Annotated in this window: 47 protein-coding genes and 1 riboswitch (2 of these 48 only partly in view); of the genes, 21 read left to right on the top strand and 26 right to left on the bottom strand. The window is 74.0% G+C overall.

All coding sequences use genetic code 11. From position 1 onward, the window contains the following. Positions 1–399, top strand: the end of a protein-coding gene (locus PSED_RS15370) for an RNA polymerase sigma factor (RefSeq protein WP_013675173.1). Its footprint begins 987 nt before the window's first position; the window shows 399 of its 1,386 coding nt (coding positions 988–1,386); its start codon lies off the left edge, out of view; its stop codon occupies positions 397–399. A gap of 170 nt (positions 400–569) precedes the next feature. Beyond that, on the top strand, positions 570–884 hold the full coding sequence (locus PSED_RS15365) for a hypothetical protein (protein WP_041759689.1): 315 nt from the start codon (positions 570–572) through the stop codon (positions 882–884). Positions 885–951: 67 nt separating this feature from the next. Here the strand turns inward: PSED_RS15365 and fmdA are convergent, their stop codons facing one another. The 4 genes from fmdA to PSED_RS15345 all read right to left on the bottom strand — a co-directional run bounded on the left by fmdA (position 952) and on the right by PSED_RS15345 (position 4,512). After that, entirely contained in the window at positions 952–2,205 is a 1,254-nt protein-coding gene (gene fmdA, locus PSED_RS15360) for a formamidase (protein WP_013675171.1), read from the bottom strand. A gap of 116 nt (positions 2,206–2,321) precedes the next feature. Further along, a complete protein-coding gene (locus PSED_RS15355) occupies positions 2,322–2,960 on the bottom strand; it encodes an AmiS/UreI family transporter (RefSeq protein ID WP_013675170.1) in 639 nt (212 codons plus the stop codon). 1 nt (position 2,961) lies between these two features. After that, on the bottom strand, positions 2,962–3,252 hold the full coding sequence (locus PSED_RS15350; RefSeq protein ID WP_013675169.1) for a hypothetical protein: 291 nt from the start codon (positions 3,250–3,252) through the stop codon (positions 2,962–2,964). Between the two features lie 162 nt (positions 3,253–3,414). Next, positions 3,415–4,512, bottom strand: a complete 1,098-nt coding sequence (locus tag PSED_RS15345) for a substrate-binding domain-containing protein (RefSeq protein WP_013675168.1) — start codon at positions 4,510–4,512, stop codon at positions 3,415–3,417. A 63-nt stretch (positions 4,513–4,575) separates the two neighbouring features. Here PSED_RS15345 and PSED_RS15340 point away from each other — a divergent pair, with 63 nt between their 5' ends. Then, positions 4,576–5,061: a MarR family winged helix-turn-helix transcriptional regulator gene (locus PSED_RS15340; RefSeq protein WP_013675167.1), complete on the top strand. Its 486-nt coding sequence runs from the start codon at positions 4,576–4,578 to the stop codon at positions 5,059–5,061. A 29-nt stretch (positions 5,062–5,090) separates the two neighbouring features. Here the strand turns inward: PSED_RS15340 and PSED_RS15335 are convergent, their stop codons facing one another. The 8 genes from PSED_RS15335 to PSED_RS15300 all read right to left on the bottom strand — a co-directional run bounded on the left by PSED_RS15335 (position 5,091) and on the right by PSED_RS15300 (position 13,558). Continuing rightward, on the bottom strand, positions 5,091–5,345 hold the full coding sequence (locus PSED_RS15335; protein ID WP_013675166.1) for a formate dehydrogenase subunit delta: 255 nt from the start codon (positions 5,343–5,345) through the stop codon (positions 5,091–5,093). After that, positions 5,338–8,166, bottom strand: a complete 2,829-nt coding sequence (gene fdhF, locus PSED_RS15330; protein ID WP_013675165.1) for a formate dehydrogenase subunit alpha — start codon at positions 8,164–8,166, stop codon at positions 5,338–5,340. The genes PSED_RS15335 and fdhF overlap by 8 nt, the downstream gene beginning before the upstream one ends. Beyond that, positions 8,163–9,662 carry a formate dehydrogenase beta subunit gene (locus PSED_RS15325; RefSeq protein WP_013675164.1) on the bottom strand — a complete coding sequence of 500 codons (1,500 nt, stop codon included), beginning with the start codon at positions 9,660–9,662 and terminating at the stop codon, positions 8,163–8,165. The genes fdhF and PSED_RS15325 overlap by 4 nt, the downstream gene beginning before the upstream one ends. Then, positions 9,659–10,135 carry a formate dehydrogenase subunit gamma gene (locus PSED_RS15320; protein WP_013675163.1) on the bottom strand — a complete coding sequence of 159 codons (477 nt, stop codon included), beginning with the start codon at positions 10,133–10,135 and terminating at the stop codon, positions 9,659–9,661. The genes PSED_RS15325 and PSED_RS15320 overlap by 4 nt, the downstream gene beginning before the upstream one ends. 148 nt (positions 10,136–10,283) lie before the next feature. Beyond that, entirely contained in the window at positions 10,284–10,946 is a 663-nt protein-coding gene (locus PSED_RS15315) for a metal-dependent transcriptional regulator (protein WP_013675162.1), read from the bottom strand. An 82-nt stretch (positions 10,947–11,028) separates the two neighbouring features. Further along, positions 11,029–11,913, bottom strand: coding sequence for a metal ABC transporter permease (locus PSED_RS15310; RefSeq protein WP_013675161.1), 885 nt, complete (start codon positions 11,911–11,913; stop codon positions 11,029–11,031). Continuing rightward, entirely contained in the window at positions 11,910–12,668 is a 759-nt protein-coding gene (locus PSED_RS15305) for a metal ABC transporter ATP-binding protein (RefSeq protein ID WP_013675160.1), read from the bottom strand. The genes PSED_RS15310 and PSED_RS15305 overlap by 4 nt, the downstream gene beginning before the upstream one ends. Then, positions 12,665–13,558 carry a metal ABC transporter substrate-binding protein gene (locus PSED_RS15300; RefSeq protein ID WP_013675159.1) on the bottom strand — a complete coding sequence of 298 codons (894 nt, stop codon included), beginning with the start codon at positions 13,556–13,558 and terminating at the stop codon, positions 12,665–12,667. Before PSED_RS15300 ends, PSED_RS15305 begins: the two co-directional genes overlap by 4 nt. Positions 13,559–13,826: 268 nt before the next feature. On the opposite strand from PSED_RS15300, the gene PSED_RS15295 reads away from it, so the two are divergent. The 6 genes from PSED_RS15295 to PSED_RS15270 all read left to right on the top strand — a co-directional run bounded on the left by PSED_RS15295 (position 13,827) and on the right by PSED_RS15270 (position 22,160). Further along, positions 13,827–15,272 (top strand): MFS transporter, encoded by a 1,446-nt coding sequence (locus tag PSED_RS15295; protein ID WP_013675158.1) that lies wholly within the window; start codon positions 13,827–13,829, stop codon positions 15,270–15,272. 505 nt (positions 15,273–15,777) lie between these two features. After that, the gene (locus tag PSED_RS15290) at positions 15,778–17,226 is read left to right on the top strand and encodes a 3-oxoacid CoA-transferase (RefSeq protein ID WP_013675157.1); all 1,449 of its coding nucleotides are present in this window, start codon (positions 15,778–15,780) and stop codon (positions 17,224–17,226) included. Further along, on the top strand, positions 17,223–18,731 hold the full coding sequence (locus PSED_RS15285; RefSeq protein ID WP_013675156.1) for a pyruvate carboxylase: 1,509 nt from the start codon (positions 17,223–17,225) through the stop codon (positions 18,729–18,731). Before PSED_RS15290 ends, PSED_RS15285 begins: the two co-directional genes overlap by 4 nt. Then, positions 18,728–19,327 carry an acetyl-CoA carboxylase biotin carboxyl carrier protein gene (locus PSED_RS15280; protein ID WP_013675155.1) on the top strand — a complete coding sequence of 200 codons (600 nt, stop codon included), beginning with the start codon at positions 18,728–18,730 and terminating at the stop codon, positions 19,325–19,327. Before PSED_RS15285 ends, PSED_RS15280 begins: the two co-directional genes overlap by 4 nt. Further along, positions 19,324–20,697, top strand: a complete 1,374-nt coding sequence (locus tag PSED_RS15275) for an acetyl-CoA carboxylase biotin carboxylase subunit (protein ID WP_013675154.1) — start codon at positions 19,324–19,326, stop codon at positions 20,695–20,697. The genes PSED_RS15280 and PSED_RS15275 overlap by 4 nt, the downstream gene beginning before the upstream one ends. Further along, positions 20,694–22,160, top strand: coding sequence for an amidase (locus PSED_RS15270; RefSeq protein ID WP_013675153.1), 1,467 nt, complete (start codon positions 20,694–20,696; stop codon positions 22,158–22,160). The genes PSED_RS15275 and PSED_RS15270 overlap by 4 nt, the downstream gene beginning before the upstream one ends. A 30-nt stretch (positions 22,161–22,190) precedes the next feature. On the opposite strand, the gene PSED_RS15265 is transcribed toward PSED_RS15270, so the two are convergent. Continuing rightward, the gene (locus tag PSED_RS15265; RefSeq protein ID WP_013675152.1) at positions 22,191–23,627 is read right to left on the bottom strand and encodes a dihydroorotase; all 1,437 of its coding nucleotides are present in this window, start codon (positions 23,625–23,627) and stop codon (positions 22,191–22,193) included. Between the two features lie 137 nt (positions 23,628–23,764). Between PSED_RS15265 and PSED_RS15260 the strand changes: the two genes are divergently transcribed. The 6 genes from PSED_RS15260 to PSED_RS15235 all read left to right on the top strand — a co-directional run bounded on the left by PSED_RS15260 (position 23,765) and on the right by PSED_RS15235 (position 31,023). Further along, the gene (locus PSED_RS15260; protein ID WP_013675151.1) at positions 23,765–24,514 is read left to right on the top strand and encodes a FadR/GntR family transcriptional regulator; all 750 of its coding nucleotides are present in this window, start codon (positions 23,765–23,767) and stop codon (positions 24,512–24,514) included. Positions 24,515–24,583: 69 nt separating this feature from the next. Next, positions 24,584–25,765, top strand: a complete 1,182-nt coding sequence (locus PSED_RS15255; RefSeq protein ID WP_013675150.1) for a sugar ABC transporter substrate-binding protein — start codon at positions 24,584–24,586, stop codon at positions 25,763–25,765. Between the two features lie 36 nt (positions 25,766–25,801). Further along, positions 25,802–27,364: a sugar ABC transporter ATP-binding protein gene (locus tag PSED_RS15250; RefSeq protein WP_041761299.1), complete on the top strand. Its 1,563-nt coding sequence runs from the start codon at positions 25,802–25,804 to the stop codon at positions 27,362–27,364. Continuing rightward, positions 27,361–28,395, top strand: coding sequence for an ABC transporter permease (locus PSED_RS15245; protein ID WP_013675148.1), 1,035 nt, complete (start codon positions 27,361–27,363; stop codon positions 28,393–28,395). The genes PSED_RS15250 and PSED_RS15245 overlap by 4 nt, the downstream gene beginning before the upstream one ends. Beyond that, complete coding sequence (gene hydA / locus PSED_RS15240) at positions 28,395–29,855, top strand: dihydropyrimidinase (protein ID WP_013675147.1); 1,461 nt, start codon at positions 28,395–28,397, stop codon at positions 29,853–29,855. The genes PSED_RS15245 and hydA overlap by 1 nt, the downstream gene beginning before the upstream one ends. A gap of 109 nt (positions 29,856–29,964) precedes the next feature. After that, on the top strand, positions 29,965–31,023 hold the full coding sequence (locus PSED_RS15235) for a maleylacetate reductase (protein ID WP_013675146.1): 1,059 nt from the start codon (positions 29,965–29,967) through the stop codon (positions 31,021–31,023). A gap of 31 nt (positions 31,024–31,054) precedes the next feature. Here the strand turns inward: PSED_RS15235 and cobN are convergent, their stop codons facing one another. Further along, positions 31,055–34,660 carry a cobaltochelatase subunit CobN gene (gene cobN, locus PSED_RS15230; protein ID WP_013675145.1) on the bottom strand — a complete coding sequence of 1,202 codons (3,606 nt, stop codon included), beginning with the start codon at positions 34,658–34,660 and terminating at the stop codon, positions 31,055–31,057. 35 nt (positions 34,661–34,695) lie between these two features. Continuing rightward, a riboswitch (cobalamin riboswitch) is annotated at positions 34,696–34,862 on the bottom strand. 113 nt (positions 34,863–34,975) lie between these two features. On the opposite strand from cobN, the gene PSED_RS15225 reads away from it, so the two are divergent. From PSED_RS15225 to PSED_RS15215, 3 genes are read left to right on the top strand one after another with little or no spacing between them, the layout of a single operon-like run. Then, positions 34,976–36,178, top strand: a complete 1,203-nt coding sequence (locus PSED_RS15225; protein ID WP_041761296.1) for a hypothetical protein — start codon at positions 34,976–34,978, stop codon at positions 36,176–36,178. Beyond that, positions 36,175–36,801, top strand: a complete 627-nt coding sequence (locus PSED_RS15220; RefSeq protein ID WP_013675143.1) for a precorrin-8X methylmutase — start codon at positions 36,175–36,177, stop codon at positions 36,799–36,801. Before PSED_RS15225 ends, PSED_RS15220 begins: the two co-directional genes overlap by 4 nt. A 2-nt stretch (positions 36,802–36,803) precedes the next feature. Further along, on the top strand, positions 36,804–38,357 hold the full coding sequence (locus PSED_RS15215; protein WP_013675142.1) for a precorrin-2 C(20)-methyltransferase: 1,554 nt from the start codon (positions 36,804–36,806) through the stop codon (positions 38,355–38,357). A gap of 190 nt (positions 38,358–38,547) precedes the next feature. On the opposite strand, the gene PSED_RS15210 is transcribed toward PSED_RS15215, so the two are convergent. Genes PSED_RS15210 through PSED_RS15200 form a run of 3 tightly spaced genes read right to left on the bottom strand, consistent with a single transcriptional unit; the run spans position 38,548 to position 41,263 of the window. Beyond that, positions 38,548–39,288: a cobalt-precorrin-6A reductase gene (locus PSED_RS15210; RefSeq protein ID WP_041761295.1), complete on the bottom strand. Its 741-nt coding sequence runs from the start codon at positions 39,286–39,288 to the stop codon at positions 38,548–38,550. A gap of 17 nt (positions 39,289–39,305) precedes the next feature. Beyond that, positions 39,306–40,049, bottom strand: coding sequence for a precorrin-4 C(11)-methyltransferase (cobM, locus tag PSED_RS15205; protein ID WP_013675140.1), 744 nt, complete (start codon positions 40,047–40,049; stop codon positions 39,306–39,308). After that, positions 40,046–41,263 (bottom strand): bifunctional cobalt-precorrin-7 (C(5))-methyltransferase/cobalt-precorrin-6B (C(15))-methyltransferase, encoded by a 1,218-nt coding sequence (locus PSED_RS15200; RefSeq protein WP_013675139.1) that lies wholly within the window; start codon positions 41,261–41,263, stop codon positions 40,046–40,048. Before PSED_RS15200 ends, cobM begins: the two co-directional genes overlap by 4 nt. A gap of 669 nt (positions 41,264–41,932) precedes the next feature. Here PSED_RS15200 and PSED_RS15195 point away from each other — a divergent pair. Further along, the gene (locus PSED_RS15195; protein ID WP_013675138.1) at positions 41,933–42,835 is read left to right on the top strand and encodes an IniB N-terminal domain-containing protein; all 903 of its coding nucleotides are present in this window, start codon (positions 41,933–41,935) and stop codon (positions 42,833–42,835) included. 124 nt (positions 42,836–42,959) lie between these two features. On the opposite strand, the gene PSED_RS15190 is transcribed toward PSED_RS15195, so the two are convergent. The 5 genes from PSED_RS15190 to PSED_RS15170 form a co-directional block, all read right to left on the bottom strand. Then, the gene (locus PSED_RS15190) at positions 42,960–43,181 is read right to left on the bottom strand and encodes a hypothetical protein (RefSeq protein WP_013675137.1); all 222 of its coding nucleotides are present in this window, start codon (positions 43,179–43,181) and stop codon (positions 42,960–42,962) included. A 4-nt stretch (positions 43,182–43,185) separates the two neighbouring features. Continuing rightward, positions 43,186–43,956 carry an ABC transporter ATP-binding protein gene (locus tag PSED_RS15185; RefSeq protein ID WP_013675136.1) on the bottom strand — a complete coding sequence of 257 codons (771 nt, stop codon included), beginning with the start codon at positions 43,954–43,956 and terminating at the stop codon, positions 43,186–43,188. Then, positions 43,949–44,791 (bottom strand): ABC transporter permease, encoded by an 843-nt coding sequence (locus PSED_RS15180; RefSeq protein ID WP_013675135.1) that lies wholly within the window; start codon positions 44,789–44,791, stop codon positions 43,949–43,951. Before PSED_RS15180 ends, PSED_RS15185 begins: the two co-directional genes overlap by 8 nt. Further along, positions 44,788–45,819, bottom strand: a complete 1,032-nt coding sequence (locus tag PSED_RS15175; RefSeq protein ID WP_013675134.1) for an ABC transporter substrate-binding protein — start codon at positions 45,817–45,819, stop codon at positions 44,788–44,790. Before PSED_RS15175 ends, PSED_RS15180 begins: the two co-directional genes overlap by 4 nt. A 185-nt stretch (positions 45,820–46,004) precedes the next feature. Then, positions 46,005–47,021 (bottom strand): GAF domain-containing protein, encoded by a 1,017-nt coding sequence (locus PSED_RS15170; protein ID WP_143770485.1) that lies wholly within the window; start codon positions 47,019–47,021, stop codon positions 46,005–46,007. Positions 47,022–47,292: 271 nt separating this feature from the next. On the opposite strand from PSED_RS15170, the gene PSED_RS15165 reads away from it, so the two are divergent. Next, entirely contained in the window at positions 47,293–48,507 is a 1,215-nt protein-coding gene (locus PSED_RS15165; RefSeq protein WP_013675132.1) for an acyltransferase, read from the top strand. A gap of 30 nt (positions 48,508–48,537) precedes the next feature. Here PSED_RS15165 and PSED_RS15160 read toward each other — a convergent pair whose 3' ends face one another. From PSED_RS15160 to PSED_RS15145, 4 genes are all read right to left on the bottom strand, one after another. Then, the gene (locus PSED_RS15160) at positions 48,538–54,090 is read right to left on the bottom strand and encodes a histidine kinase (RefSeq protein ID WP_013675131.1); all 5,553 of its coding nucleotides are present in this window, start codon (positions 54,088–54,090) and stop codon (positions 48,538–48,540) included. 4 nt (positions 54,091–54,094) lie between these two features. Further along, positions 54,095–55,477: a hypothetical protein gene (locus PSED_RS15155; RefSeq protein WP_013675130.1), complete on the bottom strand. Its 1,383-nt coding sequence runs from the start codon at positions 55,475–55,477 to the stop codon at positions 54,095–54,097. 110 nt (positions 55,478–55,587) lie between these two features. Beyond that, positions 55,588–56,253 (bottom strand): response regulator transcription factor, encoded by a 666-nt coding sequence (locus PSED_RS15150; protein ID WP_013675129.1) that lies wholly within the window; start codon positions 56,251–56,253, stop codon positions 55,588–55,590. Further along, positions 56,244–56,933, bottom strand: a complete 690-nt coding sequence (locus PSED_RS15145) for a sensor histidine kinase (RefSeq protein ID WP_049803412.1) — start codon at positions 56,931–56,933, stop codon at positions 56,244–56,246. The genes PSED_RS15150 and PSED_RS15145 overlap by 10 nt, the downstream gene beginning before the upstream one ends. A gap of 221 nt (positions 56,934–57,154) precedes the next feature. Here PSED_RS15145 and PSED_RS15140 point away from each other — a divergent pair, with 221 nt between their 5' ends. Continuing rightward, positions 57,155–57,671, top strand: partial view of an Hsp70 family protein gene (locus PSED_RS15140; protein ID WP_013675128.1) — the 5' end (the start) only. It continues 2,102 nt past the right edge of the window; the window shows 517 of its 2,619 coding nt (coding positions 1–517); its start codon is at positions 57,155–57,157; its stop codon lies beyond the right edge, outside the window.

Raw genomic sequence — 57,671 nt, 5'->3', positions numbered from 1 at the left:
GAGGAGCTGGCCAAGGAGATGGACATCACCCCGGAGAAGGTGCTGGAGATCCAGCAGTACGCCCGGGAGCCCATCTCGCTCGACCAGACCATCGGCGACGAGGGCGACAGCCAGCTCGGCGACTTCATCGAGGACTCGGAGGCCGTCGTCGCGGTCGACGCGGTGAGCTTCACGCTGCTGCAGGACCAGCTGCAGTCGGTGCTGGCCACCCTGTCCGAGCGTGAGGCGGGTGTCGTCCGGCTGCGCTTCGGTCTGACCGACGGCCAGCCGCGCACGCTCGACGAGATCGGCCAGGTCTACGGCGTGACCCGCGAGCGGATCCGCCAGATCGAGTCGAAGACGATGTCGAAGCTGCGGCACCCGTCGCGGTCCCAGGTGCTGCGGGACTACCTGGACTGACGGTCCGCACCGACCACGACGAAGGCCCCGAGTCGCCCCCGCGGCTCGGGGCCTTCGCGACGTCGGCCGGTCGCGGGCCGAGGACGGCTGCGGGGTGCGGCGCCGGTCCGGAACCGGATCTCGTCCTCGTCCGCCGGGCGGGCAGCGGGGACGAGCTCGACCCCGGTGTCGTGCGGACGATGTGCTGCCTGCGGTCGACGGCCAGTGGCACCCGCGCCGTGGTCTACCGGTCGGGGCGGTGCCAGGGAATCGTCGGCGTCGTCGACTTCCTGACCGACGCGGTGCCGCGGGCCGACCGGGGGTGGGAGGCCGACGGCGTGTTCCGGCCCGTCGAGCCGCACCTGCCGCGGGCCGAGCTGCTCGCCGATCCCGATCTGCGGCCTGTCTTCGCCCACCTGCAGAGCAGACGCCGGCTGCCCGGGCTCGCCCGGAGCAGGCTCGGCGCGCTGCTTCCCGATCTCCCGCGCCTCGGAACCGCCCGCTGAGCCGACGCCTGGCACGCGTCGGCCCCGGCCGCACGGGGCGACCGGGGCCGACGACCCCCCACGGGACTCAGGCGGGCGACATCGGGACGCCCATACCCGGGTCGACCTGGTGCGGGCCGTTCTTGCCTGGCCGCACGTCGAAGTCGAAGATCGCGGTCGGGATGTAGACCGTCGAGCAGGAGTTCGGGATGTCGACGACACCCGAGAGGCGGCCCTCGATCGGCGCCGCACCCAGGATCATGTACGCCTGGATGGGGCTGTAGCCGAACTTGGTCAGGTAGTCGATCGCGTGCAGGCAGGCCCGCTGGTACGACAGGTGCGAGTCGAGGTAGCGCTGCTCGCCGCCGAGGGTCACCGACGTGCCGGAGAAGGCCAGCCACTCGCTGTACTGCGGGTCGGTGTTGCCCGGCATGAAGATCGCGTTCTCGGAGACCCCGTACGTCGCCATGCCGCCCTTGATGACGTCGACGTGCAGGTCCATGAACCCGCCCATCTCGATGGCGCCGCAGAACGTGATCTCGCCGTCGCCCTGGGAGAAGTGCAGGTCCCCCATGGACAGCTTCCCGCCCTCGACGAACACCGGGTAGAAGATCCGGGTCCCCTTGGTCAGGTTCTTGATGTCCTGGTTGCCGCCGTTCTCCCGCGGCGGCGCGGTGCGGGCGGCCTCGCCGGCGACCCGGTCGAAGTCGGCGCCCGAGAGGCTGCCGAGGATGGCCGAGTCGGGCAGCGGCGGCAGGGCCAGCGGCGGGACGCGGTTCGGGTCGGTGTCGATGAGCGCCTGTTCGCGCGCGTTCCACTTCGCGAGCAGATCGGCCGAGGGCGCGGTGCCCATCAGACCGGGGTGCACGATGCCGGTGAAGGAGACCCCGGGGACGTGCCGCGACGTCGCCTTGCCGCCCTGGAAGTCCCAGATCACCTTGTAGGCGTCCGGGAACTGCTCGGTGAGGAACCCGCCGCCGTTGCGGGTGGCGAACACGCCGGTGTAGCCCCAGCCCTGGCCGGCGAGCGGACCGGAGTCCTCCTGCGGGATCGGACCGACGTCGAGGATGTCGACGATCAGCAGGTCACCCGGCTCGGCGCCCTCGACCGCGAGGGGTCCGCTGAGCACGTGCACGCCCGCCAGCGGTGCGTTCAGGATGTCGTCGGCGGAGTCGTCGTTGACGATCGCGCCGTCGAACCATTCACGGCAGTGCACCCGGAACGAGTCGCCGGGCTTGACCTGCACCTGCGCCGGGATGTCCGGGTGCCACCGGTTGTGACCGACGATCTGCTGTTCGGTGAACTTCTTGTTCGAGTCGAGCGGGAAGACGACTTCGGGCATGACGCTCTCCTGCGGTGCGTACGGACAGGGACGTGACAACCAGGGCGTACCGATGAGGTGGTGCGGTCACGGCGGTGCGCGACCGCCGGGTGTGCCGGCGCCGGGGCGCCGCGCGGTCAGACGGCCGCGGCGGACGGGGTCCCGGAGGGTGCGGGTGTTGCGGTCCCCTTGGGGCGCAACGGGACGTAGATCGCGGCGAAGACGACGATGCCGGCGATCGCGGCGACCCAGGCGATCAAGGTGGCGTTACGGCCCCAGAAGCCGAGCAGCAGCACGGCTGCCGGGAGCGCGCCGGTGGCCCAGCCCTGGATCGCGGCGACGGCGCCGGTGTAGCGGCCCAGCCCTTCCATCCCGCGGCCCAGGACCAGGAAGAACAGCAACCAGAGGAACGCCCAGTAGAGCCAGATGACGCCGAAGACGGGATCGCCGAGGCGCATGAAGTTCACCAGCGAGTACGCGACCGCGGCGACGGCGACGAACAGCGAGAAGTAGCCGAGTCCGGTGCCGTCGAGGTTGAAGAACAGGTTGCACGCCACGTACAGATAGGTGAAGCCGAACAGGTAGAGCCCCGATGCGTTGAGCACGATCACCGGGTCGCCCGCGGCGGTGAAGATCAGGAACGTCGGGGTGATGACCTGCAGGATCCCGACGAACAGGTTGAGCGGCGCCGCGGAGCGGGCCTCCACCCAGCCGAGCAGCATGGCGCCGTTGAGGAACAGCACGGCGCCCACGTAGATCAGTCCGACGGCCGCCATCTCACGGCCTCGGCAGCCGGCGCAGCGCCGGGTTCGGCGGGGCGAGCGGGGTACGCCGGTGGGCCGGCCGCGGGGGCGGCGCGGAGACGACGGCGGGAGTCTCGGCCGTCGCCGCGGTCCGGTCGAGCAGCGCGACGGCGGCGCGGGGCGCGAGGCCCAGCATCGGTGCCGTGTACTCGCGTGTCGACGGCCGGGCGCACCCCGGGCACGGCGCCGTGCCGGGTGCGGTGCCGATCGGTGCGCTCAGGTCGAACGAACCGTGGCTGCCGCAGCGGTATCGATAGGTCGCCACCGGTCACTCCTTCCACGTCGTTGTGGGGCACCGGAAGGACACACGCTCGCGATGCCCGTGGCCGGAAATAATTTCTCCGGAAACTACGGGCTGTGACGGCTGCTGTCAACGGTCGGCCGGACGGGCCGCGGGGACCCCCGCGCACGTGCGCGAACCGCCAGGTCAGAGTTCCTGGATGACGTCCCAGCGCAGCCCGTCGGCGACCGCCAGGAACACCCGCTGCTGCAGGTGCCGGTTGCGCACGACGACCGTCCCCCGCGGGCTCTCGTAGGCCAGCCCCTCCGACACCGAGGTCACCGACCCGACCTCGGCGGAGTGCGCGCGACGCATCAGCGCGACGAGCAGCCGGACGCCCTCGTAGCAGGACTCGCCCAGGCTGTTGAGCACCGGCGCGTCGGGCCCGAAGCGGCGGAAGTAGGCGGCCGCGAAGTCGAGACCGGGCGTCGTCCCGAGGTCCTCGAAGTAGCCGGCGGAGGTGAGCAGCCCGCGCGTGTTCGACGCCCCCGACGCCAGCAGCACGTTCTCGTCGATGAGCGAGCTGAAGCGCAGGATGTCGCGGTCCATGCCGCGGGCGCTGAACGCGCGGTTGAAACACACCGCGTCGTCGCCGATCAGCAGCATCAGCACGGCCTCGCAGCCGCTGGCCTCGACGCGGCCCAGCGCCCCGTCGAAGTCCGTCGTCCCCAGCGGGACGTACATCTCGTCGCAGACGGTGCCGCCGATCGACCGCAGGTGGTCCGCGGCGATCCGCGCCGAGCGACGGGGCCAGATGTAGTCGTCGCCGACGATGGTCCAGCGCCGCACGCCGACGGTGCCGGCGAACCAGTCGAGCGTCGGTCCCAGCTGGAGGTCGGGCGTCTCGCCGGTCAGGAACACCCCCGGGCGGTGCTCGCCGCCCTCGTAGAGCGCCGTGTAGGCGTAGGGGACGCGCCCCCCGATGCGCGGCGCGACCGCCTCCCGCACGGCGGAGATGTGCCAGCCGGTCACGGCGTCGATCGCGTTGGCCCGGATCAGGGCGTCGACCTCGGTGGCGACGACCTCCGGTGCCGCTCCCCCGTCGACCGGCACGAGCCGCAGCTCGCGGCCCAGCACGCCGCCCTCGGCGTTGATCTCCTCGGCCGCGAGCTCGGCGCAGCTCTCGCAGGAAGGCCCGAAGATGCCGGCCGGTCCCTGCAGCGGGACGACCAGCGCCATGGTGAGGACGTCGGGATCGGCCGACGGCGGCACCGTCAGTCGCGGCGACGCCTCGTGAATGGGCATGTGACGACGCTAGCGACACCGTGCGGCACGGTGTTACTCCGATCGTGCGGTTAGTATCCAGGGATGGCCCCTCGCCTCGACCCCGATGACGAGATCGACGACGAGACCCTCCGTCTCCTCGCACTCGTGGGACGGTCCGCCGAGCAGCGGCTGGAGGAGGCCCTGAAGGCCCACGGCGCCGACATCGAGCAGTGGCGGATCCTGTCGCTGCTCGCCGAGCGCGGCGGCTGCCCGATGAACGTCGTCGCCGAGCACGCGATGATGCTCGCGCCCAAGCTGAGCAAGCTCGTCGACCGCATGGTGTCGGCCAACCTGGTGCTGCGCCGCGCCGACGAGCTCGACCGCCGCCGGGTGCTGATCGCGGCGTCGCCGCGCGGTAAGCAGGCCCTCGCCGTCTGGGACGAGGCCGCGGCCGGCGTCAGGCGCGAGTTCTCCCGCATCCTCGGACCCGACGCCGCCGTGTTCGACGAGCTGCTGGGCCGGCTGCGCCGGGGCCTGCAGGTGCCGGGCGCCGAGGCCGCCGCGTCCGTCCTCGCCGACCCGGCCTGACCCCGGTCCCGCCCGGCCCGGGGGTCGCCTCACCGCGCCGGAACCCCCGGCGCCAGCACCTGCGCCACGCGCACCACGACCGGGTCGCCGACCGCACCCGCCGCGACGGCGTCGACGAGCCGGCGCCGCATCCGCGGGTCCCAGAACCGCCTCAGGTGTGCGGCGATCTCGGCGGCCGCGGCGTCGGGCGGCCGGTGCTCGAACTGCACCGCGATCTCCTCGACGAGCCGCACGACGGGCTCGGCGCCCGCGTGCGCCGGGTGCGCCTGCGCCGGGTCAGCCACGACCGGCCCCCACCGGCGCCTCGCCACGCTCGACCGCGGCCTGCGTCGTCGCCGGCGTCACCTGCACCGCGGTCACCTTGTACTCCGGGCAGTTCGTCGCCCAGTCGGAGTTCTCGGTGGTGACGACGTTGGCGCCGCTGACCGGATGGTGGAACGTGGTGTAGCAGACCCCGACCGGCATGCGGGCGGAGATGCTGGCGCGCAAGGACGTCGTCCCCACCCGGCTGGAGAGCTCGACGCGGTCGCCGTCGGCGATGCCGCGGACCTCCGCGTCGTGCGGGTGGATCTCGAGCAGGTCCTCGGGATGCCACGCGACGTTGGCGGTGCGCCGGGTCTGGGCGCCGACGTTGTACTGCGACAGGATGCGGCCCGTCGTGAGGATCAGGGGGAAGCGACGGGTGCTGCGCTCACGCGTCGGGACGTAGCGGGTCGGCACGAACCTGCCGAGCCCGCGGACGAACCCGTCGACGTGCATGATCGGCGTCCCCTCCGGCCGCTCGGTGGTGCAGGGCCACTGCACCGAGCCGACGGCGTCGAGATGGGCGAAGGAGACCCCGGAGAACGTCGGTGTGGTCAGCGCGATCTCGTCCATGATCTGCGCGGCGTCGTCGTAGTGCATCGGGTAGCCCATGGCCTGCGCGAGCTCGCACACGATCTGCCACTCCTGCTTGCCGGTGCGCGCGGGCATCACCGGCCGGACCCGGTTGATCCGCCGCTCGGCGTTGGTGAACGTGCCGTCCTTCTCCAGGAACGACGTGCCGGGCAGCAGGACGTGGGCGAACCTCGCCGTCTCGTTCTCGAACAGATCCTGGACGATCACCAGGTCGAGCGCGGACAGCGCGGCCTCGACGTGGGCGGTGTTGGGGTCGGACTGCGCGATGTCCTCACCGTGCACGAACAGCGCGCGGAAGGAGCCGTCGAGCGCGGCGTCGAACATGTTGGGGATGCGCAGGCCGGGCTCGTCGAGGACCTCCACGCCCCACAGCTCGTTGTAGATGTCGCGCACCGATTCCTCGCCGACGTGCCGGTACCCGGGCAGCTCGTGCGGGAACGAGCCCATGTCGCAGGAGCCCTGCACGTTGTTCTGCCCGCGCAACGGGTTCACCCCGACACCGCGCCGCCCGATGTTGCCGGTGGCCATCGCGAGGTTGGCCATCCCCATGACCATCGTCGAGCCCTGGCTGTGCTCGGTGACGCCCAGGCCGTAGTAGATCGCGGCGTTGCGGGCGCCGGCGTAGAGCCGGGCGGCGGCGCGCACGTCGGCGGCCGGGACGCCGGTGATCTCCTCGACGGCCTCCGGGCTGTTGGCGGGCTCGGCGATGAACGCGGCCCACTCGTCGAAGCCCTCGCAGCGGGCGTCGACGAACTCGCGGTCGACCAGTCCCTCGGTGACGACGACGTGCGCCATCGCGTTCACGATCGCGACGTTGGTGCCCGGCGCCAGCGGCAGGTGGTACGCGGCCTCGATGTGCGGGCTGCGGACCAGGTCGATCGAGCGGGGGTCGGCGACGATCAGGGCTGCGCCCCGGCGCAGCCGCCGCTTCATCCGCGACGCGAACACCGGGTGGGCGTCGGTCGGGTTGGCGCCGATCACCATGATCACGTCGGCGTCGTCGACCGAGGCGAAGTCCTGGGTGCCCGCCGAGGTGCCGAACGTCTGGTTGAGCCCGTAACCGGTCGGCGAGTGGCAGACCCGCGCGCAGGTGTCGACGTTGTTGTTGCCGAACGCCGCCCGCACCATCTTCTGGACGACGTAGACCTCCTCGTTGGTGCACCGCGAGGAGGTGATCGCGCCGATCGACCCGGGGCCGTGCGCGGCCTGGATCGCGCGCAGCCGACGTGCGGCGAACCCGATGGCCTCCTCCCACGAGACCTCGCGCCAGTCGTCGCTGATCGACTCGCGGATCCGGGGCGCCAGCACCCGGTCGGGATGGCTCGCGTAGCCGAACGCGAAGCGGCCCTTGACACACGAGTGGCCCTGGTTGGCGCCGCCGTCCTTGAGCGGGACCATCCGGACCACCTCGGTGGCCTCCCCGGAACCGCGCACCTCGGCCTTGAAGGAGCACCCGACACCGCAGTAGGCGCACGTCGTGACGACCGAACGGGTCGGCAGCCCCAGCTCGACGACGGAGCGCTCCTGCAGCGTCGCCGTCGGGCACGCCTGCACGCACGCCCCGCAGGACACGCAGTCGCTGGAGAGGAAGTCCGTGCCACCCGGTGACACCGTCGAGCCGAACCCGCGGCCCTCGATGGTCAGCGCCAGGGTGCCCTGGACCTCGTCGCAGGCCCGCACGCAGCGCGAGCAGAGGATGCACTTGGCCGGGTCGAACTCGAAGTACGGGTTCGAGGTGTCCTTCGGCAGGTCCATGTGGTTCGCGCCGGCGTCGACACCGGAGCCGTAGCGGACCTCGCGCAGCCCGGTCGCGGCGGCCATGTCCTGCAGCTCGCAGTCGCCGTTGGCCGAGCAGGTCAGGCAGTCGAGCGGATGGTCGGAGATGTAGAGCTCCATGACCCCGCGGCGCAGCTTCTCCAGCTTCTCCGACCGGGTGCGCACGACCATGCCGGGCGCGACGGGCGTCGTGCAGGAGGCGGGGGTCCCACGCGCGCCGTCGATCTCCACGACGCACAGCCGGCACGAGCCGAACGCCTCCAGGCTGTCGGTGGCGCACAGCTTGGGGACCGCGCAGCCGGCCTGCGCGGCGGCCCGCATCACCGACGTGCCCGGCGGCACGGTGAGGGCGACCCCGTCGACGGTCACCTCGACCGTGGCCTGCCCCGGCCGGGCCGGGGTACCGAAGTCGGGTTCCTCGAGCAGCGTCACCGGAAGTCCTCCCCGAAGTGGCGGATCGCGCTGCGCACCGGGAGCGGGGTGAGCCCGCCCATGGCGCACAACGAGCCGTCGGTCATCAGCTCGCACAGGTCCTCGAGCAGGACGAGGTTCGCCTCGCGGTCCTCGCCCGCCCGGATGCGGTCGATGGTCTCCACGCCGCGGACCGCCCCGATCCGGCACGGCGTGCAGCGCCCGCACGACTCCTCGGCGCAGAACTCCATCGCGAACCGCGCCATCGCCGACATGTCCACGGTGTCGTCGAACACGACGACGCCGCCGTGCCCGACCATCGCCCCGGACGCGGCGAACGCCTCGTAGTCCATCGGCAGGTCGAACTGTTCGACGGGCAGGTACGCCCCCAGCGGGCCGCCGACCTGCACCGCACGAACCGGTCGGCCCGAGAGGGTCCCGCCGCCGAAGGTCTCCACCAGCTCGCCCAGCGAGATGCCGAACGCCGTCTCGACCACCCCGCCGCGGGCGACGTTGCCGCCCAGCTGGAACACCTGCGTTCCCCGTGACCGGCCGACACCCAGCGCCGCGTACGCCTGCGGACCGTCGGCCAGGATCGTGGGCACCGAGGCCAGCGACAACACGTTGTTGACGACGGTCGGGCGCCCGAACAACCCCTCCAGCGCCGGGATCGGCGGCTTCGGCCGGACCGTGCCCCGCTTGCCCTCGAGGCTCTCCAGCATGGAGGTCTCCTCGCCGCAGATGTAGGCGCCGGCGCCGACACGGACGTGCACGTCGAACGCGAAGCCCGAACCGAGGACCGAGTCCCCCAGCCAGCCCCGCTCCCGGGCCGCCACGATCGCCGTCCGAACAGCCGCGACGGCATCCGGGTACTCCGAGCGCACGTAGACGTAGCCCTCCGAGGCGCCGACCGCGTACCCGGCGATCGTCATCCCGCAGAGCAGGGTGAACGGGTCGCCCTCCAGCAGCATCCGGTCGGCGAAGGTGCCGCTGTCGCCCTCGTCGGCGTTGCAGCACACGAACTTCACCGCCGACGACGCCTGCGCGACGGTCTTCCACTTGACGCCCGTCGGGAACCCGGCCCCGCCGCGCCCGCGCAGCCCCGAGTCGGTGACGGCGGTGACGACATCAGCAGGGTCCATCGCCAGCGCCGCGCGCAGGCCCTCGAGTCCGCCGTGGCGCTCGTGGTCGTCCGGGTCGGCCGGGTCGACGACGCCGACGCGGGCGAACGTCAGGCGTTGCTGGGCGCGCATCCACGGCAGTTCCTCGACGAGCCCGAGGCCGTCCGCGGTGCCGTCGAGCAATCCGGCGGCGACCAGACCGTCGACGTCCTCCGGGGCGACCGGCCCGTACCCCACCCGGCCCGCCGCGGTCTCGACCTCGACCAGCGGCTCGAGCCACAGCATGCCCCGGGAACCGGTCCGGACGACCTGCGCGCCCGCGCGTCCGAGCAGCTCGGCGACCTCGTCGGCCCCGACGGAGACCGCGGCGGAGTCCTTGGGGACGAAGACCTTCACCGGCACTGCCCGATCAGCGCGTCCAGGCGGGCGGGGGTGACCCGGCCGTGCAGCCGGTCGCCCACCTGGACCGCGGGGCCCAGCGCACAGTTGCCCAGGCAGAAGACCTCGTCGAGGGTGACGGCGCCGTCGGGCGTGGTCTCCCCGCGCTCGACGCCGAGGCTCGCGACGGCGTGCTCCAGCAGCGCCTGTCCGCCGACGGCCTGGCAGGCCTCCGCCCGGCACACCCGCACCGTCACCCGGCCGGGCGGGGCGGCGCGGAAGTCGCGGTAGAACGTCACGACGCCGTGCACCTCGGCCCGCGAGAGGTTGAGCCGCTCGGCGAGCAGCGGCACGACCGACGGCGGGACATGGCCGAGCTCGGCCTGCACCGCGTGCAGGATCGGCAGCAGCGGTCCCCGGGAGCCGCGATGGGCCTCGACGATCCGTCCGACGATCTCGGCCACCCGCCCGGTGGGCGCCTCGACGGTCACGGGCGTCCCCGGTGATCACGGCTGCGTGTCATGCACGTGACTCTGGGGTCGGGCCCGGGGGCCGTCAAAATGAATGTTCCTATGCGGTGATAGCCGCGGCCTATCACGGGCGGTCCATCGCAGGCCGTCCATGACGGGCCGGCCGCCGTCAGCCGATCGCCTCGACGCGGATGGCCCTGGCTGCGGGCATTCCGAGCACGACGGCGCGGCGCCCGTGCATGACGTCGATCGTGCCCGCGCTCTCGTGCCGCTCGACGACCTCCAGCACGCTGCCCAGCGCGATCCCGAGGCGGTCGAGGTGGCGCAGGATCCGCGGATCGGAGTCCGAGACCCGCACCACCCGCACCCGGCTCCCCTCGGCGACCGCGTCGAACGTCAGCTCGTCGCCGCCCGGCAAGCTCCCGTCGGCGTGCGGGATCGGGTCGCCGTGGGGGTCGCGGTCGGGCTCGCCGAGCCGCAGCGCGAGCCGGTCGACGAACGTGTCCGACACGGCGTGCTCGAGCAGGTCGGCCTCGTCGTGCACCTCGTCCCAGGTGTAGCCGAGGTAGTCGACCAGGAACGTCTCGATCAAGCGGTGCTTGCGGACGGTGCCGAGCGCGATCCGGCGGCCGTCGGGGGTGAGCTCGATGGTGCCGTAACGGGCATGCGCGACGAGGCCCCGATCGGTGAGGCGGCGGACCACCTCCGACACCGACGACGGCGCCAGGCCCAGCCGCGAGGCGAGCACGGAGACGGTGACGGGCGCGTCGGACCACTCCCCGGCGGTCCAGAGGACCTTCAGGTAGTTCTCCGTCGCCGCGGATTCGGTCATTCGGGCCTCTCGTCGCACGTCCGTCGACCGGAACCGTACGACAGCCGGTCCGGGACGCGACCTGCGCGGCCCTCCCATCGCGTCAGCCCTCGACGCGGCCCACCGCGGCGGGCGGGGCCGCGCCGTCGCGGCGGGCCCGCCTGGTGAGCAGGCCGTGCCGGGGGCCGAACAGGTACACCAGCGCGAAGGCCGCGCCCTGGGTGACGACGACCAGGCCGCCCGGCGCGGCATCGAGCCAGTAGCTCAGGTACAGCCCCACCGTCGCACACACGACGGACAGCACCGGCGCGATCAGCAGCATCCGGGAGAACCGGTCGGTGAGCAGCTGCGCCGTCGCCCCGGGCAGGATCAGCATCGCGACGACCAGGATGACGCCGACCACCTGCAGCGCCACGACCGCGGTGAGCGCGAGCAGCCCCAGCAGCAGCGCGCCGAGCCTGCGGGGCGAGAGCCCGATCGCGTGGGCGTGCCCGGGGTCGAACGCGTAGAGCACGAGGTCGCGACGCTTGTACAGCAGCGCCGCCGCGACCACCGCGCCGAGCGCGGCGACCTGGACGAGGTCGCCGACCGAGACGCCCAGGACGTTGCCGAACACGATGTGGTTGAGGTCGGTCTGGCTGGGGGTGACCGAGATCAGCACCAGGCCGAGCGCGAACAGCGTGGTGAACACGATCCCGATCGCCGCGTCCTCCTTGACCCGGCTGGTGTCGCGGATCGCCCCGATGAGCCCGACCGCCAGGAACCCGAACACGACGGCCCCGAGCGCGAAGGGCGCACCGAGCACGTAGGCGAGCACCACGCCGGGCAGCACCGCGTGGGACACGGCGTCGCCCATCAGCGACCAGCCGACGAGCACCAGCCAGCAGGACAGCAACGCGCACACCACGGCGGCGACGACGGTCGTGACCAGCGCACGGACCATGAAGCCGTACGAGAGCGGCTCGACGATCAGGTCGATCGGGTTCACGTCCGGCTCCCCTGCTCCAGCGGGTCGATGCCGAACGCGCGGGCGAGGTTCTCCGGGCGCAGGACCTCCTCGACGGGCCCGTGCAGCAGTACCCGACGGCGCAGCAGTACGGCCTCGTCGGCGAGCGCCGGGAGTGCCTGCAGGTCGTGGGTCGCCACCAGGACCGTGCGGCCGGCTGCGGCGAGCTCGGCGAGCAGCGACGACATCGTCGCCTCCGACCGCTTGTCCACCCCCGCGAAGGGCTCGTCGAGCAGCAGGACCTCGGCCTCCTGCGCGATCCCGCGCGCGACGAACGCCCGCTTGCGCTGCCCGCCCGACAGCTGCCCGATCTGCCGGTCGGCGAGATCGGCGAGCTCGACCCTGGCCAGGGCCGCGGCGACGGCGGCGCGGTCCGCCTCGCGGGCCCGCCGGGTGGGGCCCAGCCGCCCGTACCGGCCCATCATCACCACGTCGCGCACCGACACCGGGAACGCCCAGTCGACGGCCTCGGCCTGCGGCACGTAGCCGACCAGCCCCCGCCTGCGCGCCGTGGCCGGCTCGTGCCCGCCGAGCCGGACCCGGCCCGAATCGGCCCGCAGCAGCCCGGTCATGGACTTGAACAGCGTCGACTTGCCCGACCCGTTCATCCCGATCAGACCGCACACCGTCCCGGGTGCCAGCCGCAGCGAGACCCCGTCGAGCGCCACGAGGGGGCCGTACCTGACGGTGAGCCCCTCGACCTCGATCGCGGCGGTGTCGACCGCGGCGGGGCTCACACCGCCACCCCGGTGAGGCCCGCGATGATCGTCCGGGTGTCGTGGCGGATGAGGTCGAGATAGGTCGGGACCGGACCGTCGGGGCCGGAGAGCGAGTCGACGTAGAGGATGCCGCCGAACCGGGCGCCGGAGGCGTCGGCAACCTGCCGCATCGCGCTGTCGGACACCGTCGACTCGCAGAAGACCGCGGGCACGTCGTTGGCGGTCACGAATGCGATGGCCGAGGTGACCTGCTGGGGCGTGGCCTGCTGCTCGGCGTTGACCGGCCAGATGTACTTCTCGGTCAGCCCGGTGTCCCTGGCGAGGTAGGAGAACGCGCCCTCGCAGGTCACGAGCGCCCGCTGGGCGGGTGGCAGCGTCGCCAGTGCCGTGACGAGCTCGTCGTGGACGCGGCGCAGCTCGGCCTTGTACGAGCCGGCGTTGGCCGCGAACGCGTCGGCGTGCGCGGGGTCGAGCGCGGCGAACGCGACGACCATGTTGTCGACGTAGCGGACCACGTTCGTCGGGCTCATCCACGCGTGCGGGTTCGGCTTGCCGGCGTAGGCGTCCTCGGTGATGTCGACGACCGCGACGCCCTCCGACACGACGACGTGCGGCACCGCCAGGTCGGCCACGAACTTTTCGAACCACACCTCGAGGTTCAGCCCGTTGTCGATGACGAGGTCGGCCTCGGCGGCCTTGCGGATGTCGCCGGGGGTGGGCTCGTAGCCGTGGATCTCGGCGCCGGGCTTGGTGATCGACTCGACTCGCAGGTGCTCCCCCGCCACGTTGCGGGCGATGTCGGCGAGCACCGTGAACGTGGTCAGGACCAGTGGCCGGTCGGCGTCCTGCGCCCGGCCGGTGCCGGCACAGCCGGCCACCACGACGAGCAGCGCCGCGAGCACCGCCACGGCCCTTCCGGATGGGCGCCGGCGGGCAGCGCCCGGACGCGACCCGCTCGGGCCGAACCAACCTCGCGAACCGGACATGGCGTGCAGCGTAAGATTTCGGGTGCCCGAAAACCAGAGTTCGGACTGTTCCATCCTGAGAATCGCCCGGCCCTCGGGGAGGGCCGGTCGGGCCGCGGACGTGGCGCGCCGGGCGTGCGCCGCACCGGCCGCGACCTCGTCCGGCAATCGCGTTGACCTGAACCGGGGTTGAGGGAGCAGGCTGGCGCCCGTGAGCAGTGCGACGGACGATCCGACGTCATCCCGCCCCGCCCCACCCGCGTCGCCGCCGGACGGCTCCGCGGGGAAGGCGGCGGTACGACCCGAGCTGTTCGGACCGGGGCGGCGCGCGACGACCGTCGGCATCGTGCTGCTCATCAGCATGATCGCGTTCGAGGCGATGGGCGTCGGGACGGCGATGCCGGCCGTCGTGGCGGACCTCGGCTCGGTGTCGTCCTACGCGTGGCCGTTCGTGGCGTTCACCGCGGCGAGCGTCGTCGGGACGGTGCTGGGCGGGCGCTGGTGCGACGTCCGCGGCCCGCGCGGCACTCTGGTCACGGCGCCGCTGCTGTTCGGGGCGGGGTTGCTGGTCGCCGGGACGGCGGGGACGCTCGCCCAGCTGCTGGTCGCCCGCGTGCTGCAGGGCCTCGGCGCGGGCGCGGTCGCCGTCGCCGTCTACGTGCTGATCGCGCTCGTCTACAGCGAGCGCGCGCGGCCCGCGGTGTTCGCGCTGATGTCGTCGGCGTGGGTGCTGCCCGCGCTCGTGGGCCCGCCCGTCGCGGGCGTGGTGACCGAGCAGCTGTCGTGGCACTGGGTCTTCCTCGGCATCGTGCCCTTCGTCGTGGTCGCCGTCGTGCTCGTGCTCCCCGCCGTGCGCGACCTGCCCGCGGGGTCGGCCGGGGCGCCCGCCACGCGACGCGGGATCGTCGCGGCGGCACTGGCCGCCGCCGCGGCCGTCGCGGCGCTGAGCTGGGCGGGCCAGCACCCGACGGGATGGGCCGCGCTGGTCGTCGCGGTCGTCGCCCTCGCGCTGCTGGTCCCGTCGCTGCGCCGGTTGCTGCCCCGCGGGACGGTCCGGGCGCGCCGTGGGATCGCGGCCGTGGTCGCGTGCCGCGGGCTGCTGTCGGGCGCCTTCTTCACGGTCAACGCCTACCTGCCGCTGATGCTCACCTCGACGCACGGCTGGTCCCTCTCGATGGCCGGGGTGCCGCTGATCGTCGGCGCCCTCGGCTGGTCCTCGGCAGCGGCGTGGCAGGGCCGCCACCCCGACCTGTCGCGGCCGGTGCTGTTGCGCGTCGGGTTCGCGTGCGTCGCGGTCGGCATCGCGGGGCTGCTGCTCGTCGCGCCCGCGTGGGGCCTGCCGTGGCTCGCACTGCCGTTCTGGATCGTCGCGGGCGTCGGGATGGGACTGGGTTTCTCGTCGCTGTCGTTCCTGCTGCTGGCGCGCTCGGCCGACTCGGGTGCCGGCGCGGTCGGCTTCGACTCCGCCGCGGCCCAGCTCACCGACCAGCTCTCCCAGGCGGCACTCGTCGGGGTCGGCGGTGCGCTGCTGGCGACGACGGGCTCCCCCGCGACCGCCCTGCCGGTCCTCGTCGCGGGCCTGGTGGTCCTGGCGGTCACCGGGACGGGGATCGCCGGGCGGACCGCCGGACCGGCCCGGGCGGCCGCGGGCCGGTAGGCCGGTCGGAGGCCTTCGCCCGGGTGACCTTGACCACCCGCAGGACGAGCATTATGTTTCCATGATTGTTAACAATCTTGAGAACAGGGCCGTGAACATGAGGCGGCAGCCGGACCCGGATCGTTCCTGACCGGCCGGCTCCTCGTGGCGAACCCCGCCACCGCACCGGCGGATCGCCGCAGCTCGCCGGTGGTTCCACACCCGTGTCCGACCCGGGCAACGAGGCCCGGCTGCACAGAGGGAGCGCCACGATGCGCCTGATGCCTCCCACGGTCCGGCCCGGGGGTCGCGACGACCGCGCGGCGCCTCTCCGGCGCGCGCCGGCGGCTCCCGCGCCCCGGCGCGGAGCCCGGGGCCACCGGCCGACGCGGGAACCGGTCGAGGGCACGGCCGCGACGTGGCCACGCCGGACCGCGTGCCGGTCGCCGGTGTGCCGACCGCCGTCGCGCGTGATCGTCGGGGGCTCGATCTGGCCGGCGGAGCAGCCGGCCCGGAAGGGAGACGGGTGACGACGACGCAGTCGTACGAGACGGGGACGGGCAGGGCCGCGGGGGCCGACAAGGTGTACCCCTCGCCCGCCGCGGCGGTAGCCGACATCGCCGACGGGTCGAGCATCGCGATCGCGGGGTTCGGGGTCACCCACCGGTTCCCGTCGAGCCTGATCACGGCGCTGCGCGACCAGGGTGCGCGCCGGCTCACCGTGTACTGCAACGGGCTGGGCCAACCCGGGCACCCGACCGCGCAGAGCCTCGCCGAGAACGGACAGCTGTCGCGGCTGGTGGCGTCGTTCTCGGCGCGGCCCGGTCCGGTGACGGCGGCCGAGGCGCAGATCGAGTCCGGCGACCTCGAGCTGGAGCTCGTCCCGCAGGGCACGCTCGTCGAACGGATGCGCGCGGGTGGGGCCGGTATCGCGGCCTTCTACACCCCGGCCGGTGCGGGCACCGCGATCGGCGACGGCAAGGAGGTCCGCGACTTCGACGGAGTCCCGCACCTGCTCGAACACGGCATCCGCACCGACTACGCCCTGTTGCGGGCCCACCGCGCCGACCGGATGGGCAACGTCGCGTTCCGCGGCGCCAGCCGCAACTTCAACGACAGCTTCGCCAAGGCCGCGCGCTGCGCGATCATCGAGGTCGACGAGATCGTCGAGGTCGGCGAGCTCGCCCCCGACGAGATCGACCTGCCGGGGGTGTTCGTCGCCCGCGTCGTGCAGACGACCGTCAGGATCGACGTGGACGACCTGCCCCGGCGGGCCGCGCGGCCCGCCGCGAGCGGCAGGCTCTACCACGAGAAGCCGGGCCTGACCCGCGCCGACATCGGCCGCCGGGTGGCCGCGCTGATCCCGCCGGGGAGCCTGGTCAACCTCGGGGCGGGCCTGCCCAACCTCGCCGCCGACCACCTCGCCGGGCGCGGGGTGACCCTGCACGGCGAGAACGGCGTCCTGGGCTACGGCGGGTTCGTCACCGACGGCCCGCGCGACCCCGACATGCACGACGCCGGCGGCAACTTCATCACGCTCCTGCCGGGGGCGTCGTTCTTCGACAGCGTCACGTCGTTCGAGATCGCCCGCTCCGGACGGCTCGACGCCGTCGTACTGGGCGCGTACCAGGTGGGCGGCAACGGCGACCTCGCGAACTGGGCCGTCCCCGACCGGATCGGTGGCGGCATCGGGGGCGCGATGGACCTCGCGGTCGGGGCGAGGTCGGTGATTGTGACGCTCGAGCACAGCGACAGCAAGGGCCGGCCGAAGCTCGTGCGACGCTGCACCTACCCGGTGACCGGGGTCGGCTGCGTCGACACGATCGTCACCGACCTCGCGCTGCTCACCCGGGTCGGCGACGGGTTCCGGCTCGACGAGGTCGCGGCCGGGTTCACGGTCGAGGAGGTGCTCGCGCTGACCGACATGTCCGTGACGGTCGCCGACCAGGTGGGCGTCATGCAGGAGGCCTGGTGAGCGAGGTCCGGTTCCTCGACACGACGTTCCGTGACGGCTCGCAGTCCTTGTGGGCCATGGGGATCCGCTACGGGATGATGGAGGCCCTCGCGGGCGACCTCGACCGGGCCGGGTTCTCCCACATCGAGGTGCCGGCGAACGCGATCTTCTTCAAGAAGATGGTCCGCGACCTGCGCGAGGACCCGTGGGACACCATGCGGATGCTCGCCCGCACGATCACCCGCACCCCGACGACGTGCATGGGCGGCGCCGGCGGCAACCTCAACGGCTTCGGCACCCCCACCGCGCCGGTCCTCGGCGAGCTGTTCGCCGAGAAGCTCGCCGAGATCGGCGTGATGAACCGCGCGCAGCTGATGGCGAACACCGCCGACCAGACCACGCGCCAGTTCCCCACCGCGGTGCCACGGGCCCGCGAGCTTGGCCTGACCGTCGCGCTCGCCGTCTGCTACACCATCTCGCCGCGGCACACCGACGAGCACTTCGCCGAGACCACCCGGCGCTGCGCGGCCCTGAAGCCCGACGTGATCTACATCAAGGACGCGGGTGGCCTGCTCACCGTCGACCGCATCCGCACGCTGCTGCCCGTCGTACTGCGGGAGGCCGGGGACATCCCCGTCGAGCTGCACTCGCACTGCACCACGGGCCTCGCCCCGGTCGTCTACCTGGAGGCGCTGCAGCTGGGCGTGAAGACCCTGCACTGCGGTGTCCCGCCGTTGGCCGACGGCTCGGCCCAGCCGTCGGTGCTCACCACCGCGCGCAACGCCCGCATCCTGGGCTTCACCCCGACGGTCGACGAGGAGCTGCTGGCATCGGTGTCGGCACGGCTCGGGGAGTTCGCCCGGCGCGACGGGATGCCGCTGGGGGTGCCGCTGGCCCACGACGCCGACCACTACCGCCACCAGATCCCGGGCGGCGTCATCTCCAACCTGCGCCACCAGCTCGCCGGGATCGGGATGGCCGACCGGCTCGCCGACGTCCTCGAGGAGTGCGTGCGGATCCGCGAGGAGCTCGGCTACCCGATCATGATCACGCCGTACTCCCAGTACGTCGCGACACAGGCCGCGATCCACGTCGCCTCGGGCAAGCGCTACGACGTCGTCATCGACGAGCTGGTCCGGTTCGCCCAAGGCGCCTACGGCGAGGACTCCGGGTACACCTGGATGGACCCCGACCTGCGCGACCGGTTCCTCGCGCTGCCGCGGGCGGCTCAGCTGGCCGAGGCCGCCCGGCACGCTCCCGCCGACGTCGGCCTCGACGACGTGCGGCGGTCCATCGGGGCTCCCGGCATCTCCGACGAGGAGCTCATCCTGCGGGCGATCATGCAGGGCACCGCGGAGATCGACGCCATGCGCGCCGCCGGACCGCCCCGTACCTACCACTCCGGCGACCTCCCCCTGCGCACGCTGATCGACCGGCTCGGGGAGACGTCGCGGGTCCGCTACGTGCAGGTTGCGCGGCGCGGGACATCGATGGAGCTGCGCACCCGCCAGGAGGCGACGTCATGAGCGATCCCGGGACCGCACGCGGGCTGACCGACGAGGACGTCGACCAGGTCACCCGGCTCGTCGAGAGCCTGGACCGCTCGGGGTTCGACTTCCTGCAGGTCGAGCTGGGCGACCTGCGGATCACGGTCGGGACGGGCGAGCCGCCCGTCCCGGGTGCCGCCCCGCCGCCTCCCGCTGCCGCGACGCCGGCGGCCGTGCCGCAGGCCGTGGCACCTGCCCGGAACGCCGCGGACCGGCCGGACACTGCGGTGGCGCCGTCCGCGGCGCCGGTTGCCGCGGGGTCGGTGGCTGCGGGGTCCGTGGCTGCGGGGTCGGTGGCTGCGGGGTCGGTGGCTGCGGGGTCCGTGGCTGCGGGGTCCGTCGAGATCACCGCGCCGACGATGGGGATCTTCTACGCCCGCCCGGAGCCGGGGAAGCCGCCGTTCGTCGCGGTCGGCGACGTGGTCGAGGAGACGACGACCGTCGCGCTCGTCGAGGTCATGAAGACCTTCCACTCCGTCGCGGCCGGGGTGCGGGGCACGGTCGTCGAGATCTGCGTGTCCGACACCGACTTCGTCGAGTTCGGGGCGGTGCTGATGCGGGTCTCGACTGAATGAGCGGGTCCATCCGGCGCGTTCTCGTCGCCAACCGCGGCGAGATCGCCGTGCGCATCGTGCACGCGTGCCGCGAGCTGGGCATCGAGACGGTCCTCGCGGTCTCGGAGGCCGACCGCGACTCCCTCGGCGCCCGGCTCGCCGACCGGGCGGTCTGCATCGGGCCGCCGCGGGCGCCGCAGAGCTACCTCGACGTCGCCCGGATCGTCACCGCCGCGGTCGCCACGGGGTGCGACGCGGTGCACCCCGGCTACGGGTTCCTCTCCGAGTCGCCCGCTCTCGCCCGGGCGTGCACCGAGCACGGGCTGACGTTCGTCGGCCCGACGGCTGCCCAGCTGGAGGCCATGGGCGACAAGATCTCCGCCCGCCGGCTGGCCCGCGAGGCGGGGGTGCCGACCCTGCCCGGCTCCGAGCAGGTCCGCACCCCGCAGGAGGCCCTCGCGGTCGCCCGGGAGGTGGGGCTGCCGCTGATCGTCAAGGCGTCGGCGGGCGGGGGTGGGCGCGGCATGAAGGTCGTGTCCGACGTCGCGGAGCTGCCGTCGGTGCTCACGACCGCCGCCGCCGAGGCCGCCGCCGCGTTCGGGGACCCGACGCTCTACGTCGAGCGGTTCGTGCGCAACGCCCGCCACGTCGAGGTGCAGGTGCTGGGCGACCGGCACGGCCACGTCGTGCATCTCGGGGAGCGCGACTGCTCGCTGCAGCGGCGCAACCAGAAGGTCGTCGAGGAGGCCCCGGCGCCGGGACTGCCGCTGCAGGTCCGCGACGCCCTGCACGCCGCGGCGGTCCGGCTCGCCCGGCGGATCGGGTACGAGAGCGCGGGCACCGTCGAGTTCGTCCTCGACCGCGACACCGGCGAGTTCTTCTTCCTGGAGATGAACACCCGGATCCAGGTCGAGCACCCCGTCACCGAGCTGGTCACCGGCATCGACCTCGTCCAGCAGCAGCTGCGCGTCGCGGCCGGTGAGCCGCTGGCGTTCGGGCAGTGCGACGTCGTGCACCGCGGGCACGCCATCGAGTGCCGGATCACCGCGGAGGTGCCGTCGGCGGACTTCCGGCCCGACGCGGGCCGCATCACGGCGTGGGACCCGCCGGGCGGCCCGAACGTCCGCGTCGACACCCACTGCGTCCCCGGTTACCTCGTGCCCGTCTACTACGACTCGCTGCTGGCCAAGCTGATCGTCTACGCGCCGACCCGGGCCGAGGCGATCGCCCGCGCCCGGTCGGCGTTGCGCCGCTTCGGGATCGAGGGCGTCCGCACGACCGTCGGGTTCCTCGACTTCCTCGTCGGCCGCCCCGAGTTCGCCGACGCGACCATGACCACCCACACCATCGCCGACGCCCTGGGCGAGTTCGCCCCGGCCGACGCCGCATGAGCGCTCTCGGGGTCGACGCAGCGGCCGATCACCTGCACGCCCTCGCCGCGCGGCTGCGCGAGCTGCCGCTCGGAGAAGCCCCCGGCGCCCTCACCTTCACCCCCGTGAGTGGCGATGGTCGCCACGGCGACCATCGCCACTCACGACCGCTGAGCAACGGATCCATCGCCGACGCACGGGCCGCGATGGACGCCGGCGAGGTCTCGGCAGCGGAGCTGACGGAGCAGGCGCTGGCGGTGGCCGGAGAACATGCCGACGACGCGATCTTCATCCACCTCACCGCCTCCGCCGCCCGCGCTCAGGCCGCCGAGGCCGACCGCTCGGCTCGTGCACGAGGTCCGCTGCACGGCATTCCCGTCACCGTCAAGAACAACCTCGACGTCGCCGGCCTCCCGACCACCTGCGGTTCACCGGTCTTCGCCGACCGGCTCGCGACGAGCGACGCCGAGGTCGTGCGGCGGCTGCGTGCGGCGGGCGCGGTCGTCGTCGGCACGACGAACCTGCACGAGATGGCGTTCGGGTCGACGTCGGTCAACCCGCACACCGGCGCCGTCGCCAACCCGCGCGCCCCCGGCCACGTCGCGGGCGGGTCCAGCGGCGGGTCCGCCGCGGCGGTGGCGCTGGGGATCGGGTTCGCCTCGCTCGGCACCGACGCCGCCGGGTCGATCCGGATGCCCGCGAGCTGCTGCGGCGTCGTCGGGCTCAAGCCGACGCACGGCACGGTCCCGTTGCGCGGCATGGTCCCGACCAGCATGACCCACGTGGACCACATCGGTCCGCTGACGACGTCGGTCGCCGACGCGCGGCTGCTGCTCGACGTCATCGCCGGGCCCGGCCCGGGGGCAGGCGACGCCGCCGGCCTGGACGGTGTCGCCGTCGGGCTGCCCGAGGCCTACTTCTGGACCGGACTGGACAGCGATGTCGAGTCCGTGTGCCGGGCCGCGATCGGGTGCCTCGCGGCCGCCGGTGCCCGGCCGACGCCCGTGGCCTGCGACATCGGCGAGCTGATGCCGTTGCTGGCCGTCGCGATGTTCGCCGAGGCGCACGTGCTGCACGCCCCGCTCATCGCGGCCGGCCCCGACCGGTACTCCCCCGCGCTGCGCGACCGGCTGCTCGCCGGCGGGACGGTCCTCGGCCACGACTACGTGCGTGCACTGCGGGCGCGGCGGCTCGTCGTCGACAGGATCGCGGCCGCGCTGGAGGGCGTCGACCTGCTCGCGATGCCGACGATGCCCGTGCCGCCGGTGCGGATCGCCGACGTCGACGACGACCCGCGCGTCGCGCTGATGGCGCGGCACACCTCGCCGTTCAACCAGAGCGGGCACCCCGTGATCTCGCTGCCCGCGGGGGCGACGCCGGACGGGCTGCCCGTCGGGCTGCAGCTGGTCGGGCACCCGTACGCGGACCGCCGGCTGCTGGCCCTGGCCGAGGCGGCGGAAGCCGCCCTCGCGCCGGGGACGTGAATGGCGAGGTCGCCGCTGTCCGGGGTCGGGTCAGCGCGCCGACGCCGTACCCGCGAACACCGCGTCGTCGAGGGTGCGGCGCAGCAGGCGGCCGGCCGGCCGGTCGGCGGTGAGCTCACCCCGCGCCATCACGACCTCGCCGCGCAGGACCGTGTAGGCGGGCCAGGCGTCGACCCGGCAGCCCTCCCACGGTGAGTAGTCGCCCTCGTGCATCTCGGTCGCGCGGATCACCCGCGGCGCACGAGGATCGAGCAGCACGAGGTCGGCGTCCGAGCCCACCGCGATGCAGCCCTTGCGCGGCCACAGCCCGAAGATCTTCGCCGCGTTCGACGACGTCGCCTCGACCAGGCGGGTGAGGTCGAGCGAGCGGTTCGCGAGCATCTCGGTGTAGAGCACCGCGAGCTTGGGCTCGACCCCGGTGACGCCACCGTAGGCGTCGTCGATCCGCGAACCCTGGGTCTTCTGCTCCCACGTCGGGCAGGCCCCGTCGGTGCCGAAACAGTTGACGGTGCCGTCGCGAACCCCCTCCCAGATCGCGTCGACGTCCTCGGCGTACTTCAGCGACGGGTAGATGTGGTACTTCACACCGTCGGGTTCGGAGTACCGGGCGGCGGTGTTCATCGCGATGACGTCGATCGCCTCGCCGTAGGCCGCCACGCCACGCCGGCGGAACTCGCGCAGCGCGTCGACACCCGTCCGCGCCGTGACGTGGTGGAAGTACAGGGCGAGACCGGGGTAGTGCTCGGCGAGCCGGAGGACCCGCCGGAACGACATGTCCTCCGACAGCGTCGTGTGCACCTCGGCCATGTACCGCAACGCGGTGCGGCCGCTGTCGATGTACTTGCGGTACTGGTGCATGACGATGTCGTCGTCCTCGGCGTGCACGGTGACGATCCCGCGGTGGCGGGCGACGACGTCGAAGAGGTCGGCGAGCGTGCCGAACCGCACCTTCAGCTCGACACCGGACAGCAGGCCCGACGGCACGATGTCGGTGGTGAAGATCTTGAAGCTGGGGAACCCGTCGGCGATCACGTCGGGAATCTCACGCAGGATCTTCTCCGACACGTCGCCGGTCAGCGCCACGTGGAACGCGAAGTCGGTGTACGAGTCGCCGGTCCACGCCTCGACCCGCTCGGCGAGGTCGGCCGTGATCGAGCGGCGGGCCACGTCGGTGGTCGACGGCCACACGAAGTCGATCACGGTCGTCGTGCCGCCGTACAGGCACGCCGAGGTGATGACGTCACGGGACTGGCCGAGCGACTCCCCCAGCGGCCCGTTCGCGTGCACGTGCGGATCGACCGCTCCGGGCAGGGTGACGCACCCGCTGCCGTCGACGGTCCGGGCCGCCTCAGGCAGGCCGCCGGGCTCCGCGAGCAGGGCGAACCGGCCGTCGGCGATGCCGATGTCGAGCCGGCGCGGCCCCTCCGGGGTGACGACGTCGGAACCCACGATGGCGAGGTCGAGCATGCATGTTCCCGTCGTCCGAGCGATCCCCGCGGAGGGGGACTGGAAGGTCGGGATCGGAACTAACACGGTCGGAGCGCGGCCTGTCAAGCGCAGCGTCACTTGACGAGTCGATCACCAGAGACCTAACCTCTCGCCGCATGAGGTCAGGCCAATTTCCGGAGCGGCCCGAGCCGCCGGCCGCCTCGTTCTCCAAGCGTTCCGGCCGCCGGTTCGTCGTCGCGGCACAGCACGTGCTCGACCGGATCCAGACCGGCCGGCTCGCGCCGGGCGACCGGCTGCCGCCGGACCGCACGCTCGCCGTCGACCTCGAGGTGAGCCGCGCGACCGTGCGGGAGGCCCTGCTGGCACTGGAGCTGCTCGGCGTCGTGGAGATCCGGCACGGCTCGGGTGTCTACGTCGTCGACCCGGCCAAGGTGACCCGCGACTCCGACGCCTGGTTCGTCCCGACGACGAGCGCGCTGTTCGAGGCGCGCGCGACGATCGAGCCGAAGCTCGCGCAGATGTGCGCGGTCCGGATGAGCACGGCGGACATCCGCGCGATGTCGGCCTCGGTGTCCAGGGCGCGCGCGGCGGTGACGCGCGAGGTCGAGTTCACCGAGTTCGCCGAACTGCAGGTCGAGTTCCACCGCATGCTCGCCGACCACTGCGGCAGCCCGCTGCTCGCCGACACCGCGCGCAGTTTGGTCTCCGCCGAGGAGCATCCGCTGTGGGTACTGCTCAACCAGCAGGCGATCGGCAGCCCCGAGCTGCGGATGCAGCAGGTGGCCGAGCACGCCGCGGTTCTCGGCCACATCAAGAAACGCGAGCCGGGCGCGGCGCGGGCCGCGATGCATCGGCACGTCACCGACCTGGGCTGCACCCTCGTCGGTTCCGACTGGATCTCCTGACCGCGGGCCACCCGGGCCCGCATTCGACGTCGTCCGCGAGCGCCCGCTCGCCGAGCCCGAGGAGTTCGCTTGAAGACGAGGATCAGCCGAGGAGTGGTCGCGGCCGTGCTCGCGGTCACGGCCCTGACCGCCTGCAGCACCGGTGCGCCGACCGGTGGCGGCACGGCCGACACCGGCACCGCGGCGAGCAGCCTGACCGCCGACGCCGAGCGCGAGCTGCAGGCGACGATCGACCAGTACCGGGCGGTTCCCACGTTCACCCCGCCGGGACCGGCGATCGACGTGACGAGCCTGCGCGGCAAGAAGATCTACATCATCCCCGAGACGAACAACGTGTTCAACACGGTCAACGTCGCGGCGATGCAGGACGTCGCACAGCGCGTGGGCGTCGAGGTGACCGTGTTCCCGAACCAGGGCAACACCTCGCAGTGGGTCCAGGGCATGCAGACCGCGGTGTCGCAGAAGGTCGACCTCATCGTCCTGGCCAACGCGCCCGACCCGCGCGCGCTGCAGCCGCAGCTCGCCGCGGCCAAGGCGGCGAACATCCCGGTTGTCGTCACCCACTTCTACGACGACTCCACGACCCCGGCACCGAACTGCGAAGGGTGTGCCGCCGGCGTCACCGCACTCGAGACGGCACCGTTCGACACCGCCGCGAAGCTGCTGGCGGACTGGGTGATCCTGCAGGGCAAGGGCAACGTCAACGCGCTCATCCCGATCGTCGGCGCCGTCATCCCGTCGCCGGGCATGCAGGCCGCGATCAAGGGCGAGTTCGACAAGTACTGCCCGAAGTGCACGTACAAGTTCGTCGACATCTCGCTGGCCGACTTCGCCTCCGCGAAGCTCGCGACGGACATCCAGGCGAGCCTCAGCGGCGACCCGAAGATCAACTGGGTGATCGACCAGCTCGACTCGATGGAGTCGGCCACCGTCAGCGCCATCAACACCGCCGGCCGGAGCGGCCAGATCCAGATCGTCGGCTACAACGGTGCGACGTCGTCGATCAAGGACGTGCAGAGCGGGACGAGCCCGATGGTGATGGACGTCGGCGAGTCGGCGCCGTGGATCGGCTACTCGACGATGGACCAGGCCTTCCGGGTCCTGCTCGGCCAGCCGGTCGTCAAGGCCTCGGCGCCGGTGCGGGTGTTCGACTCGACCAACGCGAAGGACGCCGGCGACCCGCCGGCGCTCACCCAGGGCTACGGCGACGCCTACGTCGCCGGCTACGAGAAGCTGTGGGGCCTGTCGTGACCACCCGGTCGACGGCACGCTGACATGGCCGGACGGATGTCGACGTCCGACGGGAGCACCCCCCTGCTCCGGCTGGACGGCGTGTGGAAGCGGTTCGGTGGCGAGGTCGCGCTCGGCGGCGCCGACCTCGCCGTCGCGCCCGGTGAGATCCACGGCCTGCTCGGCGCCAACGGGTCCGGCAAGTCGACGTTGATCAAGGTGCTCGCGGGCTTCCACGACGTCGACTCCGGCACGCTGGAGGTGCACGGACGGCCGGTGCCGCTGCCGCTGTCCCCCGGACAGCCCGCGGCGCTCGGGCTGCGCTTCGTGCACCAGGACCTGGGGCTCGTGCCCAGCCTCAGCGTCCTGGAGAACTACCTGCTGCCCCAGCTCGCCGCGTCCCGCGGCCGGGCCTCGGTGGGGTGGCGCCACGCCCGCACCCGGCTGCGGGAGGTGCTGGCCCGCTACGAGATCGACCTCGACCCGCGGGCGACGGTGGCCGACCTGCGCCCGGTCGACCGGGCACTGCTCGCGATCGTGCGGGCCCTGGAGGGCGTCGGCACGACGTCCGACCCCGGCCGGGGCCAGCTCGTCGTGCTCGACGAGCCGACGGTGTTCCTGCCCCGCAACGAGGTGGATCGGTTGTTCTCGCTGGTCCGGCGGGTGGCCTCGACCGGCTCGAGCGTGGTGTTCGTGTCGCACGACCTCGACGAGGTCCGCGAGATCACCGACCGGGTCACGGTGCTGCGCAACGGCAGGCGCGCCCTGACCGGGGTCACCGCCGACCTGGGCCACGACCAGCTCGTCGCGGCCATCGTCGGCGCGGACCTCGACGTCGCCGCGAGCTACCGGGCCGCCGAGCGGTCCGCCGGGACCACGGCGCTGCGGGTCGAGGGCCTGTCGGCGGGCCTCGCCGACCAGGTGTCGTTCACCGCCGGCACCGGTGAGGTCGTCGGCTTCACCGGGCTGCTCGGTTCCGGGTACGAGGACGCCGTGCGCGCCCTCGCCGGGGCGCTCGACGTCCGGGCCGGCACCGTCACGCTCGACGACGGGCCCGCCCGCGAGCTGCGGTCGTGGTCCCCGCGCGCGGCGACCGACCACGGCATCGTGCTGGTGCCGGGCGACCGGCTGACCGAGGGCATCGTCGGCGACCTGCCGGTGACCGACAACCTGACCATGGTCAACCTCCGTCACTACCTCGCGGGCCCCTGGCTCGACCGGCGTGCCATGCGCGCCGCCGCCACGACCCTGGTCGAGCGCTACGACGTCCGCCCGCCCGACCCGCGGCTGCTCGTCGGCCAGCTCTCCGGCGGCAACCAGCAGAAGGTCGTGCTCGCCAAGTGGATCCAGACCCGGCCGCGGGTGCTGCTGCTGCACGAGCCGACCCAGGGCGTCGACATCGGCGCCCGGCAACAGATCTACGCCGCGGTGCGGGCCGCCGCCGGGGGCTGCGTCGTGCTGTGCGCCAGCTCCGACCACGACCAGCTGGCGCAGCTCTGCGACCGCGTGCTGATCCTGCACCGCGGCCGGATCGGCGCCGAGCTGCACGGCTCGGCGCTGACCAAGGCCCGGATCACCGAGGAGTGCCTGCGCTCCGGCAAGGAAGGAAGCACCCGATGACGACCACCGAGTCCGCCCCGGGAGAGTCGGGGACGCTGCCGCCGGGCCGGCCGCCTGGGCGGCGCGGCGCGGTGTCGACGCTCGTCGCCCGCTCGGCCGAACGCATCGCGCTGCCGGTGGTGTGGGTCGCGATCATCGTGCTGTTCGGGGTGCTGCGGCCCGACACCTTCCTCACCACCGGCAACTTCTCGGCGATGTTCTCGTCGCAGACGAGCCTGCTGGTCCTGGCGCTGGCGCTGACGATCCCGCTGACCGCCGGCGACTACGACCTGTCGGTCGGGTCGGTGGCGAGCCTGTCGGCGATGCTGATCGGGATCCTCAACGTCCAGCTCGGCGTGCCGGTCGTCTGGGCGGTGCTCGTCGCACTCGCCGTGGCGACGCTCATCGGGGTGGCCAACGCCGTGCTGAGCATCGCCGTCGGGGTCGACACCCTGATCGTCACCCTCGGCATGGGCACGTTCGTCCAGGGCATCGTGTCGTGGACCGGCAACGACAGCACGGTCACCGGCATCTCCGCCGAGCTGGTCCGGGTCGTGGTGCAGGCCCGGTTCCTCGGCATCCCGGTCGAGTTCTGGTACGGCATCGTGCTGTGCGCCGTGCTGTTCTACGTCATGGAGTTCACCCCGCTCGGGCGCCGGCTGCTGATCGTCGGCCGCGGCCGCGAGGTCGCCCGCCTCAGCGGCGTGCGGGTGCGCCTGGTCCGCGGCGGCGCGCTGGTCAGCTCGGCCTTCCTCGCGGGGCTCGCGGGCGTGCTCATCGCCGGGACCAGCGGCGCGGCCGACCAGACGTCGGCGCCGCTGCTGCTGTTGCCGGCCTTCGCCGCCGCCTTCCTCGGCGCGACGACGATCATGCCGGGTCGCTTCAACTCCTGGGGGGTGCTCGTCGCGGTGTTGTTCCTGGTCACCGGCATCACCGGCCTGCAACAGCTCGGCGCCCGGCCGTTCGTGCAGAACCTGTTCTACGGCGCGGCGCTGATCGTCGCCGTCGTGCTCTCCTTCGCGGTGCGCTCGCGCCGCAGGAAGGCCGCGTGATGGCCCACGAGTTCCAGCTGGTCGTACGGGGCGCCACGGTCGCCAACGCCGACGGTCACGCCGTCGCCGACGTCGCCGTCAGGGACGGGGTCGTCGTCGAGGTCGGCGCGCAGGTCGCGGGCAGCGGGGAGCGCGAGCTCGACGGTCGCGGCAAGGTCCTCGCGCCCGGCGGCATCGACCCGCACACCCATTTCCACACCCCCAGCCCCGACGGCTCGCTGATGTCGGCCGACGACTACGAGAGCGGGACGCGCGCCGCGGCCGCGGGCGGCGTCACGACGGTGATCAACTACGCGTTCCAGCAGCTCGGCGAGTCGCTGTGGACGACGCTGGAGCGCGAGGCGGCGAAGGCCGACGGGCGCGCGCACGTCGACTACGGGTTCCACCCGATCCTGACCGACCTGCTCGGCGGCAGCTCCCTCGCCGAGCTCGCGCCGCTGGTCGAGGCGGGCTATCCCAGCGTGAAGATCTTCACCGCCTACGACCCGTTCCGCGTCACCGACCGCGAGGCCATCCGCGTCCTGGCCGCCGCGGCCCGGGCGGGCGCGCTGGTCAACGTCCACGCCGAGGACGACGGCCTGACGCACTACCTGACCGACACGCTGGCCGCCGTGCCCGCAACGGTCGAACCCATCCTCAGCACGTTCAAGCGCAGCCGCCCCGAGGTCGCCGAGGAGCTGGCCATCGAGCGCATCGCCGTCTACGCGCGCACGGTCGGCTGTCCGGTGTACTTCGTGCACCTGTCCTCGCGCGGCGCCGTGGAGGCGGTGCGGCGCGGGCGGGCGGCCGGCGGCCAGATCTTCACCGAGGTGCGCCCTGCGTACCTGTTCCTCGACGAGTCCCGCTACGACCAGCCCGACGGCCAGCGCTACGTCTGCGTGCCCCCGCTGCGCACCGCCGACGACCAGGCCGCGCTGTGGGACGCCATCGCCGCCGGCGAGATCGAGACCTCGGCCAGCGACCACACCACCTACTCCAGCGCGCAGAAGCTCGGGGCGTACGAGTCGTTCGTCGACATCCCGCCGGGGTTCGCCAGCGTCCAGACCGGTCTCGGCCTGCTCTACGGCCGCGGGGTCGCCGCCGGACGGATGACCCTCGAGCAGTTCGTCGCGATCACCTCGGCCAACGCGGCGAAGCTGTTCGGGCTGTGGCCGCGCAAGGGCCGCATCGCGCCCGGCGCGGATGCCGACCTCGTGCTCATCGACCCCGACCGCACGACCACGCTCGCCGACGAGCCGTTGCAGTCGGCGTCGGACTACGACCCGTTCGTCGGCATCGAGGTGCGGGGCTGGCCGTCGGTGACCGTGTCGCGCGGCGACGTCGTCTACCGCGACGGGACGATCACCAGCACACCCGGACGGGGCCGGTGGCTGCACCGGCGGCTCGGCGATCCCGGGACCGACCCGGCGATCCCGAGCTTCTCCCCCCGGACGGGCGACCCGGGGCCGGCCGTGTCCTGACCCGACGGGCGCCGGGCCGCCGGGTAGGGCCACAGCCGGTCGGGCACGCGTTCGACGACCGGCGCCTGTCCGCGCTCGCGCAGCCGGCTTCTGCGACGATCGCCGGACCATGACCGCACCCGTCCGTTCCTTCGACCACGAGTTCGCGCCGACCCGGATCGTGTTCGGGCCCGGCAGGCTCGCCGAGGTCGGCGAGGAACTCGCCCGGCTCGACACGTCCCGCGCGATGGTGATCATGAGCGGGCACGCGCCCGGCGGGGACACCGTGACGGCCGCGCTCGGCGACCGCGCCGCGCTGACCTGGCACGAGATCGCCCAGCACGTGCCCGTCGACATCGCAGAACGCGCCACGGCCGCGGCGCGTGACGCCGGTGTCGACGTGATCGTGAGCCTCGGCGGCGGCTCGGCGACCGGGCTGGCGAAGGCCGTGGCGCTGGAGCTGGAGGTCCCGATCGTCGCCGTCCCGACGACCTACGCCGGCTCCGAGCTGACCCCGGTGTACGGGACGACCGGCGGGCAGCGCAAGCGCACGGGATCCGACGAGCGGGTCCGGCCTCGCGTGGTGCTGTACGACCCCGAGCTGACGGTCTGCCTCCCGGCCGCGGTGACGGGTCCGAGCACGTTCAACGCGATGGCGCACTGCTTCGCCGCGCTCTGGGCGTCGGCCGGGAACCCGCTGATCGCGGCACTCGCCGCCGACGCCGTCCGCATCCTCACGACGTCGCTGCCCGTCGTCATGCGAAACCCCGCGGACCTCGACGCCCGCGCCGGTCTGCAGTACGGCGCCTTCCTCGCGGGGACGGCGCTGGGCGCGACCGGGACAGGTCTGCAGCACCGCATCTCGCACGCCCTCGGTGGGCGGCTGGGCCTGGTGCACGCCGACACGCACTCCGTCGTGCTGCCCTACGTCGTCGCGTTGAACGCGCCGGCGGTGCCCGACATGGTGTCGCGGGTGCGCCCCTACCTGGGCGACGATCCCGGCCGTGCCCTGTGGGAGCTGGCCGCGCGGATCGGGCTCCCCCACGACCTGGCGACGCTCGGTGCCACCGACGAGGCCCTCGACGGCGTCGCCGCCGACGTCGCGGACACCCCGAACCCGGTGCCGGCGTCCCGCGACACGATCCGGGCGCTGCTCGACCGCGCGTACCGGGGTCGCGAGTGGCGATAGTCGCCGTGGCGACCATCGCCGCTCACCGGCTCTACTCCTCCAGGTCGCCTTCGCTCTCCAGGTAGGCGGTGCGCAGAGCGGCGAGGGTGTCGGGGTCCGGGGACGCCCACATGCCGCGTTCCACCGCCTCCAGGAGACGTTCGGCCATGCCGTGCAACGCCCACGGGTTCGACTCCGACAGGAACGCCCGGTTCTCGGGGTCGAGGACGTACTCGGCCGTGAGCCGGTCGTACATCCAGTCGTCGACGACACCGGTGGTGGCGTCGTAGCCGAAGAGGTAGTCGACGGTCGCGGCCATCTCGAAGGCGCCCTTGTAGCCGTGGCGGCGCATCGCGGCGATCCAGCGCGGGTTGACCACACGCGCCCGGAACACCCGCGCCGTCTCCTCCGACAGCGTGCGGGTGCGGACGGACTCGGGCCGGGTCGAGTCGCCGATGTAGGCCTCGGGCGCGCTGCCGGTGAGCGCGCGGACCGTCGCGACCATGCCGCCGTGGTACTGGTAGTAGTCGTCGGAGTCGGCGATGTCGTGCTCGCGGGTGTCGGTGTTCTTGGCCGCCACCGCGATCCGCCGGTACGCGTGCTCCATGTCCTCGCGCGCGGGGACACCGTCGAGGCCGCGGCCGTAGGCGTAGCCGCCCCACGTCGTGTAGACCTCGGCGAGGTCGGCGTCGCCGCGCCAGTCCCGGGACTCGACGAGCTGCAGCAGCCCCGCCCCGTACGTGCCCGGCTTGGAGCCGAAGACGCGGGTACGGGCGCGCCGCTCGTCGCCGTGCCGGTCGGTGTCGGCGGCGACGTGAGCGCGGACGAAGTTCTGCTCGGCGGGTTCGTCGAGGCCCGCGACGAGGGCGACGGCGTCGTCGAGCAGGGCCAGGACGTGCGGGAACGCGTCGCGGAAGAACCCGGAGATGCGGACGGTGACGTCGATGCGGGGGCGGCCGAGCTCGTCGAGCGGGATCGGTTCGAGGTGCGTGACGCGTCGCGACATCTCGTCCCACACCGGGCGCACGCCGAGCAGGGCGAACACCTCGGCGACGTCGTCGCCGGAGGTGCGCATCGCCGACGTGCCCCACACCGACAGCCCGACCGAGCGCGGCCAGTCGCCGTGGTCGCGGCGGTAGCGCTCGACGAGCGACTCGGCCATCGCCTGCCCGGTCTCCCACGCCAGCCGCGACGGGACGGCCTTGGGGTCGACGGAGTAGAAGTTGCGACCGGTCGGGAGCACGTTGACCAGGCCGCGCAGCGGCGAGCCCGACGGCCCGGCCGGGACGAACCCGCCGGCCAGGGCGTGCAGCACGCGGTCGATCTCGTGGACGGTGCCGGCGAGCCGGGGCACGACCTCGGTGGCGGCGAAGCGGAGCACTGGTTCAGCGGCCGTGGCGTCGTGAGCCCGAGCGATCTCGGTGACCGCAGCCGGGTCCCAGCCCGCCGCCTCCATGTCGGCGACCAGCGCGTGGGCCAGCTCCTCGATCGCGTCGGTGTGCGCCTTGGTCTCCGAGCCGTCCTCGACCAGGCCCAGCGCCTCGCGGAGCCCGGGGACGGTGTGCTCGCCGCCCCACATCTGCCGGGCGCGCAACATGGCCAGCACCAGGTCGACCCGCTGTGCACCCGTCGGGGCCGTGCCGAGGACGTGCAGGCCGTCGCGGATCTGGACGTCCTTGATCTCGCACAACCAGCCGTCGACGTGCAGGAGCATGTCGTCGAAGTGGTCTTCCTCAGGGCGCTCGGACAGCCCGAGGTCGTGGTCGAGCTTGGCGGCCTGCATGAGCGTCCAGATCTGCTGGCGGATCGCGGGCAGCTTCGCCGGGTCGAGCGCTGCGATGTTGGCGTGCTCGTCGAGCAGCTGCTCGAGCCGGGCGATGTCGCCGTAGCTCTCGGCGCGCGCCATCGGCGGGATGAGGTGGTCGACCAGCGTGGCGTGGGCGCGGCGCTTGGCCTGCGTGCCCTCGCCCGGGTCGTTGACCAGGAACGGGTAGACCAGCGGCAGGTCGCCCAGCGCGGCGTCGGTCCCGCAGGCCGCGGACATGCCCAACGTCTTGCCCGGCAACCACTCCAGGTTCCCGTGCTTGCCGACGTGCACGATCGCGTCGGCACCGAAGCCGTCCTCCTCGCGCGGGGCGGCGAGCCAGCGGTAGGCGCCCAGGTAGTGGTGCGAGGGCGGCAGGTCGGGATCGTGGTAGATCGCGACCGGGTTCTCCCCGAACCCGCGCGGCGGCTGCACCATCAGCACGACGTTGCCCGACCGCAACGCGGCGACGACGATCTCGCCGTCCGGGTCGGCGGAGCGGTCGACGTAGTGCTCGCCCGGCGCCGGCCCCCAGTGCTTCTCGACGCCGTCGGTCAGCTCGTCCGGCAGCCGCGTGAACCAGGAGCGGTAGCGGTCCGCGGAGATGCGGACCGGGTTGCCGGCCAGCTGCTCCTCCGTGAGCCAGTCGGGGTCCTGCCCGCCGGCCTCGATGAGCGCATGGATCAGGGCGTCTCCGTCGCCGTCGGCCACGCCGGGGAGGTCACCGACGTCGTAGCCGGCCTCGGCCATGGCGTGCAGCAGCGCGACCGTCGACGCCGGGGTGTCGAGGCCGACGGCGTTGCCGATGCGGGCGTGCTTGGTCGGGTACGCCGACAGCATCATGACGATCCGCTTGTCCGCGTTGGGGATCCGGCGCAGCCGGGCGTGCCGCACGGCGATCCCGGCGACGCGCGCCGCGCGCTCCGGGTCGGGCACGTAGACCGAGAGGCCGTCCGCGTCGACCTCCTTGAACGAGAACGGCACCGTGATCAGCCGGCCGTCGAACTCGGGGACCGCGACCTGGGTGGCGACGTCGAGCGGGGTCATCCCGTCGTCGGACCCGGCCCACGACGCCCGGTCGCCGGTCAGGCACAGGCCCTGCAGGATCGGGACGTCGAGCGCGGCGAGCTCGGCCACGTCCCACGCCTCGTCGTCGCCACCGGCCTGCGCGGACGCGGGCCTGGTCCCGCCGGCGGCGAGGACCGTGACGACCATGGCGTCGGCGGCGCGCAGCGTCGTCAGCAGCTCGGGCGGGGCCTGGCGCAGCGACGCGCAGTAGACCGGCAGCGGCCGCCCGCCCGCGTCCTCGATCGCGGTGCACAGGGCCTCGACGTAGCCGGTGTTCCCGGCGAGCTGCTGGGCGCGGTAGTAGAGGACGGCGACGGTCGGGCCGTCGCCCTCGGGGGCGGGCCGGTCGAGCACGCCCCAGGCCGGGAGCTCCGCCGGCGGCGCGAAGCCCTCGCCGGTGAGCAGCACGGTGTCGGACAGGAACGCGGCCAGCTCGGCCAGGTTGTCGGTGCCACCCTGTGCGAGGTAGGCGTGGGCCTGCGCCGCGACGCCCGCGGGCACCGTCGACAGCTCCATCATCTCCGCGTCGGGCGCCATCTCACCGCCCAGCGCGACGACGGGCAGCCCCGAGGCCAGGACCGCGTCGAGGCCGTCCTCCCAGTACCGGCGCCCGCCCAGGATCCGCACGACGACGACGGCGACGCCGTCGAGCAGCGCGGGCAGGTCGTCGAGCAGCACGCGAGCGGGGTTCGCGAGCCGGTAGGGCGCCCCGCTGGCGCGGGCGGAGAGCAGGTCGGTGTCCGACGTCGAGAGGAGCAGGATCCCGGGACGGGAGTGGGGGCGCATGGCCGGTGGCCTTCCTCGGGATCCTCGTCCCGGGTGGGGGTGTCGGCGGGCAGGTGAGTGTCCTGGCTCCCGGATCGGCGCTCGCCCCGGCCTTCCGGGCTCGCGCCCGTGGCCGACTGCGTGGGGTCCGCTCCCCGGTGACAGTGGCGGGACCGCGCCGGACTCGCACCGGCTTCCTCGCTCCCGCCCGCCATGAAGTTGTCCGTTCGTGCCGCCTCACTGTCCGCAACGTCGCACTCGCGCGTCAAGCCGGGCGGCCCGGGAGTGACGATCGGCTCCCGCCACGCCCGCAATGCGGTGTTTACAGTGACGGCCGTGCCCCCGTCCGCCGTCCCCCCGCCGCGCCTGCGCGCCGACGCCTGCCCCGGCGTCCTCGCCCCGCACGACGCGGCCGACGGCGCGCTCGCCCGGATCCGGCTGCCGGGCGGGGTGCTCACCGCGGCCGCGGCGCGCGCCGTCGCCGACTGCGCGGCGCACCACGGCGACGGCGCGGCGCACCTGACCTCGCGCGGGAACCTGCAGCTGCGCGCCCTGCGGCGCGACGACCCCGACGCCCTGTCCGTGCTGGTCGGCGCGGGTCTGGTGCCGTCGCGGACGCACGAGCGGGTGCGCAACGTCCTGGCCTCGCCGCTGTCGGGCATCGCGGGCGGGCTCGCCGACGTCCGTGGCCTCGCGGCGCGGCTGGACGCCGCGATCTGTGCCGCCCCCGCACTCGCCGGCCTGTCCGGGCGGTTCCTGTTCGCTCTCGACGACGGCCGTGGTGACGTCGCCGCCGAGTCCCCCGATCTGTGCTGGCAGGCCCGGACGTCGACGACCGGGGTGCTGCTCGTCGCCGGCACGCCGGTCGGGGCCGTCGCACTCGCCGACGCCGTGGACGTGCTGGTCAGCGCGGCGGAGACGTTCCTCGCGCTCAGCAGTGCGCAGTGGCGCGCCGCCGAGGTGCCCGACGCCCCCGCCCGGCTCGCCGCCGCCCTCGGGCTTCCCGACCGCGCGCTTCCCGCTCGCCCGCTTCCCGCTCGCCCGCTTCCCGACGCGAACGAACGGCACAGTGACGCCACTGAGTTGCGCGACGGTGCCGTTCGTTCGCCGGAGGTCGGCGAGGTGCTGCGCGACGACGGTGCGCGGGCGCTGGTCGTCGCGCCGGTGCTCGGCGAGCTCTCCGCCGACGACCTCCGGCTGCTCGCCCGGCTGTCGCCGCAGGTGCAGGTCACACCGTGGCGGACGATCGTGCTGCCCACCGCCGAGGGTGCCGACCTCCTGGCCGCAGCCGGGTTCGCCGTCGAGGCCGGCTCCCCCGCCACGCTGGTCAGCGCGTGCGCGGGCGCGCCGGGGTGTGCGAAGTCGCTGGCCGACGTCCGCGTCGACGCCCGGACGTTGATCGCCTCCGCCTCGGCCACGGGTCGAACCCATGTCGTCGGCTGCGAGCGCCGCTGCGGCGCCCCCCACGGGACCCACGTCGAACTCGTCGCGCAGGCCGACGGCAGCTACGCCCACGGCATCTCCGGAAGGACCGCATGACCAGCACCTACATCCGCGACGGCGCCGAGATCTACCGGCAGTCGTTCGCGACGATCCGCGCCGAGGCCGACCTCTCCCGGCTGCCGGCCGACGTCGCACCGGTCGCGGTGCGCATGATCCACGCGTGCGGGCAGGTCGATCTCGTCGATGACATCGCGGCGTCCCCGGGCGTCGTCGCCGCTGCTCGCGCCGCGTTGCGCGCCGGCGCGCCGATCCTGTGCGACGCGATGATGGTCGCGGCCGGGGTCACCCGGGCCCGGCTCCCCCGCGACAACGCCGTGCTGTGCACCCTGCGCGATGAGCGCGTCCCCCAGCTCGCCCGCGAGCTGGGCAACACCCGGTCCGCGGCGGCGCTGGAGCTGTGGCGCCCGCACCTCGACGGCGCCGTCGTCGCGATCGGGAACGCGCCGACGGCGTTGTTCCATCTGCTCGACATGATCGACGACGGGGCGCCGCGGCCGGCGGCGGTCCTCGGCATCCCCGTCGGCTTCATCGGCGCGGCCGAGTCGAAGCAGGCCCTGGCCGCGCGCACCGACGTCGAGCACCTCGTGGTGCACGGGCGCCGCGGCGGCTCGGCGATCACCGCGGCCGCGCTCAACGCGCTCGCGAGCGAACAGGAGTGAGTGTGCCGGGCACGTTGTACGGGGTGGGCGTCGGACCCGGCGATCCCGAGCTGGTGACGGTGAAGGCCGCGCGGCTGATCGGTGCCGCCGAGGTCGTCGCCTACCACGCGGCGCGACACGGCCGGTCCATCGCGCGCCGCATCGCCGAGCCGTACCTGCGCGGCGACCAGATCGAGGAGGCGCTGGTCTACCCCGTGACGACGGAGACCACCGACCACCCGGGCGGCTACCAGGGCGCCATCGACGAGTTCTACGCCGCCGCGGCCGAGAGGCTGGCCGCGCACCTGGACGCGGGCCGCGACGTCGTGCTGCTCGCCGAGGGCGATCCGCTCTTCTACGGCTCCTACATGCACATGCACAAGCGGCTCACCCCGCGGTTCCGCGCGGTCGTCGTCCCGGGCGTGACGTCGGTGAGCGCGGCGTCGGCAGCACTGGGCCGGCCGCTCGTGGAACGCGACGAGGTGCTGACCGTCCTGCCCGGCACGCTGCCCCGCGACGAGCTGGCCCGCCGCCTCGCCGCCACCGACTCGGCCGCGGTGCTGAAGCTCGGCCGGACGTTCGACGACGTCCGCGGCGCCCTGGCCGACGCGGGCCGGCTCGCCGACGCACTCTACGTCGAGCGCGCGACGACCGACGGCCAGCGCACCGCGGACCTGGCCGACGTCGACCCCGCCGAGGTCCCGTACTTCTCGATCGCGCTGGTCCCGGGCCGGGTGGCGTCGAGCCTGCCGCCGGGACGGCCCGGAGAGGTCGTCGCGGCCGCCGAACCCGCCGTCGTCGCGGCCACCGAACCCGCGGCGGAGCCCGCAGGGTTCGGCGAGGTCGTCGTCGTCGGGACCGGGCCCGCCGGGCGCGACTGGCTCACCCCGCAGACCGCGGCCGCCCTCGCCGAGGCCGACGACCTCGTCGGATACGGCCCCTACCTCGACCGGGTCGCGCCGAACCCGCGGCAGACCCGGCACGCGTCGGACAACCGCGTCGAGGCGGAGCGGGCCGCCCTCGCCCTGGACCTCGCCGCCGCGGGGCGGCGGGTGGCCGTCGTGTCCGCCGGGGATCCCGGGGTGTTCGCGATGGCCGCCGCGGTGCTCGAGGTCGCGAGCGGACCGAAGTACTCCGACGTGCCCGTCCGCGTCCTGCCGGGGATGTCGGCGGCGCAGGCCGTCGCCGCCGCCGTCGGGGCCCCCCTGGGGCACGACCACGCGCTGATCTCGCTGTCGGATCGGCTCAAGCCGTGGGAGGTCGTCACCGAGCGGCTGGTCGCCGCGGCGCGCGCCGACCTCGTCATCGCGATCTACAACCCGCGCTCGAAGGCCCGCCCGTGGCAGCTCGGCGCGGCCCGCGACGTCCTGCTGGAGCACCGCGCCGCCGACACCCCCGTCGTGCTGGGGCGCGACGTCGGCGGGGCGGGCGAACGGATCGTCGTGACCACGCTCGCGGCGCTCGACCCCGCCGACGTCGACATGCGGACGCTGGTGATCGTCGGATCATCGGCGACGCGGGTCGTGCACCGCGGCGCCGGGACGACCGTGTTCACCCCGCGCCACTACGGCCGCTGACCCGCGCAACCCCAGCGTCCGCCGGCAGCGCTCCCGCGACGGAGAGGTTGCGCCCTACCCACCGGGCGCAACCTCACGGTCCCCCGGGGGCGCCGGGACGACGGAGAGGTTGCGGCCGACCTGGGGCGCGCAACCTCACGGTTCTCACGGGGCGCCGGGACGACAGTGGGGTTGCGGCCGGGCGGGGGTGTCAGGTCTGCAGGAGGTTCTGGGTCCAGGTGACGGCGTCCTCGACGCTCTCCGCCCGCTCCACCCCCGGGCCCGTCGGCAGCGGCGGGCGGCGCTGCACGACGACGGGGATCCCGGCGTCCCGCGCCGCGATCAGCTTCGCGGCCGTCATGATCCCACCGCTGTCCTTGGTGACGACGACGTCGATCCGATGCCGTTCCAGCAGGTCGCGCTCGCCGTCGACGGTGAACGGGCCGCGGGCGAGCAGCACCTCCGCGTGCCGCGGCACGGGCGGCTCGGGCGGGTCGACGGTGCGGACGAGGAACCACAGGTCCAGGTCGGCGAACACCGCGAGGTCCTGGCGGCCCGTGGTCAGGAACACCCGCCCGCCCAGCTCGGGCAGCAGCCGGGCGGCGGCGTCGAGGGAGGGCACCCAGTGCCAGCGGTCGCCGGGGCCGGCGGTCCAGCCGGGCCGGCTCAGCACGAGCAGCGGCGTCCCGGTTGCGGCGCAGGCCCGGACGGCGTGCGCGGTGATGCGGGCCGCGAAGGGGTGGGTGGCGTCGACGACGGCGTCGACCCGGTTGTCGCGCAGCCACTGCACGAGACCGGTCGTCCCGCCGAACCCGCCGATGCGCACCTCGCCCGCCGGCAACGACGGCGCCTTCACCCGCCCGGCGAGCGAGGACACCACACGCAGCCCGGGAGTGCCGGCGAGGGCGCCGGCCAGCCGCCGGGCCTCGCCGGTGCCGCCGAGGAGGAGCACCGTGCTCAGGATCGGCCTCAGGACCGGCACCGCCCGTCGGAGTACAGGTGCGAGTCGGGGAACTGCTCGGCACCCAGCGCCGGCCCGACGATGACGACCGCCGTCCGCTCGATACCCGCCTCGCGCACGGCCGCGGCGATGCCGTCGAGCCGCCCACGCAGCACGACCTGGTGCTCCCGGCTCGCGTGCGCGACGACGGCGGCCGGGCAGTCCCCGCCGTAGGCGTCGAGCAACTCCTTCACGACCTCCTCGATGCGGTGCACCGCGAGGTGCGCGACGACCGTCCCGGCGGCCCGGGTCAGCGCGCCGAGGCCCTCACCCTCGGGCATCGCGGTCGCGCGGGCCGCGATCCGGGTGAGGGTCACCGTCTGCGCGACCGTCGGCACGGTGAGCTCACGGCGCAGCGCGGCCGCCGCCGCGGCGTAGGCGGGGACGCCCGGGCAGACGTCGTAGGGGATGGCCAGCGCGTCGAGCCGGCGCATCTGCTCGGCCATCGCCGAGAACACCGACGGGTCCCCCGACGCCAGGCGCGCCACGTCGAGGCCGTGGGAGTGGGCGCGGGCCATCTCGTCGACGATCTCGGTGAGCGTCAGCAGCGCCGTGTCGACCAGCCGGGCCCCCGGCGGGCAGAACTCCAGCATCTCCGGCGGGACGAGGCTGCCCGCATACAGGCACACCGGGGAGGCGGCGAGGAGGTCGCGCCCGCGCAGCGTCAGCAGGTCGGGGGCGCCGGGACCGGCGCCGATGAAGTGGACGGTCACGGTGTCACGCTCCAGATCGTCACCGGCATAGCCGGGCGCCAGCCGGTGAAGCCGCCGACCGCACCCGCGCGGGCGACCGACAGCCGGGTCAGGGTGCCACCGAGGCGGGCGTGAGCGGCGGCGAGGACCGCCTCGCCCTCGACGGTCACGGCGTTGGCGACGAGTCGGCCCCCGGGCCGCAGCGCGTCCAGGCAGGCGTCGAGCACGCCCTCGCCGGTGACCCCGCCGCCGATGAACACCGCGTCCGGGGTGGGCAGGTCGGTCAGCGCCGCGGGCGCGCGGCCCGGGACGACCCGCAGGCCGGGGACGCCGAGCGCGTCGGCGTTGCGGGAGATCGCGGCGACGCGGTCGAGGTGCGACTCGACGGCCACGGCGCGGCACGCCGAGTGGGCGCGCATCCACTCGATGGCGATGCTGCCGGCACCGGCGCCGACGTCCCACAACAGCTCACCGGCCCGCGGGGCGAGCATCGCGACGGTGACCGCGCGCACCTCGCGCTTGGTGAGCTGACCGTCGTGGTCGTAGGCCTCGTCGGGCAGACCGGGCACCTCACCGAGGACGCGTGCGTCGGGGCCGGGCTCGCAGGACACGGCGACGAGGTTGAGCGCGTCGCCGGGCGGGTGCGGCCAGTCCGACGCGAGCCCGGCGAGCAGCCGCTCCCCCGGGCCCCCGAGCTGTTCGAGCAGCGCGATCGCGCTGGGCCCCCAGCCGTCGGCGTCGAGCAGGGCGGCGATCTCACCGGGCGACTCGGCACCGGAGGACAGCACGATCACCCGCCTGCCCGGGGCCAGCGCCCGGCGCACCCGCGCCAGCGGCCTGCCGACGACGCTGACGACGTCGACCTCCTCGGCGGGCCAGCCGAGTCGCGCACACGCCAACGCGACCGACGACGGCGCCGGCAGCACCCGCAGCCGCTCGGGCGACAGCAGCCGGGCCAGGGTCGCGCCGATGCCGAAGAACATGGGATCGCCGCTGGCCAGTACGCACACGGCGCGGTCGGCCAGCTCGTCGAACAGGCCGGGTAGCGCGGGGGTCATGGGGGTGGGCCACGGGCGTCGTGGGGGGATCCGGGGGTCGTCGGGGAGCAGGGCGAGCTGGCGGGGGCCCCCGAGCACCACCTCGGCCCGTTGGACGGCCTCGCGGGCGGACGTACCGAGCCCGTCCCACCCGTCGGCACCGATCCCGACGACCGTCACTCGTCCGTCGGTGCCCATCGCCCGTCCATCCGCTGCCGTCCTCCTGGCCGTCCCGTGCCCCGGCAACGCTAATCGTCCCCGGCCGGGGGTGGTGGTGAGGCCCGCCACCCGCCCCCGGAAGCCGAGCCGGGGGCGCTGGTAAAGGATTGGTCAGCAGTTCCCCATTCATCTGTCTGCCCGATTCTCACCCCGAATCACCTTGAGGTGCTTGCCACCCGATTCTGTCGCGTCTATTTCTGCCCCCTTGTCCGAAGAAGGGGCAGAATCACGACGAAACCGGCCAGAGCCGTTTCTCACCCGAAAGCCACGAATCTCCGGGGACAACGCAAAGGGACAGCAAACTTGAGGGTGCACTTACTCATGCGAAGGTAAAGACCTCGGCGCGGGCGAATCGCGCGAACTACCCACCGCGGACCAAACAGGCTGGTCAGCCGCCTCTAGCGCAGTTCCGGTCCGATGTCACGCACCCGGACCCCGCATTCACGACGCGGCCTCCGAATTCCCCGAGCCCCTATTCGCCGCATTCCCGGAGCGGGCGAACGACGCCGCCGGGAACTGTGGCCGTTCCCCGATCCCCGGCCCGGCCGCCGGCCATAGCTTTGTCGTCAACACCGGGACACACGGACCGGGACGCGACACCGCAACGACGTCCACGACCACGCACCACCCACACATTCGGAGCACACGATGGCCACCTCGCTTCTCGACCTGCTGATGAGCCTGCTGAACGACCCGGCCGAGAAGGCCGCCTTCCAGGCCGACCCCGCCGGCTTCCTGCAGAACTGCGGCCTGACCAACCTCAGCGCCGAGGACATCCACGACGCGATCCAGCTCGCCGGCGACGACGAGTCGCACCACAGCGGCCACGGCCACCTGCCCCCGCCGCCGCCCGTGCACCACGCGCACGGCGAGACTCCGCACGAGGCCGCGGTCAAGTACCTGAACAACTACGTCACCAACAACTACGTGTCGGTCGACGCCCGCGAGACCTACATCGACAACTCCGTCCACCAGGACATCGACGCCTCGCACGGCGGCCACGTCTTCGCGCCGGTCGACGTCACGAACGTCAACGCCACGGGCGACCACTCCGCTGCCGTCGGCGGCGACAACAACGGCCAGATCGCCACGGGCGACGGCGCGGTCGCCGGCAACGGCAACCAGGTGGCCGAGGGCAACACCGACAGCGCGGTGAACTTCGGCGCCGGCGGCTCCGCGGTCAACAACCACGGCGCGACCGCGTCCGACGGCGGCGCGATCTCCGGCACGGGCGCCGCCACCGGCGGCGACCACACCGACAGCCACGACGCGCTGACCAACTTCGGGTCGGGCTCGGTCGCGAACGACGGCGGCCAGGCCAACCAGCTCAACAGCAACAACACGACCGACACGGGGCACAACACCACCGACACCGGTCACAACACCTCGACGACCACCAACACCACGACCAACACGGCCGACAGCCACGACAGCACCGACAGCCACGACCACCTGCTGTCGGACAACAACCTGGACCTGGCGTCGCACAACACCGACACCACGACGACCGACTCGCACGACCACCTGCACGACGTGCACCTCCACACCTGATCTCCCGCCACCAGCCCGAAGGCCCGGCCCCGCTCCCGCGGGGGCCGGGCCTTCGGCATCGACGGGCCGGGCTCGCTCCCGCGGGGGCCGGGCCTTCGGCATCGACGGGCCGGGCTCGGCGGGATCAGGCAGGGCGCAGATGCACGTAGTGCTTGGGGCGCAACCGCATCGCGTGCACGACGGTCCCGTCGGGCTCGGCGACGACCTCCAGCAGGTCGCGGGCGTCGGTCACCCCGATGTAGAGGGTCCGCTCCCCCTGGGCCACCACGCGCAGCGGCGTCGCGACGACGGCGCGGATGTCGGGCTCGGGGACGCCGTGCTTGAGCGCGCCCCGGGTGACCTGCACGCCGTCAGTCTATGGCCGCCCGCGACGGCGGAGCCGTCACCGGTTCGCGCAGCACCGCCAGCAGCTCGGCCTCCAGCGCCGCGGCGGTGGGCGTCGCGAGCATCCGGACCTCCCGCGGGCGGGGCAGGTCGATCTCCACGACGCGGCGCACCGTCGCGGGCCGCGGACCCAGCACGACGACCCGGTCGGAGAGGAACACCGCCTCGCGGATGTCGTGGGTGATCAGCAGGACCGTCCAGCCGTAGCGGGCCCGCATGACCTCCAGCCACTCCTGCATCGAGGTGCGGGTCAACGAGTCCAGGGCCCCGAAGGGCTCGTCGAGCAGCAGGACGTCGCGGGCCTGCACGACGGTGCGCAGCAGTGCCGCCCGCTGGCGCATCCCACCCGAGAGCTCCGAGGGCCGCGCGTTCTCGAAACCCGCCAGGCCGAACGGCTCGAACAGCGGTGCGGCGCGCTCGCGCGCGGCCCGCTTGCCCAGCCCGCCGACCTCCAGGCCGAGCGCCGCGTTGTCGAGGACCGTCCGCCACGGGAACAGCAGGTCCTTCTGCGGCATGTAGGCGAACGTCGACCCCGACGCGGGGGCGCCGTCGACCAGCACGCTGCCCGCGGCGGGTTCGACGAGCCCGGCGAGCACGTTGAACAACGTGCTCTTGCCGCACCCGCTCGGGCCGATCACCGACACGAGCTCACCGGGCCGGGCGTCGAGCCGGACGCCGTCGAGCACCTCGCGGTCGCCGAACCGGACGACGAGGTCGCGCACCCGCACCTCACGCACGGCGGCGCTCCGCCGCGTACCACGGCATCACCAGCCGTTGGACGGCGTAGGTGAGCCCGAACAGCGCGACGCTGATCACCGCCGTGATGATCACCGCCGCGAGCACGAGGTCGGTGCGGAACGAGTTCTTCTGCAGGTTCATGAAGATGCCCAGCCCCGCCCGGGCGCCGACGTACTCGGCGAACACCGCGCCCGTCACGGCGTAGGTGATGCCGATGCGCAGCGACGTGAAGAACGACGGCATCGCGGCGGGCAGCCGCAGGTAGCGGAACTCCCGCCAGCGGCCCGCGCCCATGCTGCGCACCAGGTTCGTCGCCTCGCGCTCGACCGAGGAGAAGCCCTCGATCAGCCCGATCGCGACCGGGAAGAACGTCACCAGCGCGATGACGACGACCTTGGGCAGCAGTCCGAACCCGAACCAGATGATCAGCAACGGCGCGATCGCGATGATCGGGATGGTCTGGGAGGCCACCAGCAGCGGCAACAGCGCCTGCCGCAGCCACGGCGAGAAGTCGACGACGACGGCCAGCACCCACGCGACGGCCAGCGACACCGCGAACCCGACCGCGGTGACCTGCAGCGTCGGCACGGTGTTGGTCCACAGCGCGTCGCGGAACAGCCAGCCCTGCTCGACGACGCGCAGCGGCGACGGCAGCACCTGCGGCCGCACCGCGAACGCCGTGACCGCCCACTGCCACGCGGCCACCAGCACCGCGACGACCACCAGCGCCGGCAGCACCCGGCGCAGCCGGCCACGGGACGGGGTGGCCGCGTCGCGCGGCGGCTCCGGCGCGGCGGGCCTGCGTACCGCCGGTGTGCTCAGCCGGACGCTCACGACGACGTCGCCTGGTACTTGTCGGTGAACCACGTCGCGAAGTCGGGGCGGGTGGTCAGCGGCTTGCCCGCCGCGTCGACGAGGGCACCGGAGTCGAAGAGGAACCCGGAGAAGCCGGACCACTGCGCGAGCGTCTGGGTGCCGACGCGACCCGACGGGTCCTTCATGAACTGCTGCGCGAGCATCTGCTGGCTGCGGTTCACCAGCTCCGGGTCGGTGAACGCGCCCGGGTTGGCGTCCATCAGCAGCTTCGCGGCGGTCGCGGGGTCGTCGGCGGCGAGCTGGTAACCGCGCTGCACCGCCTGCACGAACTTCGTCGCGACGTCGGGATGCGCGGCGAGCCAGCCGGCGTTGCCCTCCAGCAGCACGCCGTAGGCGTCGGGAAAGCCGTAGTCGGTGTAGGCGAAGGTCTTGAGCGGCTCGTTGCGCAGCTGCGCCTCGATGCCCTCCCAGGCCACGAACGGCTCGGTGAAGTCGACCTGCCCGGAGTAGAGCGCCTCGTAGGCCGACGTCCCGAGCACGACGGTGCTGAACGTGCCCTTGCCGCCCGCGTCCTTGATGACGGCGCTCATCTTCGGGACCTCGCCCGGGTCGCCGAACCCGCCGTAGACCTTGCCGTCGAGGTCCTTCGGCGACGTGATGTCGGTCCGGTCGGCGCGGACGGCGATGTCGGATCCCCAGTGCTGCAGGATCGCGAGCACCGAGACGATGTCGGCGCCCGCGGCCTTGGAGAAGGTGAACGAGTTCTGGAAGCCGATCCCGAACTCGGCGGCGCCCGACCCGACCAGCGTGTCCGGCGACGTGCTGTTGTAGGGCAGGATCTGCACGTCGAGGCCCGCGTCGCGGAACCAACCCTCCTGCTGGGCGACGAACAGGCCGGTGTGGTTCGTGTTCGGGGTCCAGTCGAGCGCGACGCGGATCGTCGTCGCCCCGGCGGGAGCGCCGGAGCCGGAGCAGCCGGCGAGTGCGAAGGCGAGTACTGCGACCAGAGCCGCGAGTACCCGGCGAGAAGCCGTACGGACGTGCATGTGCACCGTCTTCCTCCCTACGCCGGTGCTAACCGGGTCAGGTGATAACGGTCGACGGCCGGTCCTGCCGCCCTCTCAGCCTCGGTACGCGAGTGCTCCCGTGGGGTGTGGACACGATACGTGCCGCGCCGTGGCGGCAACCAGCCGAGTGGCGCAGGTCGCTCCCCGCGCGGTGCGCGGCCGGGTCAGGAGATGTCGGCGCGCCGGTGGCGCGGCGACGCCGGCGGGTCCCCGGGGCCCTCGTCGCCGGAGGACCCGTCGTCGTGGCGCGTCCGGCCGTGCCGCGGCGCACCCGCCGCCGGCCGGGCGTCGCCGGAGCGGCGGGCCCGGGAGTGCCGTGGCAGCGGGAGGTCACCGGTGATCCAGCTCAGCGGCCCGGTCGCGTCGTCGCGGCGGTGCCTGCGGCCCGTGGGCGCGTCGGGGGCGGCACCCGCGCCGTCGTCGCGCTGCGCCGGCAGGTCGCCCTCACCGCGGGCGGCCGCCCACTGCGCGTCGCGGCGGCCGACGCCCTCGACCACCGCGGCGGCGTGCGCCTCGGCGGTCAGCCCCGCCCGGACCGCGGCACCGGCCAGGAACCGGCCGGCCTCCTCGACGTCCGTGCGGTACCGCTCGGCGAGGATCCCCGTCGCGTGGGCCAGCGGCAGGCCGGCCTCCAGCGCGGCCGTCGAGCGGGCGACGGCGGCGGTCAGGGTGCGGAACGACCGGGCGTCGGCCAGCCGTGCGGACAGCACCTCGACCAAGGGCCGCACGGTCTCGGCGAGCTCGGCGGGCACCGGCCGGTACCCCGTGCCGAGCAGCTGCAGCGCACCGGCGGGACGCCCGTCGAGCAGCAGCGGCACCGTCACCGCGCTGGCCAGACCGGTCTCGGCGGCGACCGCCGCGACCTCGACGGTGTCCGCGCGGGTGAGATCCGCCGTCGCCACGACCCGGCCGGTGCGGATCGCCTCGTGCGCCGGTCCCGCCGACCGGGAGTGCTGCAGCTCGCCCAGCCGCATCGCCGCCGCGTCGGACGCGAACACCGGGCCCGCGAGCGGGTCAGGCGCATGCCGCAGCACGACGACCGCGCCCGCGACACCCACTGCCATCGGCAGGGCCCGGCACACCCCCGCGACGACCGCTCCGACATCGAGCTGCGCTGCCGGCGTCCGCGCCACCTGGAGCGCCAGACCGACGAGCGCCGGGTCGTTCGCGAGCACTGCCACCGTCCTTCCGCCGACCGCGCCGCACGGGCACGTCGTGTGCGCGGCAGTCAACCATCAGTCACCGCAGCCCCCGACACGGACCATGGGCGCGATACCGATCGGGGTAGTGTGCTCGCCCGATGGCCGCACCGTCCACGACCGACGCACCTCGCGCTGGCGAGTTCACACGGCGTCCTCAGCTCGCACACAGCTTCGCAGACCACCCTCAGGTCCTGTGCTGCGATCGCTCTCCCCAACCGGCTCGCGGACCCCACATCACGGCGGCCCGATCGTGAGCGCCGCCCCGGCGCGTACGCCACACCTGTACCCCGTCGACCTGGTCCGTGTCTTCACCTTCGCGTGCGTCATCGCGGTGCACACGATCTCGACGACGACGCCGCAGGACAGCGTCCGTGCGGGCGGTCTCGTCGTGCTGCTGCACTTCACCCGGGAGGCGTTCTTCGCGCTGACCGCGTTCGTGCTCATGCACCGCTACCGCGACGACCGGCCCCGGCCGGTGCACTTCTGGCGACGACGCTTCCTGCTCGTCGGGGTGCCCTACGTCGTGTGGTCGGTGATCTACACCGGCCTCGGGCTCGTCACGGCGCCGGCGCCGCCGCTGCAGGCGCTGGCGGGCCTCGGCCACGCGCTCGTCACCGGGACGGCCTGGTACCACCTGTACTTCCTGCTCGTGTCGCTGCAGTTCTACCTGGTCTTCCCGCTGTTCCGGAAGCTGCTGCTGGCCACCCGGGGCCACCACGGGCTGCTGCTGCTCGGGAGCGCGGCGCTGCAGGTCGTCACCGACCTGTGGCTGCACGTCCCGGCGCCCGGACCGGCCGAGACCGCGCTCATGCCCTACGCGATGTCGTCGCTGCTGAGCTACCAGTTCTTCGTCGTCTTCGGCGGGGTCGTCGGCATGCACCTGCCGGCCGTGGACGCCTGGATCCGGCGGCATCTGCCCGTCGTCCTCGCGGCCCCCGTCGTCACCTGCGCGGCCGTCGAGCTGTGGTACCGGCACTCGATCACCGGCGGCGCGACGGCCCAGTTCGCGGCCGACGTCTTCCAGCCGGTCATCGTCCCGTGGACGGTCTCGGTGATGGCCGCCGTCTGGGGCCTCGGGACGTTGTGGGCCGACCGCCGCGACCGCTGGCGTGGCTCCCGCCTGGTCGAGGCCGCCTCGACCCGCTCGTTCGGCGTCTTCCTCGTGCACCCCGCGATCCTGTGGGTGCTGACGACGATCCCCGACGCCCCCGCGGCGCACCTGCAGCGGCCGTGGGAGACCGTCGTGACGTACGTCGTCACGATCGCCGCCGCATTGACGTTCGTCGAGCTCGTCCGGCGCACCCCGCTGCGGCTCGCGCTCACCGGCAAACCGCAGCGCGCGGCGCGGCGGGCGCCCGCGGCGCAACGAGCCGGTGTCGCCGCCCCCGGCGAGCGGGCGGCCCTCCCGGGCGACCGGGGCCCCGCACTCGGCACGCCCCGGGCGGCCGGGGGCACGTCCGGCTGAGCGGCCGTGTGTGCGACAACGCCCGCCCGCTCAGCGCGCCGACACCGCCAGCAGCCGCTCGCAGGTGCGCACCAGTACCGCCGCGACGGCCCGCACCGACTGCGGCGAGGCCGGGTGCGCCGCCGCGCGCTGCCAGTACTGCAGCCGGTCCGCCGCGGCCGCGGCGACCGCGGCGTCGTCGGCGTCCGGGTCGAGGTCCAGGCGCGCCGCGGGTGCGGTGCCGTTCATCCCGAGCAGGCGCTCGGCGGCGAGCAGCTCGGCCGGCGGCATGACGAGGGTGCCCGCGAGCAGCTGATCGAGCAGATCGGTCTCGGCCAGCTCGTGCGCCCCGGCACGGACGCGCTCGAGCTCGTACTGCAGCGGACGCGCACCCGCCGGCGGCGGGGTCGTCCGGACCATGATCTCGAGCCGCTGCAGCACCGAGCGCGCCACCAGGACGTCCGAGCGGCTCACGAACCTCGTCGCGACGAGGTCGCGGAACCGGTCGATGCCGCTGCGCGCCAACAGACCCGCGACGACCGAGGCCGGATCGGGTGCCGTCCGCGCCATGGCCGCGGCCGCACCGAGCCCCGACGGTCCGAGCCGCGCGGCCAACGCGGGGTCGACGGCCGCGCCCCTGGCGAGGGCCTCGACGTCCGCCGGTGACAGAGTCGGCGCGGCCCGGGCGAGCAGTCCCGACACGGGGACCACCGTCCGCGCCAGCCGCCGGACGTCGGAGCGCGACGCGAGCTCGGCGGCGACCCGGGCGCCCGTGTCGGGGTCGAGACCGCCCGGGGTCTCGTCGGCTCGGGCGAGGACACCGAGCGCGTTGGCCCGGGCGTGCGGCACGACGCCGGTGTGCAGCATCGCGAACGCCGCCGCGTCCTCGGGGTGGTCCGGGCGCAGCAGCAGCACGAGCGCGTCCGCGACCGGTTCGTCGGGACCGAGCAGGCCGGCGCCCCGGCCGTCGGGGGCGTCGACGCCCGGCAGGTCGAGGATCGTCGCGGAGCCGAGCAGCGGGTGGGGCACGTGCAGCTCGATGCGGTCCAGCGCCGCAGCGGTCGCCGCGTCGGGTGGCCACGGCCCGCCGTAGGGAGCGCCCGTGCCGTCGGTGTGGACGCCGACCGCCGCCGGCGCGCCGTGTCGCCACCACACCGGCGCGCGCGTCGGCGGCGGCGGCGCCGGGGCGCCCGGGTGTCCGAGCACGGCCTCGACCAACGTCGAGGTGCCGACGCCTGCCGGACCGGCGAACGCGATCCGCAGCGGCTCGTCGAGCCTGCCGTAGAGGGCGACGATCCGGGTCGCGTGCGGGGTCTCGCGGTACAGCTCGGCGGCGAGGGCGAGCGCGCCGCGCACGCGGTCGCGCAGCGTCCCGGCACCGGCGGGACCCGAGGTGCCCCGGACGAGCCCGGGCGCCGCGCCCTGAACGGACGGCGCGGGACCGGACGGGGACGACTGGGGGTGCGGCGCAGCCGCGGGGAACGCACCGGTCGGTTGCGCCACAGGCGGTTCTGCCGGGGTGGTCGGATGCGGCGGGGCGGCGGCCACGGCGCCGACCGCCGGGATGCCGGTCGGGGACGTCGCCGTCGCGGTCGACGCGTCGGCCTCCCCGGGCGTCGCCGTGACGACGGGGATCGGGCCGGTCGTCTCGGCGTCGGGCGCGACCCGGACGGTGTCGGGCGCGCCCTCCGGCGCCTGCGCCCCGAACCCGCCGGGCGCGAACTCGCCGCCCGCGAGGTCGCCGGGCTCGCCCCCGGGCGTGGCCGGGACCGCGGACCCGACGCCAACCGGCTCGGCGAGGTCGGGCTCAGCAACAACCTGCTCAGCAACAACCTGCTCAGCGGCAACCTGTTCAGCGGCAACCTGTTCAGCGGCAACCTGCGCGGCGCCCGACCCGACGGGGGCGAACTCGTCCCCGGAGCCGGGCCGGACCACGGACCCTGCACCGAACGACTCGCTGGCGAACGACCCGGCCGGGCCGGGCTCTGCGACGCCGGGCTCTGCGACGCCGGGCTCTGCGACGCCGGGCTCGTCTCCGGACGCGATGGGAACCGCCGATTCGGCAGCACCCTGCTCGGCGAGGCCGGGCTCGGCGGCGACCGGTCCAGCGGCAACCGGCTCAGCGGCAACCGGCTCATCCCAGGGCCGAGCGTCCCCGGACCCGGCGACGACCGCGGACCCGGCGGCGCCGGCCCGGACGTCGTCCGGCTCGACCGCGGCCCGACCCTCCCCCGGCCCGGCTGCGACCGCGGGCTCCTCGACGCCCGGTGCGGCGGCCGTGGGCTCGGCAGCCACCGTCTCGGCGACCGCGGCGTCGCCGATCACGGGCGCCACCGGCGCCGTACCGTCGTCGATGCTCTCGACCTCGGCGGCGGTACCGTCGTGCGCGTCGGGTGCGCCGCCCGGGTCGGGCGCCTCCTCGGGGGCGGCGTCGCCGGCGACGCGATGGACCTGCCCGCCCGGCGAAACCTCTTGTCCCGCAACGAAGGCTGCGCTCTCCTCCGGATCCTGCGGGGCCTCGTCCCGGACGTGCCGACGCGCCGGTCCTCCGTCGACGAACCCGGCGCCGAACCCGGGATCCTCGGTCGTGGTGTCGGACCGGGGCGCCGCGGCGACGGCACGCGGGTCGAACCACTCCAGGTCGTCGGCGGCACCCGTGAGGTCGCCGCCGGTCAGGGCCGCCGGCTCCTCCTCGGGCGGCCGTGACCTCCACATCCCGCCCGCCGGCGCCGGGCCGGCACCGGCGCCGGCGCGGGTGCGCTCGCCCGCGGGCGGCCCCGTCGCGGGCTCGGCGGACTCCGAGGACGGCCGTTCGGAAGCCGCGGCCGGGGCGTCGGCGGTTCCGGCGACACCAGACCCGGCGACACCGGAATCCGTCGGACCGGCCGCCACTCCGGACCCCGTGACACCGGACCCCACCGCAGCCGACGGGTCGACGGGCGCGGTCGCACCACCGCGCTCCGTACCGGACGGCCCGGCGTCGGCCCCGCGCGTCGCGGCCCGGCCGACGGCCCCCGCCGCCGCGGCCGCTCCGGCGGCGGCCCCGCCGACCCGGCTCGTCCGGGGCTCCGTTCGGGGCGGCGACGACGCGCTTCCCGCACGCCACGCGGCGGCCTGCACCGCATCGATCGGGATCGTCTCCTCGTGGTGCGACGGCACCGGGACGGAGCCCTCGACCGTCGTGCCCTCCCCCGGCCGCGACCGGACCTCGATCCGCCCGCCGACCGAGGAGATGCGGGCCACGAGGTTGCGCATGCCACGGTTGGCGCCGCCCTGCGCGGCGGTCTGGTCGAACCCGGGCCCCTCGTCGCGCACCAGGAACCGCAGCGACCCGCCCTGCACGGCGAGCCGCACGACGACGGGCGCGCCACCGGCGTACTTGCGCGCGTTGTTGACGCCCTCGAGGCAGCAGAACCACACCGCGGCCTCGACGTCGGCGGGGAACCGCACGCCCGCCAACCCCGGCGCCTCGACGGCGACGGGCGGCGAGCCGCCCCCGAGCTCAGTGGCGAGACCGCCGACGAGCCCGTGCTCGGACAGCAGCGGCGACACCACCCCGGTGGCGGTCTCGGCGAGGATCGACTCCGCGGTGCGGATCTGCTCGACGACCTGGTCGAGCCGTTCGCGCGCCTGGTCGAACTTCCCCGCCTTCACCAGGTGTTCGACGAGCCCGAGGCTCAGCCGCAGCGAGACCAGGTGGTGCTGGGCACCGTCGTGCAGATCGCGCTCGATGCGGCGGCGCTCCCCGTCCATCTCGGCGACGGCCGCGCGCCGCGACACCGCGATCTCACCCGCGTGGGCCAGCGCGGCCCGAAGCTGCCGTTCCAGCTCGATGCCGTAGCGGCTGGCCTGCAGGACGGCGCCGAGGCTGTCGGCGATGTCGGTGAGCAGGCTCTGCCGTTGCGCCCCGAGCCCGGCGACGGCGGCCCGGTCGACGGCGATGGTGCCGATGCGCTCCTCGCCGTGCCGGACGGCGACCTCGGTGAGGTCGTCGGCGACGTGCACGCCGGGCTCGGCCCACGAGTAGGTGCGGTCGCGCAGCCCCGGCCGGACGACGGTGAGCCGGCACGTCGTCGCCCCGAGTCCGCGGCCGACGGCCTCGGCCACGCGCGCGAGGTCGGGGGCGTCGGCGGCCGTCGAGCGCGACAGCGCGGCGATGCCGGCGAGCACGCTGTACGGGGTGGGCCGGGTGCCGTAGAGGAGGCGGTCGACGATCCGCTCGGCCGCGACGTGCACCGGCAGGAACGCGACGGCCGCGACCGTGCAGGCGGCGACGGCCGACCAGAGCGTCGCTCCCGGGCCGCCGACCAGCAGCGCGACGACGGTGTGGACCAGCACGTACCCGCCGCCGATCACCGCAGTGTCCAGTGCGACGACGAGCCCGCGGCTGAACCAGCGCTCGGCGTTCTGCAGCCCGCCGGTGCGCAGCGCGATGAGCACGGCGCCCGCGATCGCGACGCAGGCCAGCCGGGAGAACCAGAACAGCAGCGCGAGCGGCAGGTCGCCGGACCCGCCCGCCGTCGGGTCCATCAGGGCGAGGCCGCCCCAGCCGATCCCCCACACCAGCAGGCTGACCCCGGCCAGCACGACCGCGATGGCCCCGGCCGCGAGCAGCACGCTGAACAGGAGCCGGGCCTGGGTGCGCTGGTCGTCGGTCGAGCTGTGCCGGACCCGCCGCGGCAGCGCGAGCAGGCCGGCCGCGGGCACCGCGAACCCGAAGAACAACACACAGCTCGCGGTGTGCGGCAGCAGGGCCGTGCCGAACCCGGCGAGCAGCAGGGTCACGGTCGCGACGACGACCGGGACGGCACCGGGCCTGCGGATCCCGGCACCGTCGGCGGAGGCCTCGTCGGCCCCGGGCGGGAAGATCAGCAGCGCCAGGATGTAGGCCGCGCACGCCACGCCGTGCAGCAGGATCTGGTGCACGCCACCGATGGCGAGCCCCGTCGCGGTCTCGACGGCGCTCGCCGCGGCGTGGGCCTGCAGGTTGAACGCACCGGCCGACCCGACGAGCGCCAGCACCAGCAGCCGCGCCGACCAGCTGCGGCCACGCCGCACGGCCATCACGACACCGAGCAGGATCGACGCGAGGCTCAGCGCGTAGTCGAGAAGGGCCTGGGCACCCGGCTCGCTGTGCCCCAGGGCGCCGAGGATGCCCTGCGCCCACGTCCCGCCGTTCGCGGCCGACGCGGTGAGCGACGCCGCGAACGCCGGCGACGACGCCGCGAACCCGACGACCGCGCCGACGACGAGCCACACCACCGAGAACAGCGCGCACGCCGCGAGCAGCAGCCAGTACCCGGCGAGCAGCCACGTCCGGGCCGTCGGTCCGCGGGGGGACCGTGGCGCCGGCTGCGGCGCGGCGGGCGGGACGGGCGGCTGCGTCGTCCAGGCGACGCCGGTGGGCAGCACCGTCGTCGGCGGCGCCCACGTCGGGGCGGCGGGGGCGGTCAGCAGCTCGCTCCGGGACGCGGCGAGGTGGGCGGGAGGGCGGGTGGGCACGTTGCGCCCCAACGTCCCGCCGGTCATCCGGAACGGGTGGAGCTCGTGCCCGGCGTGGTGCTCGCGGACCGGACGGGTCGGGTCGTTCTCACGCTCGTCCACGGCGTCACACCCGCGCCGGGAGGTCGGCGCCGCCGGGTGCGCCGGCCGGGTCGACCAACGGTTCCAGCCGGTCGGGCATCGACGCCCGCAGCACGACGTGCGCCCGTGCGTCCGGGCCGGCGCTCGTCGTCTCCTCACCGGTGAGCTCGACCGCGCCGCCGAGCGCGATGAGCCGCTCGGCCTCGTCGGCCAGCGCGACGCGCAGCCGGGCGGGCCCGACGGGGGCCGCGGCGTCGTCGACGGTCACCGACACGCGGCCGTCGCCGTGCTCCAGCGTCATCACGAGCTCCTCGTCGACGTCCTGTTCGGCGAGCTCCTTCATCGCCGCGGCGGCGACGTAGTAGATGCCCGACTCGATCTCCCAGCCCAGCCGCTCGCCGAACCCGCCGCTGACGACGACGGTGCGCGTCAGGTCGGCCGCGACCTCGTCGAGCGCGTTGACCGGGCCGTGGTCGCGCAGCACCGACGGGTAGACGCCGCGCGCGATCACCCGGAACCGGTCGAGCAACTCGTCGAGACCGGTGCGGGCCGTGGCCAGCGAGGTCGCCGCCGCCGCACCGTCCTCGGCGCCGTCGGCGGCCACGGACGTGCGTGCGGTGAGCACCTCGGCGCGCAGGTCCGACAGCCGGTCGGTGGTCGCGTGCGACAGCTCGACGACGAGGCGGCGACGTTCCATCTCGCGGGCGCGGGCGAGCCGCTGCCGTGAGGCCTGCAGGGTGGCGGCCAGCTCGTCGGCACGCCGGACGCGCTCGGCGAGCTCGGCGTTCTGCGCGACGCCGCGCAGCAGCATCGCCGCCCCGTTGCCGACGTCGCGCATGAGCTGCCGGTCGGCCGGGGTGATCCACGAGCCAGGTTTGCCGACGGACAGCGCCGCCCGCAGCTCGGTCCCGTCGAGGATCGGCACCACGTGGTCGGTGTCGTCACGGGTGAGCAGCACCGCGAGGTTCTCGACGCTGAGCCCACCCGGCCGCAGCGCCGGCGGGTCGGCGGGGTCGTCGGGGTGCCGGGCGGCGAGCACGAGCCGGTCGCCGACCGCGAGCCACACCGCGGCCCGTGGGGCGCCGGTCCCCTCGGCGAGGACCTCGGCGAGGCCGGGCAGCGCCTCCTCGAGCGAGCCGGCGCGGATGCGGGCCGCGGCGTCGGCGAGCGCCATGTACGGGGTGGTCTCGCGGTGATGGGTCAGCCGGATGACGATGCGGCCCAACCGGGGCATGAACGCGACGAGAGCCGCGCCGCAGAGCGCGGCGGCGGCGAAGGGCAGCAGTACCCCGACGCCCTCGGCCGGCAGCAGCACGCCCACACCGTCGACGACGGCGACCAGGACGACCGCGACCGCCAGCGCCACGATGAGGCCGCGCACCAACCGCGCGAGGATCGTCCGGTTCATCGTCCACCATGCCCGTCCGTCCGGGCGACGCCCGGGTCCGAGACGGTCACGCTAGAGGTACCGGCGATGCCTGGACAGCCCCCGCGCTCGCCCGGCCGCCGCCGGGGACCTCAGTCGTCGTCACGCTGGGCCCGCAGGTACTCCAGCACGGCGAGCACCCGGCGGTGGTTCTCCGACGTGTCGGCGTGCAGCCCGAGCTTGCCGAAGATGTTGGCGATGTGCTTCTCGACGGCCTTCGGCGTGACGAACAGCTGGCCCGCGATCCCGTTGTTGGACCGGCCCTCCGCCATCAGCTTCAGCACGTCGGTCTCGCGCTCGGACAGCGACGCGACGAGCCCCTTCTTCTCCCCGCGCGGGCGCTCGACGAGCCGCTTGGCCAGCACCGGCTCGATGACGATCTCGCCGTCGCGGATGCGGTCGAGGGTGTCGGACAGGACGTCGACGCTGCCGACCTTCTCCTTGAGCCGGTAGCCGACGGCCTCGGTCCCGATGTCGAGGATCCGCATCAGGTAGTGCGACTCGGCGTAGTGCGACAGGAACAGCAGCCCCATGTCCGGGTACTTGGCGCGCAGCCGTTCCGCGGTGATCAGCCCGCCGTCGGGCTCCGGTGGCATCCGGATGTCGAGGATGGCGACGTCGCAGGGTTCGGTCGCCAGCAGGTCGAGCAGGGCGTCGCCGTCGGCGGTCGCGCCGACGATGTCGTGTCCTGCCGCTTGCAGGAGCATCAGCAGGCCCTCGCGGAACAGGGCACCGTCCTCGGCCAGTGCTACGCGCATGGAATCCTCGCAGTGATCGTGCCGACGCCCGTCCCGCCGGTCACGTCGATCGTCCCATCAAGACCGGCGACCTCGTCCAGCATCCGCCCGGCGTACTCGACCGGGACCCCCTCGAGTGTGACGACCAGTGCCCCGCCGTCGTCCCCGACGACGATCGCGACATCGGAGTCGGGTCCGAGCGCGCCGAGGAGGTCGGCGACGGCGAAGTAGGCGGCGCCCTCGGCGGCCGGGTCGAACCGGCGGTCGGGTGCCTGGACGCGGACCGTCGCCTCGCAGCGGTCGCCCGCCCCGCGCAACGCCGGTCCGAGCCCGGCCTCGTCGAGCAGCGTCGGGTAGATCCGGCCGGCGATCTCGCGCAGCTCCTGGAGCACGGCGTGCAGCTGGTCCTGCAGATCGTCGATCGATCCGTCGAGATCCGGTGCGGCACTGGCGATGTGGTGGCGCACGACGCCCAGCTTCAGCGCGAGCGCGGAGATCCGCAGCGAGGCCCCGTCGTGCAGCTGACGTTCGAGCCGCTGCCGGCTCTGCCACCTGGCACGCCGGAACCGCAGCCGGTCGTCGGGGCCCGGCGGCAGCAGCCGGACCGTCGGCGATCCCGGACGCGCGCCCTCGGACCGGGGGCCGACCTCTGCACCCGCCTGGGGGGCACCGTCGGTACGGTGCGCGGGCTCGGCAATCATCGTCGCAGCCTGCCCCCGACGGGCGGTCCACGGAAGGGGGAAAACCCCACCCTCGCAGGGGTTGTCCCCGTTCGTTGCAGGCCGCGGTCCACCGGTAACGCTGCAGGGTGCTCCGGCGAGTCACGATTTGGCCCGACCAGGGGTATCGCACCCGTAGGTATCTCGATCCAGCGTCGACGGCTCGTTACGATGTGTGCCGGTTTCAGGGGGAGGCGACGGCGGTGGGTTACAACCTCGGAGTTGACCTCGGGACGACGTTCGTGGCGGCTGCGGTCGCCCGGGATGCTCGTGTCGAGATGTTCACCTTGGGCGATCGGACGGTCGTCACACCGGCGGTCGTCTTCCTGCGCGAGGACGGGAACCTCGTCACGGGCGACGCGGCGAACCGGCGGGCGGTCAGCAACCCCGACCGCGTCGCCCGGGAGTTCAAGCGGCGCCTGGGCGACCCGACGCCCGTCGTGCTCGGCGGCTCCCCCTACGCCGTGACGACGCTGCTCGGCACGCTCCTCGGCGACGTCCTGACCCGGGTCACCGAGACCGAGGGCGGCAAGCCGGAGAGCGTGGTGCTCACCCACCCGGCCAACTGGGGACCGTTCCGGCGCGAGCTGTTCGAGGAGGTCCCGCAGTTCGCGGGGCTGACCGGTCCCGAGACCGTCACCGAACCCGAGGCGGCCGCGGCGCACTACGCTGCCTCGCGGCACCTGGCCGACGGCGAGGTCATCGCGGTCTACGACCTCG

The sequence above is a fragment of the Pseudonocardia benzenivorans CB1190 genome (assembly GCF_000196675.2).
Lineage (GTDB): Bacteria > Actinomycetota > Actinomycetes > Mycobacteriales > Pseudonocardiaceae > Pseudonocardia > Pseudonocardia benzenivorans.
Note: the sequence above shows the minus strand (reverse complement) of the source record. Positions and strands in the feature narration are given on the sequence as shown.

Coding starts and splice junctions, on each gene's coding strand:
- fmdA (WP_013675171.1), bottom strand. CDS start 2,205: ATGCCCGAAGTCGTCTTCCCGCTCGACTCGAACAAGAAGTTCACCGAA.
- PSED_RS15355 (WP_013675170.1), bottom strand. CDS start 2,960: ATGGCGGCCGTCGGACTGATCTACGTGGGCGCCGTGCTGTTCCTCAAC.
- PSED_RS15345 (WP_013675168.1), bottom strand. CDS start 4,512: ATGCCCATTCACGAGGCGTCGCCGCGACTGACGGTGCCGCCGTCGGCC.
- PSED_RS15340 (WP_013675167.1), top strand. CDS start 4,576: ATGGCCCCTCGCCTCGACCCCGATGACGAGATCGACGACGAGACCCTC.
- PSED_RS15315 (WP_013675162.1), bottom strand. CDS start 10,946: ATGACCGAATCCGCGGCGACGGAGAACTACCTGAAGGTCCTCTGGACC.
- PSED_RS15280 (WP_013675155.1), top strand. CDS start 18,728: ATGAGCGATCCCGGGACCGCACGCGGGCTGACCGACGAGGACGTCGAC.
- PSED_RS15275 (WP_013675154.1), top strand. CDS start 19,324: ATGAGCGGGTCCATCCGGCGCGTTCTCGTCGCCAACCGCGGCGAGATC.
- PSED_RS15270 (WP_013675153.1), top strand. CDS start 20,694: ATGAGCGCTCTCGGGGTCGACGCAGCGGCCGATCACCTGCACGCCCTC.
- PSED_RS15265 (WP_013675152.1), bottom strand. CDS start 23,627: ATGCTCGACCTCGCCATCGTGGGTTCCGACGTCGTCACCCCGGAGGGG.
- PSED_RS15260 (WP_013675151.1), top strand. CDS start 23,765: ATGAGGTCAGGCCAATTTCCGGAGCGGCCCGAGCCGCCGGCCGCCTCG.
- PSED_RS15250 (WP_041761299.1), top strand. CDS start 25,802: ATGTCGACGTCCGACGGGAGCACCCCCCTGCTCCGGCTGGACGGCGTG.
- PSED_RS15245 (WP_013675148.1), top strand. CDS start 27,361: ATGACGACCACCGAGTCCGCCCCGGGAGAGTCGGGGACGCTGCCGCCG.
- hydA (WP_013675147.1), top strand. CDS start 28,395: ATGGCCCACGAGTTCCAGCTGGTCGTACGGGGCGCCACGGTCGCCAAC.
- PSED_RS15235 (WP_013675146.1), top strand. CDS start 29,965: ATGACCGCACCCGTCCGTTCCTTCGACCACGAGTTCGCGCCGACCCGG.
- cobN (WP_013675145.1), bottom strand. CDS start 34,660: ATGCGCCCCCACTCCCGTCCCGGGATCCTGCTCCTCTCGACGTCGGAC.
- PSED_RS15220 (WP_013675143.1), top strand. CDS start 36,175: ATGACCAGCACCTACATCCGCGACGGCGCCGAGATCTACCGGCAGTCG.
- PSED_RS15200 (WP_013675139.1), bottom strand. CDS start 41,263: ATGGGCACCGACGGACGAGTGACGGTCGTCGGGATCGGTGCCGACGGG.
- PSED_RS15195 (WP_013675138.1), top strand. CDS start 41,933: ATGGCCACCTCGCTTCTCGACCTGCTGATGAGCCTGCTGAACGACCCG.
- PSED_RS15175 (WP_013675134.1), bottom strand. CDS start 45,819: ATGCACGTCCGTACGGCTTCTCGCCGGGTACTCGCGGCTCTGGTCGCA.
- PSED_RS15155 (WP_013675130.1), bottom strand. CDS start 55,477: ATGAACCGGACGATCCTCGCGCGGTTGGTGCGCGGCCTCATCGTGGCG.
- PSED_RS15150 (WP_013675129.1), bottom strand. CDS start 56,253: ATGCGCGTAGCACTGGCCGAGGACGGTGCCCTGTTCCGCGAGGGCCTG.
- PSED_RS15145 (WP_049803412.1), bottom strand. CDS start 56,933: ATGATTGCCGAGCCCGCGCACCGTACCGACGGTGCCCCCCAGGCGGGT.